Genomic DNA, 54,786 nt, shown 5'->3' with positions numbered 1-54,786 from the left:
AGGATGCTCAAGGAGCGAACCGACACGATGGCCATCAGCGTCCCGGGGGCGGGGCACGACGTCCACCTGGAGCAACCCGAGGTCCTGCGTCAAACGCTCCAGAGCTTCCTCCGAGACATCACCGAACCTTCCACCTACTGATCCCGTGCACACATGCGGCATGTCGCAGTGTCAGCAGACGACCGTACAACGACACTCACCCCCGCGGCCCTCCGGCAGCCCAGGATCGGGAGCACCTGCTGCGCCTCACGGAGCATGCTCTCGGCCGGGCCGTCGCCCAGCTCCCGCCGCAGCTGAACGGCGTCGGCGACCCACAGCTGGTGGAGCCGCTCCCACATAGCGGGCTCGCCGGGCCGCTCATCCAGGTGTTCCTGCGTCAGTCCGGCTGCGGCGACTCCCGCTTCGGCGGGAGGCAACGCCCAGGGGGGCCGGGGTACCGCTCTTCGGCGAGCGCCGCAGCCACCCAGGTGACAGGGAGTTCGACGACCGGTGGTGCCGGATTGCCCGGTCGCACGCGCCTGTGTGAGTCCGCCTCGGTCCAGGCCGCCGAGAACACGGGACCCGATTGGCTGGTCCCACCCTGCGCATGACGCGGTGTTGGCGAAGCATTGCGGTGGCGCTCCGGTTGTGGTTCGCCAACCCGATCCGACGATGGAAGCAGGTCACTCATGCGTGCTGGACCAAGAAGCGTCCACCTCCCCCGCTACACCAAGGTGCTGACTGGAGGCCTTGTGGCTTCCACGGCCCTGTTGACCCTGGTGACTCCCGCACTGGCCACCCCGCCGCTTGACCCCGCCGCGGGCCCGGGTCATGACAAGTGCAGCAATACCGCCCAAGATCTCGCTGCCGCTCACACGCTGGGCGGCTGGGACAGGTGCAAGGGCCCGACCGGACCCACAGGCCCGACCGGCGCAACCGGCGACACAGGCCCGACCGGCCCGACCGGCGACACAGGCCCGACCGGCGACACTGGCCCGACGGGCGCAACCGGCGCAACCGGCGCAACCGGCCCGACCGGCCCGACCGGCCCGACCGGCGCAACCGGCGCAACCGGCGCAACCGGCGCAACCGGCGCAACCGGCGCAACCGGCGCAACCGACATCACGTTCGAGAGGGTGTCCGCCACCGGACCTGCCTGTGATAACGACACCTTCTGTGAAGCCACGGTGACCTGTCCGGATGCCGGTCAGGTGGTGACCGGCGGAGGCGGTCGCTACCTTCCGGCCAATCTCTTTGCCACCAATGTCCGCATCCAGAATTCCTGGCCGTCTGCTGACAACGCGTGGAGTATCCGCGCTGAGAACGACTCGGGTGGCACGATCACGTACGAAGCCTGGGCCATCTGCGCCACCGTGTCGTAGCCGTAGGCAACGGTAGACAGCCTCAACGTGGCGACTGCGTGGGTGACCCTTCGAAGGCCACTCACGCAGTCGGGGTCGGTCCGAACCGCGCGGCCTCAACAGCGGCTTCTTGATGCCGCCACCGTCCTTGGAGGGCCACCACCAATCCGAGCCGCTGGCCGCCACAGAGCCGCCTTCGCGTAAGCGGGCGAAGCGCCGAGATGGGTCGAGGCACCCCCCGGGCGCAAGCGCGCTCTCGCAGCCATCTGGCTCCCCGACCGCGACCTGCACCACTACGCACACCCCGCCGTGCGCTGGAACTGCCTACCCGCTCTCGAACGCCGCTTGTAGCAGCCGCACCTCCCGACAGCCTCCTGCTTGGCTCCCGGTTCTTCGTCCGCCGGCATCACCGCGCACTCGCCAAGCCAATGGCGACACGTGGTCAGCAGCGCGTTGCGAACCGGCGCTGCAGCCGCGCGGGTTTTGAAGGGGGCCGCCCCCTTCACCGTTTCACTCGTCCGTCTGGGCCATCAGCTTGAGCAGGGCCTTCCTGCTCCTCGCCCCACCGCCGGCCCCGCACCACGGGGACATGACCGGCACTGAGTCAGGTTGGTCCCCAAAGGCTCGACGGGTACCCGAGTGAGAATGAGCGAAGGACGGCGCCCCGGCTTCGGCTTCTGACAGCGCCACGCCGGTCGCGAGACCCGAGACTCCTGCGCCACGACGACGACCGTCACGACTCGACCTGGCCCAGCTCATGAAGGCGAGGAAATGCTCGGCTTTGCGCTCGTCGCGGCGGTGGAGGCGGCGGCATCCGGTGAGCCAGGCCATGGTGCGTTCAGCACTCAAACGGGCCTTCTACCTCGCCGTATTCGCCTCGCTCTCGCAACCTGAATCACGCGCCTACTACGAGCGAAAACGCCGTGAAGGGAAACACCACATCGCAGCTCTCATTGCACTTGCCCGACGCCGCGTCGACGTCCTCTTCGCCATGCTCCGCGACGGCACCTTTTGCCAACCACCCGCACTCGCTACGGCTTGACGAAAGCCATAGAGCCCCGTTACTTACAGCCGGAACCGGAGCCGGCAGACCACCGCATCGGTGTCTCTGCGCAGGGCGTGGGCAACGACGGCGCCGCGCTGGTTCTGCAGCACGCGCTGCCACAGGCGACCCGGTTCGGCTTCGGGGATGAGGACCGTGATCCGAGAGCCGGGGCGTTCCACGGCGGCCTTCCGGACGTACCTGGCGATGGGCCGCCCCAAGGCACGGTGGGCGGAGGGAATGCGGACCAGCGGCACGCCCGGGTTCCACAGGGCCCAGTCACGCTCAAGGGCCTCCGTCTGTTCCCGGTCCTCCGCGTCGGTGTGGCAGACGGTGACGGCACGTACCTCGTCGCCGAGCGACACCGCCGCGGTCAGCGCCTCGCTGGTGAGCAGGGTCAGGGAGGAAACCGGGACGATCACCAAGGAGCGGGCGCGGTGCGGGGGATCGGGGATGCGGCCGATGCCGAGGCACTCTCCGATCCTCGCGTACGCCTGGTGCACGGATTCGAAGGCGGCGACCAGGAGCGGCAGGGCAACCACGATCAGCCAGGCGCCGTCGGGGAACTTGGTGGCGGTGACGACGATCGCGCTGACGCCGGTGAGGACGGCACCGAGGCCGTTGAGTGTGGCTTTGCCGACCCAGCCCGGTGTGCGCTGATCCCGCCAGTGGAGGACCATGCCGGTCTGGGCGATGGTGAAGCCGACGAAGACACCGATCGCGAAGAGCGGTACGAGGGTGTTGGTGTCCCCGCCGGAGAAGACCAGCAGCGCTGCCGAGACGGCGGCCAGCGCGAGTACTCCATGGCGGTGGACCTGGCGGTCGGCCTTCAGCCCGAACACGTGCGGCAGGTAGTTGTCGCGGGCCAGCAGCTTCAGCAGCACAGGCAGGCCCCCGAACGAGGTGTTGGCGGAGAGCGCGAGCAGCGCCATCGTCGCGAACTGGATGATGTAGAAGGCCGCGTTGTGTCCTACGGATGCGTCGGCGAGCTGGGCGAGGACGGTGACGCCTTCGACCGGCTGGAGACCGAAACGGGAGATCAGCACCGACAGGCCGATCAGCATCACTCCGAGCAGCACGCCCAGCGCGACCTCGGCGTGCTGGGCGCGGCGCACGGCCGGGGCGCGGAAGGACGGGACGGCGTTGGCGATGGCCTCGACGCCGGTCAGGGCGGAGCAGCCGGAGGCGAACGCCTTGAGCAGGAGCAGCGCGCCGACGGTGGTGGCGTTGTCGGAGAGAACGGAGGCGTGACCGGCGGCCGCCTCGGTGGAGACGGGCGCGGACCGGAAGAGCCCGACCACGATCAGGACGAGGATCGAGCCGACAAAGACCGCGGTCGGCACGATGAACGCCTTCGCCGAGTCCACGATGCCGCGCAGATTGACGGCGGTGATGAGTACCAGGACCGCGAGACAGAGCCAGAGCCGCTCGTCGTACAGCTCAGGGAAGGCCGAGGTGAGCGCGGCCACACCCGCGGTGACGGCGACGGCGACGTTGAGGACGTAGTCGAGCACGAGCGATGCGGCGGCGACCAGGCTGGTGCGGCGGCCGAGGTGGGCCTTGGCGACCGCGTAGCTTCCGCCTCCGTCGGGGAAGGCCGCGATGACCTGGCGGTAGGAGGCAACCAGTACGGCCAGCAGGGCGGCGATGGCCAGGGTCACCGGGAGGGTGAAGCCGAGCCCGTACCCGCCCGCCGCCGCCAGGACCAACACGATCGCTTCCGGTCCGTAGGCGACGGACGCCATCGCGTCGAGCGAGAGCGCGGCGAGGCCGGTGACGGCGGTCAGCTTGTGGCGCGCATCGGTATCGGGGGGTTCCTCAGCGCCGGCGGCGCTGTTCTCCGTGGTCAGAACTGTCATGCCCGTCAGCGTGCAGGCCTGTCCCGGGTCCGACGAGCAGTGCTGTCGTGTTCTTGGCGCCCGCCACGTTCTTCTTCACGCGTTCTTGATGCCGGGCGCAAGCAACGGGCGTCAGGCGGGCGTCAATTCTGCTGCTGCCGGCGTCAGCGGCGCGTCAGGATTCCCGATGGCCGAAGGCAGCAGGCATAGCGTCGTCTCATGGGACGGCGCATCACATCACACCATTCATGGCGTTCGGCCCCCACGTCCGACGCCGTGGCGCAGGACCTGGAGTGGGTCGGCGATCTACGGCATGCTCGCGGCTGTGCGGTGCTCCTTCTCGGGCTGCTGCTCGTCATCGACGCGGGCGCCGGCACCTTCAGCGCCGCACGCGCCGCACTGTGGGCCGGGCCGGCGCTGCTGTTGTTCCTGTTCCTCCTGCCGCCGAGGGTGGCTGCAGGTCCGGGCTGGCTCGAGGTACGGGGAATCGTGAGAACCTGCCGTGTGAGGACCGATCATCTGGCCTCGGCAGCCTGGTCCGACGGCGTCGCGCGACTCGTCCTCGGCGACACCGAGGGCGGACTCGTCCACATCGATCCCCGTGTCCTGACCGCCAACCCCCAGCTGTGGCACGTCCTGGACGCGGACGTCCGTCTCTCACAGGTCCGCGGGACTCTGCGGCACGGAGGCACAGCGCTGCGTCGGCTCTCCCGGCAAGTGGAGGGGGAGAACGCCAGAGCCGTCTTCAAGGTCTCCGGACTGGACACCTGATGGCGCCGGCGGCCTTCGGACCGCCGGTGGCTCATGAGACGGCGCTGCTCGGCAGTTCGGGACCGGGTAGTTCCTGGCCTGGGGCGGTCCGCACCGTGAGGATCATGGTCAGGCCGCCTCCGGGTGTGTCCTCGGCGGTCAGTGTCCCGCCCGTTGCCTCGGCGAATCCGCGGGCGACGGCGAGGCCGAGCCCGACTCCGGCGCCGCGCGGGGCGTCGCCGTAGCGCTGGAAGGGCGCGAAGATCCGTTCCTTGGCCTCGTCGGGGACGCCGGGCCCGCGGTCCACCACCCGCACTTCGACGCGATCGCCGAGGACGCTGGCTGACACGCGGACCGTCTTCCCGTCCGGGCTGTACTTGACGGCGTTCTCCACGATGTTGGCGACCGACCGCTCCAGCAGCCCGCGGTCGACGGCGACCATGGGGAGGGTCTCCGGGATGTCCAGATCGATGCTGGCCTCCGGTACACCCACGAGGGCCATGGGAACCACTTCGTCGAGGTCGGTCTCGCGGATCAGGGGCGTGACGGTGCCGGTCTCCAGTCGGGACATGTCGAGCAGGTTGCCGACGAGGTGGTCGAGGCGGTCGGCGCCGTCCTCGATGCCTTCGAGGAGTTCGGCCCGGTCCTGCTCGGACCATTCGACGTCGTCGGAGCGCAGCGAGGTGACGGCGGCCTTGATGCCGGCGAGCGGGGTGCGCAGGTCATGGCTGACGGCGGCGAGGAGGGCGGTGCGGATGCGGTTGCCCTCGGCGAGTTTGCGGGCCTCCTCGGCCTCTGTCACGAGGCGTTGCCGGTCGAGTACGACGGCGGCCTGGGCGGCGAAGGCGCCCAGCACGCGGCGGTCTTCGGCGGGCAGGGGCCGACCGGAGAGTGCCAGGGCCATGTGGTCGCCCACGGGCATGTCGACGTCGGCGTCCTCGGGGCGCTGGAGCGGGCGGGCGTTGCCGACGGTTCCCGTGCAGGTCCACGGGTCCACGTCGCTCGCGCGCTCCAGCAGGGCGACGGACTCCATCGCGAACGTCTCGCGCACCCGCTCCAGAAGGGCTTCGAGGCTGGTCTCGCCTCGCAGCACGCTGCCCGCGAGGAAGGACAGGATCTCGGACTCGGCGCGCAGCCTGGCTGCTTGCTGGGTGCGGCGGGCGGCGATGTCCACCACGGAGGCCACCGACACCGCGACCGACACGAAGATCACGATGGCCACGATGTTCTTCGGGTCGGAGACGGTGAGCTGGTGCAGCGGCGGGGTGAAGAAGTAGTTCAGGAGCAGTGAGCCGAAGGCCGCGGAGGCCAGGGCCGGGAGCAGCCCCCCGAGCAGTGCCGCGGCCACCGTGAGCGTCAGGAACAACAGCATGTCGTTGGCGAGGCCGAGTTCGGCATCGATGTTGGTCAGGAGCAGGGCCAGCAGGGCCGGTCCCAGAACACCGGCCACCCAGCCCCAGATGATCCGGGAGCGTCCAAGCCGGGCGCCACGCGACACCGGCAGGCCCCGGCCCTTGGCGACCTGCTCGTGGGTGACGATGTGCACGTCGAGGTCCGGCCCGGACTCGACTGCCACCGTGGCGCTGACGCCACGCCCGAAGACGTACTGCCATCCTTTGCGGCGGCTGGCCCCGAGCACGATCTGCGTGGCGTTGACACCCCGCGCGAACTCCAGCAGGGCTTGCGGGATGTCATCGCCGACCACATGGTGGAAGGTCCCGCCCACGTCCTCGACAAGGGTGCGCTGGACCGCCAGCTCCTTGGGCGAGGCCGCCGTGAGCCCGTCGCTGCGCGAGATGTACACAGCCATGACCTCGCCGCCTGCGCCTTTCTCGGCGAGGCGGGCGGCGCGGCGGATGAGGGTACGTCCCTCAGGGCCGCCGGTGAGACCCACGACGATCCGTTCACGGGAGCCCCAGATCTTCGAGACCCGGTGTTCCGTCCGGTACTCCTGCAGGTACTCGTCGACCCGGTCGGCGACCCAGAGCAGGGCCAGCTCACGCAGCGCGGTCAGGTTCCCGGGGCGGAAGTAGTTGGAGAGGGCTGCATCGACCTTGTCGGACTTGTAGATGTTGCCGTGCGCCATGCGGCGGCGCAGCGCCTGGGGGGACATGTCGACCAGTTCGATCTGATCGGCGCGGCGGACGACTTCGTCGGGGACCGTCTCCCGCTGCCGTACCCCGGTTATCGACTCCACGACATCGCCGAGCGACTCCAGGTGCTGGATGTTGACCGTCGAGATCACGTTGATGCCTGCGGCGAGCAGCTCTTCGACGTCCTGCCACCGCTTGGGGTTGCGTGATCCGGGCACGTTCGTGTGGGCGAGCTCGTCGACCAGGGCCACGGCAGGTCGCCGCTCGAGTACCGCGTCGACGTCCATCTCGGTGAAGACGGTGTCGCGGTACTCCAGATGCCTGCGAGGGATCTGTTCCAGCCCGTGCAGCATCACCTCGGTGCGCGGCCGGCTGTGGTGCTCGACGAAGGCGACCACGCAGTCGGTACCCCGCTCAATCCTGCGATGGGCCTCGGAGAGCATGGCGTAGGTCTTGCCGACGCCCGGCGCCGCACCGAGGTAAATCCGAAGCTTGCCGCGTGCCATGGTTCCGATCTCTGTGTCGAGGGGCGAGGGGTTGCTGGGCGGTCGAGAGGGAGGGTCCGAAGGGGCTGTGGCGTGTGGTTCACGCCTCGAAGCGGTATCCCATGCCGGGTTCGGTAATCAGGTATCGAGGGCGCGAGGGGTCCGATTCGAGTTTGCGACGCAACTGCGCCATGTAGACGCGGAGGTAGTTGGTCCTGTTCCCGACGGAGTGGCCCCACACCTCTTCCAGCAGCTGCCGCTGGCTGATGAGACGTCCGGGATTGCGGATCAGGAGCTCCAGGAGGTGCCACTCGGTCGGTGTGAGGCGTACGTCGCTGCCCGAGCGGTTCACCTTCTTCGCCGCAAGATCGACGGTGAAGTCGTCGGTGGTGACCAGCCACGTGTCGTCTGTGACGGGCTCGGCGGTTTCCACGCGCCGTACGGCGGCGCGCAGCCTGGCCAGCAGCTCGTCCATGCTGAACGGCTTGGTGACGTAGTCGTCGGCTCCGGCGTCCAGCGCCTCGATCTTCTCGTCGGAGGTGCGGCGGGCGGAGACCACCACGATCGGCACTCTGCTCCAGCGACGCAGTCCCTTGATGACTTCGAGCCCGTCGACGTCCGGCAGGCCCAGGTCGAGCAGCACCGCGTCCGGCGGGCCCGCGGCGGCGAGTCGCAGAGCGGCAGCGCCGTCGGTCGCAGCCTCCACCTCGTATTTGCGGGCCTTCAGATTGATCGTGAGAGCCCGGACGAGCTGTGGATCGTCCTCGACAACGAGCACCTGGGTCATCGGCGTGCGGCCTTCCTTCTTCGCTGCGGGGTCTGGGGCCTGTTCGGGAGTCATGCGGTGGAACGCGCAGACGGGAGCCGACGGCCCGAGGTGGAAGTTCCCAGGCTGTCGGCTCCCGCGTGGTGCCCCATGGCTCAACCCTTGATCAGTTCTTTGAGGGCGATGTTGAGTTCGAGGACGTTGACGTGGGGTTCGCCGATGAAGCCGAGGGCGCGGCCCTGGGTGTGATCGGCGACGAGCTGGTCGACCTGCGCGATGGTGAGGTGGTTCTTCTCCGCGATCCGGTGGACCTGGAGCTTCGCGTAGGCGGGGGAAATGTGCGGGTCCAGGCCGGAGCCGGAGGAGGTGACGGCGTCGGCCGGCACGTCCGAGGGCTTGACCTTGTAGGTGGCGGTGGAGTTGTCCTTGACCACGGCCGCCTCGGCGGTGACGACCTGGGCGCAGAGAGTGCCCTCCTCGGCGTTCTCCGGGCACTTGCCCTCGACCGCGCCGTCGTCACCGGAGCGGTTGGTCGCTCCGGACAGGATGAGCGAGTACTGGGTGTTGACGCTGTTGCCGCCGAGGCCGTTGGACGGGCGTGGTTGGAACCATTTCAGGTCCGGGGCCGGGGTCTCTTCGGCGTCGTCCGGGTTCTTCTTCGGCAGGTTGTAGCTCTGGCCGATCAGTGACGAGCCCACGACCTTGCCGTCGCTCTTGATTTCCGAGCCGTTCGCTTTGTCGCGGAACAGGCCCTGGGCCACACCCGTGACCAGCAGCGGGTAGAGGACGCCGGTGACCAGGGTGAGGACGAGCAGCGCGCGCAGCCCGGCCCAGGTCAGCCGTGCGGCGTTTCCCAAAGATGAGTTCATGGCGATCAGCCGATTCCGGGGATGAGGGAGATGAGCAGGTCGATGAGCTTGATGCCGATGAACGGGGCGATGAGGCCGCCGAGTCCGTAGAGGGCGAGATTGCGGCGGAGCATCCTGTCCGCGCTGGTGGGCCGGTACTGCACGCCCTTGAGGGCGAGCGGCACCAGGGCGATGATGATCAGCGCGTTGAAGATGACCGCGGACAGGATCGCGGACTCCGGTGAGGCCAGGCCCATGATGTTGAGCTTGTCCAGGCCTGGGTGGACCACGGCGAACATCGCGGGGATGATCGCGAAGTACTTCGCCACGTCGTTGGCGATGGAGAACGTCGTCAGGGCGCCCCGGGTGATGAGGAGTTGCTTGCCGATCTCGACGATCTCGATGAGCTTGGTCGGGTTGGAGTCGAGGTCGACCATGTTCCCGGCCTCCTTGGCGGCCGAGGTGCCGGTGTTCATGGCCACGCCGACGTCCGCCTGCGCGAGGGCGGGGGCGTCATTGGTGCCGTCGCCGGTCATCGCCACCAGCTTGCCGCCGGCCTGCTCCCGCTTGATGAGCGCCATCTTGTCCTCGGGAGTGGCCTCGGCGAGGAAGTCGTCGACACCTGCCTCCTCGGCGATGGCCTTGGCGGTCAGCGGGTTGTCGCCCGTGATCATGACGGTCTTGATGCCCATGCGGCGCAGCTCGTCGAAGCGTTCGCGCATGCCGTCCTTGACGACGTCCTTGAGGTGGATGACCCCGAGGATCCGGGCACCCTTGTCACCGTCTTCGGACGCCACGAGGAGCGGGGTGCCGCCGGCCTCGGAGATCCGGTTGGCGATGGTGTCGGCATCGTCGGCGACCTGGCCGCCGCGTTCCTGGACCCAGGCGATGACGGATGCGGTGGCGCCCTTGCGGACCTTGTGCCCGTCCACGTCCACGCCCGACATACGGGTCTGCGCGGTGAACGGCACCCATGTGGCCTGGGTCAGCTCGCCCTGGTGGCGCTCGCGCAGACCGTACTTCTCCTTGGCCAGGACGACGATGGAGCGGCCCTCGGGGGTCTCGTCGGCCAGCGAGGAGAGCTGGGCGGCGTCGGCGACGTCGGCGGCGGTGACGCCCTTGACCGGGACGAACTCGGCGGCCTGGCGGTTGCCGAGGGTGATGGTGCCGGTCTTGTCGAGCAGCAGCGTGGAGACGTCCCCGGCGGCCTCGACCGCACGGCCGGACATCGCCAGCACATTGCGCTGGACCAGACGGTCCATACCGGCAATGCCGATCGCCGAGAGAAGTGCACCGATGGTGGTCGGAATGAGGCAGACCAGCAGCGCGACGAGCACGATCATTGTCTGCGGGGCCTTGGCATAGGTCGCGAAGGGCTGCAGGGTGACGACCGCGAGCAGGAAGACGATGGTCAGCGAGGCCAGCAGAATGTTCAGCGCGATCTCGTTGGGCGTCTTCTGCCGGGCGGCGCCCTCGACCAGGTTGATCATCCGGTCGATGAAGGTCTCGCCCGGCTTCGTCGTGATCTTGATGACGATCCGGTCGGACAGCACCTTCGTGCCGCCGGTGACGGCCGAGCGGTCGCCGCCGGACTCACGGATCACCGGGGCCGACTCACCCGTGATGGCGGACTCGTCCACGCTCGCGACGCCCTCGACGACGTCACCGTCGCCGGGAATGATGTCGCCGGCCTCGCAGACGACCAGGTCACCGATGCGCAGGTCGGTGCCGGGCACCCGCTCCTCGGACTTCCCGTCCTTGGTGAGACGGCGGGCGACGGTGTCGGTCTTGGCCTTGCGCAGGGTGTCGGCCTGCGCCTTGCCGCGGCCCTCGGCCACCGCCTCCGCGAGATTGGCGAAGATCGTGGTCAGCCACAGCCAGGCGGCTATCGCCCAGCCGAACCAGTCGGACGGTTCCATGACCGCGAAGACCGTGGTCAGCACGGACCCGACCAGGACCACGAACATGACCGGCGACTTGATCATCACCCGGGGGTCGAGCTTGCGGATCGCGTCCGGGAAGGACTTGATCAGCTGCGTGGGGTCGAACAGTCCCCCGCCGACGCGTCCGGTCTCGGGCTTGTGACCGGTCGGCACATCGCTGTGCGGCGCCCGGGTCGGAGTCGTGGTGGGCATGGAGCCGGGCTCCCCTTGCTTCGTTGCTTTCTTCACGTCGATGGTCATGACGCCAGCCCTTCGGCGAGCGGACCCAGCGCCAGCGCCGGGAAGTAGGTCAGACCGGTGATGATCAGGATCGTCCCGACCAGCAGACCCGCATACAGCGGCTTGTCGGTCCGCAGAGTGCCTGCCGTGGCGGGGACGGGCTTCTGCTCCGCCAGCGAGCCCGCCAGCGCCAGCACGAAAACCATCGGCAGGAAGCGGCCGAGCAGCATCGCCAGACCGATCGTCGTGTTGAACCACTGCGTGTCCGCGTTCAGCCCGGCAAAAGCCGAACCGTTGTTGTTGGCGCCCGAGGTGTAGGCGTACAGGATCTCGGAGAAACCGTGCGCACCGCTGTTGGTCATCGAGTCGGCCGGAGTCGGCAGGGCCATCGCCGCGGCGGTGAAGCAGAGCACCAGCGCCGGGGTGATCAGGATGTAGCACGCCGCCAGCTTGATCTCGCGGGTGCCGATCTTCTTGCCCAGGTACTCCGGGGTACGGCCGACCATCAGGCCCGCGATGAACACCGCGATGATGGCCATGATCAGCATGCCGTAGAGGCCGGAGCCCACCCCACCGGGAGCGATCTCGCCCAGCATCATGCCGAGCATCGTGATCCCGCCGCCCAGGCCGGTGAACGAGGAGTGGAACGAGTCCACCGCACCGGTCGAGGTGAGTGTGGTGGAGACCGCGAAGATCGACGAGGCGCCGATGCCGAACCGGGTCTCCTTGCCCTCCATCGCGCCGCCGGCGGTCTCGAAGGCCGGACCGTGACCTGCGAACTCCGTCGCCCACATGAGCAGTACGAAACCGACCCAGATGATGCCCATCGTCGCCAGGATCGCGTAGCCCTGCTTCACGCTGCCGACCATCTTGCCGAAGGTCCGGGTCAGCGAGAACGGGATCAGCAGGATCAGGAAGATCTCGAAAAGGTTCGAGAACGCGTTGGGGTTCTCGAAGGGGTGGGCCGAGTTGGCGTTGAAGTAACCGCCACCGTTGGTACCGAGCTCCTTGATGGCCTCCTGGGAGGCGACCGCGCCGCCATTCCACTGCTGCGAGCCGCCCATGAACTGGCCGACCTCGTGGATCCCGGCGAAGTTCTGGATCGCACCCAGCGCGACCAGCACGATCGCGGCGATGACCGAGACCGGCAGCAGGATACGGACGGTGCCGCGCACCAGGTCGGCCCAGAAATTGCCCAGCTCACCGGTGCGGGACCGGGCAAAACCGCGGACCAGCGCCACCGCGACCGCGATACCGACTGCGGCGGAGACGAAGTTCTGCACCGCGAGGCCGCCGGTCTGCACGACGTGACCCATGGCCTGCTCGCCGTAGTACGACTGCCAGTTGGTGTTCGACACGAACGACGCGGCCGTGTTGAACGCCTGGTCCGGGTCGATCGAGGAGAAGCCGAGCGAACCGGGCAGGCTGCCCTGCAGACGCTGCAGCAGGTAGAGGAAGAGGACGCTGACGGCGGAGAAGGCCAGCACACCACGCAGATAGGCGGGCCAGCGCATCTCGGCGTGCGGGTTGGCACCGATGGCCTTGTAGATCCATTTCTCCACCCGCAGGTGCTTGTCGGAGGAATAGACCCTGGCCATGTAGTCGCCGAGGGGACGGTATGCCAGCGCGAGCGCCGCGATCAGCGCGAGCAACTGGAGCACACCAGCAAGTTCGGGGCTCATGTCGGGCTTCAGAACCTCTCCGGCTTGACGAGGGCGAGGACGAGATAGCCCAGCAGGGCGGCGGCCACGACGAGGCCGACGATGTTCTCGGCGGTCACAGCTTTGCCACCCCCCTGGCGACGAGAGCCACCAGCGCGAAGACCGCGATCGTGGTGACGACGAAGGCCACGTCGGCCATCGGGTGCTCCTGGAAGAGATGCGGATTCTCGGACCAGTCGAGGAAACCGCGTTTCGGCCACTCCACAGCCCGCGTTAACGCCCCTCTGACGGCGCACTGCGCCGTCTTTACGGATTCCCTACGCCAAGCGATGCCGGTCGCAGAACCAGGATGATCGTCGGCGCGTCCGCCCTGCTCACCGGCATGCTCCTGGGATCCCGTCCTCGAGGACCCGCCCTGGCCGTGCCGATGCCGCCGTCAGGGCCATGCCGCCCGCCTCCGTTCGAGGGTCAGCGGGCCGATCCAGCCACCGTCTCCCCGAAGGGCAGGGAAAGGACCATGGTCAGGCCACCGCCGGGCGTGTCCTCGGAGCCGAGGGTGCCGTCCATCGCCTCGGCCGGCCCACGGGCCAGGGCGAGGCCGAGACCGACGTCGGTGGTGTTTTCGGTGTCGCCGAGGCGCTGAAAGGCTCGAAGATCCGGTCCCGGTCCGTTCCCAGTAGCCCGCCCCGGCCGGCGACCCGTACCTCGACGCGACTGACCAACGCGCTCGACGTGATCACCACCGGATCACCGGCGGGCGCGTACCGCGCGGCGTTGCTGACGAGGTCGGCGCACTCGCTCCAGCAACGGGGGACGGCGGAGCACGGCGTCCAGATCGAGTTCCGGCTACGCACTCCCCCAGTAGCGGAGCCCGGCCCGGACCAGCACCTCCAAAGCCCTCGAGTATCCGCTCGGTGTGCGGCCGTCCGTGGCACTCCGCGTGCCCGACCCCGCGCCGCCCTGCGCCGGCCCACGTCGAGCATGCGGTAGATCTTGCCGACACCGGGGGCGGCGCCGAGAAACCACTTCAGCTTTCCCGGACGCACGGTAGAGCGCTCGTCCGGCGGTTCGTCGGGCCTCAGAACTTCTCAGGGTTGGCCAGGGCAGCCACCAGGTAGCCGACCAGGCTGACGGCGACGATGAGTCCGACGATGTTCTCCACGCCCATGCGCGATCAACTTCCCTTGCACGTCAGTTCATTGGGACAACGGGTCGGGGTACACAAAACCGCTTCCCCTCGTACGGCACAGTCACTTTGACGGGTCTCTGGCGATGTGCCGGCAACACTGACACCGCGTTGACGCGATCTCTACGGATAGGGTGTCGGCGGCGTGCCGGGAAGTCTGGTCGGCGGTGGTGTTCGACGGAGCCCATCCGATTCCCCGGGGCGGCGGCATGAAGAGCGTCGACACGCTCTTGGTCCTGGTCGTACCGGCCACCGCGGTGGCAACCGGCACCCGGCGGTGGCACATCCCCACGCCCTCACCGCTGGTCGCCGCAGACCTCATCAGGAGGAGTCCGGAGCAGACGGCGCCGCCGAGGAGGACCGCGGTACGCAGCATTCGCAACCGCGCAGGCAGGGTGCTCCATTGACTTCCGCTCCCCGCCCTAAAGGGCGGGGTTCCTGCCACGGTCGGCTGACCGTCTCAGTGGGTTCCTGCTTCACCGCGCTGCGCCGGTACGAGTACCGGACTTACCTGCGCTCCACAGGCCGACACCGCCAGTCCGGCGGCCTTGGCGACGTTGACCGCCGCGTTGATGTCCCGGTCGAGGACCGCCCCGCAAGCACCGCACGTCCACTCTCGGATATGGAGGGGCTTGGGGCCGTCCTTGACGCCTCAGGCCGAGGAGACCTGAGAGGTCGGCTCGAAGCGTTGGAAGCGGAAGAACCGGCACCCGTACATTGCGGCCTTGCACTCCAGCATTGCGACGAACGCCGACCAGCCCGCGTCGTGCACGGACGAGGCCAGACGCGCGCACGGGCGAGCCCCCTTTACCGCCAGGTCCTCAACGGCAATCGCTTGGTTGTCGCGAATGATCCGGGTGGAGAGCTGGTGGTGGAACTCCCGCCGCGCGTCGGCCACCTGCGCGTGAGCGCGGACGACCTTGATGCGAGCCTTGGACCTGCTGTTGCTGCCTTTCGCCTTCCGGCTGAGGCGTTTTTGCTCGCGCTTGAGCTTCTTCTCGGCTCGACGCACAAAGCACGGAGCGTCGATCTTCGTGCCGTCGGAGAGGACGGCGAAGTGCCCCAGGCCCAGGTCGATGCCGACGACCTCTCCGCCAGGAGTTCCCCGACCTCGTACGGCGCTACTGGCGCGCACAGCGGCTGTGGTCCGGCTCCTGCTTCGCGGGATCGGTGGGCAGGGCTCCACTGTCGATAGTCTGTCAGTGCATCGCGCAGCAGTACCGTCCGCTCTGAGGTGCGGGTCAGAGCACTTATCAGAATCGCTTCACCACCGGGCTGAAGCCCGATGCACTGCGATTGGTCCTGGTAGCGGCTGCGGAAGGTCTCCGTCACAGCAGCCGCACGGACCGACAGGGGGACAGAGGGCCGTCCCGGCCGCGGACCCCCTCGTGGCCTCGGGCCGGGACGGCTCTCTGCGGGGACGGACGTCAGTGGCCCGTGCACGGCAGCGGTCCGGGCCCCCGGCCCCGGACTGCGCGTACTTCCAGCGGTGACGGTCACTCGCCCTCCACGTCGCGCCACGGAACGCCGTCCGCTCCCCCGTGACGATCAGTCTGTGACGGTTTTCGGTCAGGTACGGCGTGTGCTGACGTGTTTCTGACGGATACCCAGGCGGGCTTGACGCGTCCTTGACTATCAGCGCCGCGGCTGCGTTAAGAGCGCACAAGTTCCCTCCGACGCAGGCCCTTTTGAGCGCGCCCGGGCATTAGATTCCTCTGCGGCCGCCGGAGACCGTGGACGTCAGTGGCATGACAGAGCTCCGGCCGAGTCCATCGGCCTGGTCTCCGGCGACGAGCCGAAGCGGCGCTTCGTCGACCAGACGCCACGTGACCGCGAGCCACCCTGCCGTCGCCGGGGCCCAGGCGACGGCAGGGCCGGTGGCCCCCAATCCGTTGATCGGCCCGCCCTCAGCAGAAGGTTTCCGCGATGCATCCCGCCGCGCCCGAAGAAGCGCCTGCGTTCCCGATGACTCCCGCCCCGGCAGGCCACGCGCACCCGGGCCACCGACGACGGCGGGCGGGCCAGAGCGGTCTCTTCGATCCCTTACAGCTGCTGCGTTCGTTTCCGGAGGCGCTGCGCAAGCTGCATCCCCGGGTGCTCGTCCGCAACCCGGTCCTCTTCGTGGTCGCCGTCGGCTCGGTGCTGACCACGCTCTCCGCGCTGGTCCATCCCTCCGTCTTCACCTGGGTGATCAGTGTCTGGCTATGGCTGACGGTGATCTTCGCGAACCTGGCGGAGGCGGTCGCGGAGGGCCGCGGCAAGGCCCAGGCCGAGTCGCTGCGCCGGGCGCGGACGGACACGGTCGCGCTGCGGCTGCGTCACTGGACGTTCGGCGCCGATCTGGACCGGGCCGAGGCGGAGGCCGTCCCGGCGACCGATCTCCAGCTCTTCGACTTCGTCCTCGTCGAGGCAGGCGAGCCGATCCCCGCGGACGGCGATGTCGTGGACGGCATCGCGGCGGTCGACGAATCCGCCGTGACGGGTGAATCGGCTCCGGTCATCAGGGAGTCGGGCGGAGACAGGTCGGGTGTGACAGGGGGTACGACGGTGCTTTCCGACCGGATAGTCGTCCGCGTCACCTCCCGGCCCGGGCACTCATTCCTGGACCGGATGATCGCGCTGGTGGAAGGGGCGTCTCGACAGAAGACGCCGAACGAGGTCGCCCTCAACATCCTGCTCGCCGCGCTGACCGTGGTCTTCGTCCTGGTCGTCGTCACACTCCAGCCGATGGCCGGTTACGCCGGCGCCGCCCAGTCCACCACCGTGCTCGTCGCCCTCCTCGTCACCCTCATCCCGACCACGATCGGCGCACTGCTCTCGGCGATCGGCATCGCCGGTATGGACAGGCTCGTGCAGCGCAATGTGCTGGCCATGTCGGGCCGGGCGGTCGAGGCCGCCGGTGACGTCAACACACTGCTGCTCGACAAGACCGGCACCATCACCTTCGGCAACCGCGAGGCTGCTGACTTCGTCCCCATGCCGGGCGTGGACCGAGTATTTCTGGCGGATGCGGCCCAGCTCTCCTCCCTCGCCGACGAGACGCCCGAGGGCCGGTCCATCGTCGTGCTCGCGAAGGAGAAGTACGGGCTGCTGGCTCCCGCCGAAGGGGAGCTGTCCCAGGCGCGGTTCGTGGAGTTCAGTGCCCGGACCCGGATGAGCGGTATCGATCTGCGCTGGTCCAACGGGGCTGCCTGCCACATCCGTAAGGGAGCCGCCGCACAGGTGATCGACTGGGTGAGGATGTACGGCGGACGCGTGCCCGCCGAGGCACGCACCTGGACCGATGCGATCGCCTCCGGCGGTGGTACGCCACTGCTCGTGGCCGTGCACGACTGGGACGGCCCGCGAGTGCTCGGCATCATCCACCTCAAGGACGTCGTCAAGGACGGCATTCGCGAACGGTTCGCGGAACTGCGCCGTATGGGCATCCGTACGGTGATGATCACCGGCGACAACCAGCTCACCGCCCGTGCCATCGCGACCGAGGCAGGCGTCGACGACTTCCTCGCCGAGGCCACCCCCGAGGACAAGCTCGCCCTCATCAAGCGGGAGCAAGCCGGCGGCAAGCTGGTGGCGATGACCGGCGACGGCACCAACGACGCCCCGGCCCTGGCCCAGGCGGACGTGGGCGTGGCCATGAACACCGGCACCTCGGCCACCAAGGAAGCCGGGAACATGGTCGACCTCGACTCCAACCCGACCAAGCTCATCGAGATCGTCGAGATCGGCAAGCAACTCCTCATCACCCGCGGGGCGCTGACGACCTTCTCCATCACCAACGACGTGGCGAAGTACTTCGCGATCATCCCCGCCATGTTCGCAAGCGCCTACCCGGGCCTGGAGACCCTCAACGTCATGGGCCTGCACAGCCCCACCTCGGCCATCGCCTCCGCGATCATCTTCAACGCCCTGATCATCGTGACGCTGATCCCGCTGGCCCTGCGGGGAGTGCGCTACACGCCGGCCACCGCCCACGATCTGCTGCGCCGCAATCTCTGCGTGTACGGACTGGGCGGACTGATCCTGCCCTTCATCGGCATCAAGTCGATCGACCTGCTGATCTCGATGATTCCGGGGCTGGGCTGACCGTCAGAAGCCCGTCAGGGAACGCCTGTCGGTCTTGAACGGGTTCGCTCCCCGGGGTTCGATGGGCATCGTGAACAGCGAGTGGCTCCTTCTCGACCGGCCGCCTCATCAGGCGCCCCGTCGTGTGCCCCGTTGCCAGGGAACGCCCGCGCCGCTCTGACGCGCTGACGTATTCCCCCAGTCCCTCGGGGCGCCGTGACCTGGTCAGGCGCCCCTTTCTCATTCCCGTACGGCTGTACGCACTTATGGAAGAGTCATGTCTGAATCAGATCTTTCGTCCCGCACTGTTCTGGTGACCGGAGCCACCTCCGGCATCGGCTACGAGACGGCACGGCTGCTCGCCGCGCGCGGCGCCACCGTCCTTGTCCACGGCCGCACTGCCGAGGAGGCGCAGGCGGCGACCGACGCCCTCGTCGTCACGGCAGGGATCGACGCCGCGCGTCTGTGCGCGTTCGTCGCGGACTTCGCACGCTTCGACGAGGTGGAAGCAATGGCCGCCCGTGTCCTTGCCGAGCACCCGCACCTGGACGTCCTCGTGAACAACGCGGCCATCGCCGCGCCCGAGCGACACACTGTCACCGCCGATGGCAACGAGATCGCCTTCCAGGTCAACTTCCTGGCCCACTACCTCCTCACCAACTTGCTGGAACAGGCCCTCACCAGTGAGCCGGGGGGCCGCGTGGTGAACGTTTCGTCCTCGCTGCACCGCTCCGGTTCCATCCAGTGGGCCGACCCGAACCGCGCCCGCCGCTACTCCCGGCTGGCCGCCTACGCCCAGTCGCAGCTGGCACTCACCGTGTTCGCCGCCGATCCGCGCGTGGCCGCTGTGTCCGTCCACCCGGGCATCTGCGAAACCGGTCTGCTCCCGCTCTACGGCCCCCAGGGCTCCTCCCCGGCCGAGGGTGCCGCCCACATCGTCCGGCTCTGCGACCCGTCGGTCGAGACCGTCAACGGCGCCTACTACGACCGCGACCAGCGCGTCGACCCGGCCCGGGGCGCGACCGAGGACCGCATGGTCAAACGCCTCACCAAGCTCGCCGACATCCTCGTCCACCACAACGCCTGAAGGGAGACACCAGCTCCATGTCCAAGCGCGCACGCAAGAAGAAGGCCCGCCGCAAGAAGAAGGCCAACCACGGCCGCAAGGCAGGCCAGCGCTGAGACCGGGGCGGCCCCTCCTCCCCGGGGCCGCCCCGCCCCAACCGATCGGAGGACATTTTCGTGATCGCCCTGGCACCGCCCCGCGTGGCCGACGTCGCTCGATGGTTCCCGCCCGGAGCTGCCGGAGCGGCTGCGCTGCCCGAACACGTGACGACGACCGGACAGGGCACCTGGTGGGCGGACCGCGCCGAACAGCCGCGCGTCGTCGCGGTCGCCTGCGGGGGCCACGCTCTCCTGCGTGGAGACCCGTATGCGCTTACCCCGGAGGCCGCGGCGGCGCTGGCGGACCACTGCGTCATGGCTCCTGAGGCGTTCCTGCCGGTACTCGGCTCGGCTTTCGACCGGATCCACGCATGGGAGCGCATGGTCTATGCACACCGGATCCCTGTGCCGGCACCGCGTCACCCGCGCGGCGTGAGCGTGCGCCGACTGAGGACTGAGGACGTCCCGGCTCTTGATGCGCTCGAGCCGGATGCGTCGTGGATTCATCACAGTTGGGGCGGACCAGCAGCACTCGCCCGCTCGGGGCTGGGCTGGGCCGCCTTTCACCGAGGTCGGATCCTCGCGATGGCCTGCACGTACTTCCTCGGTACCAGGTACGAGGACATCGCCTGCGCAACCGTTTCGGACCAGCGTCGCCGGCACTTGTCCCTCGCCTGTGTCACTGCGTTGTGCGCAGACATTGCTGCACGCGGTCGCACCGCGAGCTGGACCTGTTCGCGGGACGACCGCCCCAGCCGCCACCTCGCCTGGACCGCCGGCTTCCGACTGGTGCGGGAACACGTCCACTACGCCGCAGGGCGGCCCGTCGGACCACACGCAGCGGGCGTCGCAGGTACCCAAGCCCGGAAGCGCGTGCCCCTCCCATGGGCACAGGCCCCCGCCGCCCGGTGACGATCCTCGACGGCAGCCATGAGCTCACCCTCTTGGACCTGCATCGCGAAGAGGAGTCGTTCACCCTCGCCTACACGGTCACTCCCGCCCTGCCCGAAGACCCTGACGGAGGAGCCTCTTTCCTCCTCATGCTGGAGGCACGGGACGACCTGGGAAACGAGTACACCGACTGGGGCGGGGCGTTCGGCACTGCTCCCGACGGCTCAGCCACGGATGGAGAGATCTCTGGCCGGCCCGCCATCCCTGAGGCGGCGAGCTCGCTCGTCGTCACCTTCACCTATCTGCGCGGAGGCGAGGAGATGCCGTACGAACTGACGCTACCGCTCGCCCGCTGAGGGCTCGGGCCAACGCAATACAGGCCCGCCCTGCTCCGCTGGGGACGCGATCGCGCACTACGGGCGGACGCCAAGACCCTGCACATCATGTGCCTGACTGACGAACCTCGTTACCGGCGCCAGATCAAGGTGCAGGCCAACCTTCAGGAAGGCCGTCACGCGCTCGCCCGGAAGATTCCTCCACGGCCGGGCCGGACAGCTCTACAGCCGTTACCAGGACGGCATGGAGGGCCAGATCGGCGCCCGGGGACTCGTCCTCAGCGCCCTGGCGCCGTTCAACACCCGGTACATGGACGCCGCCGCTGCGAACGGACGGCTTCGAGGTACGGGACGAGGGCGTGGCCCGGCGGTCGCCGCGCGTGCGGCACCACGTCAACATGCTGGGCCGCTGCTCTTCTCCCGGCAGGATCTGTCCGACGGCCTGCGGCCCCTGCGCGATCCGGACGCGGTGGACGAGGAGTCGGTCAGTGGCTGCGGGGCGCGTACATGATCACGGCCATGCCCGCGAGGCAGACCAGGGCACCGATGACGTCCCAGCGGTCGGGCCGGTAGCCGTCGGCGACCATGCCCCAGGCGATCGACCCGGCCACGAAGACCCCACCGTACGCGGCGAGAATACGCCCGAAGTTGTCGTCATGCTGCCAGGTGGCGACCACACCGTAGAGGCCGAGAGCGATGACGCCGCCGCCGATCCAGATCCAGCCCTTGTGTTCGCGGATGCCTTGCCAGACCAGCCAGGCACCGCCGATTTCGAACAGGGCGGCGACGACGAACAGAGCAACGGAACGAGCGACAACCATGCTGGTGAACCTACCGGCGGTCCGTGTTCGTGATCTTCAGCGGGTCCCGGACGCCTTGCAGCCGCACCGTTCCTCACCTGCTGTCTTCTGCGCAGGAGCAGGAGAGGGGGCACCGTCCGAGCCACCAGGTTCCGGCCGCGAGCACGGCCAGGACGACGGCGAGGGCGGGCAGCCGGCCCACCACCGCCCCGGTCCCAGCGCCGAGGACACCCGCGGTGATCAGAACGGGCAGCGCACAGCACGCCACACAGGCCAGGGCGGCCAGCCACCGAGTGCCTTCGGCATCCTGTGGGGGTGGGGATCAGTAACAGGGGCCGGCATGGCGGTTCACCTCGGCGAGGTCGTCAAAGGGGATGGGGCAGCAGGAACTTCCGGCGCAGACGGTCAGGTCGTCGCAGCCCGCCTCGACGGCCGTGGCCAAGGCCGTGCGGATGGTGGTCAGGTCGGCGATCTTCGCGTCGACTTCCGCGAGTTTGGCCGCGGCCCGCTCCTGGAGGCCCGCGACGGGACGTCCGTGGCGATGGCAGCCGGCCTCCAGCAGCTCGGCGACCTCCTCCAGCGTGAACCCGAGCCGCTGAGCAGCCTTGATCACCCGCAGTGCGGTCACCGCGTCCTCGCCGTACAAGCGGTGACCGCCACTGGAGCGCTCCGGTTCGGCCAGCAGACCGCGCCGCTCGTAGTAGCGCAGCGTCTGAATGTTCACCCCGGCCGCCTCGGCGACCTGCCCACTGCGCAGGCCCGAACTCACCGCGACTCCGCGGTGGCAGCGGTCCGGGCGGCGAGGGCGTCCAGGACGGATTCATGTGCCGGGTCCACCGAGATGTCCAGGCCGACCAGATCGTCGCCCGGTGTGGTGGTGAAGGTGAAGAACGAGCAGCATCCGCTCTCGCGCTCCACCAGGTCCCGGACCTGCTCCTCTCCGGCCGGTCCGCCGACCAAGTCGAGGCGCAGACGCAACGGGTGGGGCCTCGACAGCGAGGCCGACCTCTCGGCGATCAGCGCGTCCCACTCCGCGACCCGCAGGGGCCGCTCCGCGGTGGACAGCGTGCAGGACTGCGGCACCCACACCAGATCACTCATCGCACTCACTCCCGTCGTCACGCCCCACGCAGCGGGGACACTCCGACGGTAAACCTGTACCTGGGTACCGGTTGCAAGTCCCAGCGCAGGAGATCCTTCCGGGCCGACCACCCCAAGGTCAGTTGCAGCAATCGCACCGGGAACGGCAGCCACACGCTCCGGTGTCGGGCGCAGCGGACGGCGTCACAGGGGCGGGAGCCGCGCAACAGCCCTTGCCATGCCAGGCGTCGCGGCCTTCCTTGACGGCGACGGCGGCGATGACGAGGGCGGCGATGGGGTCGGCCCAGGACCAGCCGAGGGCGGCGTTGAGGACGAGTCCGACCAGCAGGACTGCGGACAGGTAGGTGCACAGCAGCGTCTGCTTGGAGTCCGCGACCGCACTGGCGGAGCCGAGTTCGCGGCCGGCGCGGCGCTGGGCAGCGGAGAGGAACGGCATGACCGCGAGTGAAAGGGAGGCGATGACGATGCCTGGGATCGAGCGGTCGGCTTCGCCGGTGCCGGTCAGGGCGCGAGCGGCGTCGACGCTCACGTACACGGCGAGGGCGAAGAAGGAGACGGAGATGATCCGCAGGGTGGTCTTCTCCCGGGCCTCGCGGACGGCATGGTCGCGGGCGGAGAACTGCCAGGCGACCGCGGCGGCGGAGGAGACTTCGATGACCGAGTCGAGGCCGAAGCCGATCAGCGCGGTGGAGGAGGCGAGGGTGCCTGCCGTGAGGGCGACGATCGCCTCGACGACGTTGTACATGATCGTGGCGGCGACCAGCAGCCGTATTCGCTTGGCGAGCACGTCGCGGCGGGCCGGTGACGGCCCGAGGGATGTCGCGGTCATCAGCAGCAGCCCTCCGTGGCGGCATCCGGGCAGGTCTTGTCCGCCTCAACCGCGACCACGGCAGCGAGGAGGTGGTCCAGGGCGTGGCCGAGGCGTTCGTCGGCGAGCTCGTAGCGGGTACGGCGCCCGTCGGGGACGGTGACGACCAGCCCGCAGTCACGCAGGCACGCCAGGTGGTTGGACAGGCGGGTGCGGGAGACGTCGAGCGCGTCGGCGAGGTCGGCCGGGTAGGCCGCGGCTCCGCGCAGGGAGAGCAGGATCCGACAGCGGATCGGGTCGGCGAGCGCGCGGCCGAACCGGGCCAGCACCTCGACGTCGGAAGCAACAGTCAGCACACCACGACAGTACATCAGATCCTGAATTCAGGGAATCGTGGACTATTGATCCGTGTCGACTGCCCCTGGGCGCGAGCAGGCTGGTCAGCTACGCGATCCCCTCCGGGGACGGCTCGAAGTACCGGCTTCTCCAGCTTGTTGTGCCACGACTTCGCCATACGCATCAGCAGTGACGCGCCCTGCTCGCCGAGGTGGGTCAGGGAGGAGTGGGCGGTATTCGCGCAGATCTCAGCCAGTCCCCCGGCCCGCGCATGGCCGTGTGCTCGTCCGGCAACACGCGTGCCCGCTCGTAGGAGAGCCGGGCGAACCCGGTGTCGGGCATACGTCGCGCGGACTGACCACCTCCTCCGGCCCCGGCCGGGGGGTGACGAACAGCGCCCTGCGGATAGGTCTGGGACGCGGGCCCCGCCCGCCTGCTGCCTCCTCTTGCCCGATGGCGCGCGTCCGGCCCCGGCGGCGGGCTTGGTCCGTGCGCCTTCGCCTAGACCGGCCGGAAACGCTGCCGCGCGGATCGGGCCGACTCGCAGAAGACCCGTAACGCACCGGCGACGAGAGCGCCCGCACAGTTGCAGGGTCTTCCGAACCGGCAGGTGACCGGAAGCATCGCCGAAGCGCCTTTGAATGCCGCATCTGCATGCCCCTCAACAAATCCTGACGCTCTCTTAACACATACCGAAACCCCCGGATCACGCATCTCGCCTGAGGCGACAGGGGCCGCGCTCGGACTCATACAACTTGTGCCATGTGCCTGTTTCCCCAGTTCAGAGGGCTCCTCTCGGTGCGGACCGGATTCGTGCGGGCCCCTGCTTCCGACGGATCGAGGCGCACGAGAGCAGCTCAGCCAGGTGATTCTTTTCTGCTTACGCTGATCGAACCGGCCCGATGAACGGCCGGAATCGTTCGCTGTAGGGCAGGAGCACAGATGGCCGCACCCGTACAGGCCCGTACCAGCCGCTTCCGCGCCTGGATGCTGGAAGGCCTGTCAGACATGGCCAGGCACCAGAAAGGGATGCGCGCGGAACCGGAGCCCGCACACAAGGGGCAGAGGTGGTGGCGGGTCATGTGTCTGACCGGTGTCGACTACTTCTCCACCCTGGGCTACCAGCCGGGCATCGCAGCGCTCGCGGCCGGCCTGCTGTCACCAGTGGCGACCATCGTGCTGGTCCTCGTCACCCTCGCAGGCGCACTGCCGGTGTACCGGAGGGTGGCGGAGGAGAGCCCGCACGGCCAAGGCTCGATCGCCATGCTGGAACGTCTGCTGTCGTTCTGGAAGGGCAAACTCTTCGTACTGACCCTGCTCGGTTTTGCCGCCACCGACTTCCTGATCACCATCACCCTGTCGGCAGCGGACTCCTCGATCCACCTGATCGAAAACCCCCACGTGCCCCACTGGCTCCACGGCCAGCAGCTGATCGTCACCCTGCTGCTCATCGCACTGCTCGGCGCCGTGTTCCTCAAGGGTTTCCTGGAGGCCATCGGCGTCGCTGTCGCCCTGGTCGGCGCGTACCTGGCCCTGAACGTTGTCATCGTGGCCACCGGACTGTGGCACCTCGCCACCGAGGCTCATGTCATCACTGACTGGTCCACCGCGCTCACGGCATCACACGGAAACGCTCTGGCCATGATCGGCGTGGCGCTGATCGTCTTTCCGAAGCTGGCGCTGGGCCTGTCCGGCTTCGAAACCGGCGTCGCGGTCATGCCGCACGTCGAGGGCGAGCCCGGCGACATCCCGGAGAAACCCGCCGGCCGCATCCGCGGCACCAAGAAGCTACTCACCACCGCCGCACTGATCATGAGCGTGTTCCTGATCACCACCAGCTTCATCACCACCCTCCTCATTCCCGCCAAGGAGTTCCAACCCGGCGGCGAAGCCAACGGCCGCGCTCTCGCCTACCTGGCCCACGAGTACCTCGGCAGCGCCTTCGGCACCGTCTACGACATCGCCACCATCGCCATTCTCTGGTTCGCCGGCGCCTCCGCCATGGCAGGACTTCTCAACCTGATGCCCCAGTACCTCCCCCGTTACGGAATGGCCCCGCACTGGGCACGCGCCGTGCGGCCCATGGTGATCGTCTTCACCCTCGTGGCGTTCCTCGTCACCTGGATCTTCAACGCCGATGTCGATGCCCAGGGCGGCGCGTACGCCACTGGTGTACTCGTACTGATCTGCTCCGCAGCGATCGCGGTGACCATTGCCGCCCATCGCGCCAGGCAGCGGAACTGGACGATCGCCTTCGCCGTCATCTCGGCCGTCTTCCTGTACACCACCGCACTCAACGTCGTCGAGCGGCCCGACGGCGTCAAGATCGGCGCGTGCTTCATCGCCGGCATCATCATCCTCTCCCTGCTCTCCCGGCTCGCCCGCGCCTTCGAACTCCGCGTCACCGGTGTGACCTTGGACCCGATGGCCGAACGCTTCGTCCGCGACATCTCCCACCGCACCGCCCGTTTCATCGCCAACGAGCCCGACCAGCGTGACGTCGCCGAATACCGGGACAAGATCCACCAGATCCGGGCCGACAACGACATCCCACCCGAGGACGACCTCGTCTTCGTCGAGGTCACCGTCCGCGACCCCTCGGAATTCGAGGCCGGCCTGAACGTGCGCGGGGAAGTAATGCACGGCCGCTACCGCGTCCTCACACTCGAGAGCTCGTCAATCCCCAACGCCCTGGCCGCATTCCTCCTCCACGTGCGCGACACGACCGGCCGACGCCCGCACATCTACTTCGAATGGACCGAGGGAACCCCGTTCGCCAACTTCTTCCGGTTCTTCCTCTTCGGACAGGGCGAGGTAGCCCCCGTCACTCGCGAGGTCCTGCGCGTCGCCGAACCCAACCGGGCGAACCGGCCCCGTGTCCACGTCGGCTGAACCAAAGAGCAGGCACGCCGGGGCAGCGAGGAGCTCACGAACCGTCTGAGCGACGTGGTGAGAGGCCCACCCAGGGACCCTTCCTGCGCTTAGCAAATCGCTCCGGCCCGTGTTTCGCCGATCGCTGACAGCCTTCACTACTCGGTGATACCGTATAGTGGTACTCGGTACTACGCAGTACCGAGAGCGCCAGGAGGATCGCGATGGAGGACCTGACGGAGATGCTCAAGGGCACGCTCGAAGGGTGCGTGCTCGAAATCATCGGCAGTGAGGAAACCTACGGGTACGCCATCACCCGTCAGCTGAACGAGCTCGGCTTCGCCGACGTCGTCGAGGGGACGGTGTACACGATCTTGCTGCGGCTGGAGAGGAACGGATTCGTCCAAGTGGCGAAACGACCATCCGGGGTGGGTCCGCCGCGCAAGTTCTATGCCCTCAACGACGCCGGACGCGAGGAACTCGCGAAGTTCTGGGCCAAATGGCAGTACGTCTCATCACGCATCGACAGGCTCAAGGAAGGCGGGAGATGAACTTCTGGGAGACCATCACAGGCAGCGATCTCACCAAGGAATGGAAGGCGTTCGAAGCCCGGGCCGAGGCCCTGCCAGACGACTACCGAGCGGCGTGGGAACAGATCAAGGCCCACCTCTTTCCCCACGGGGACTTTACCGGCCGCAACCTGATGCCGATCCTCGACGCAGCCCTGGGGCTGCTCGAAGAAACAGCGGCGGACGGGCAGAGCGTCCACGAGGTGCTCGGCGACGACATCCGAGGCTTTTGCGCGGCGCTGGCCGGTGGAGAAGGGGCTCGAACCTATCGCGACCGGTGGCGCGAGCAGTTGAACAGGAACGTCGCAAGGAAATTGAGCCGGCTGGGAGGCTGACGTGGGCATCCAAGACATTATCGAGGGCAAGAAGCAGTGGCGGGCGCACATGGCTCGGGTCAAGGCGCTCCCACCGGACTACCAGATCGTCTACAAGGAGATGCAGAAGTACCTGTTCAAGGTCGGACCGATCGACCTGCCTGACGGCCCCCTGCTCCCCGGGATCGTCGACTTCTTCGAGGAAGGCGTCGCGGCGGGCAAAGGGGTCTTGGAACTCATCGGCGCAGACGTCGCCGCATTCTGCGACGACCTGGTCAAGGACTCACGCACCCATGCGGACGTCTATCAGGAGTCCATCAGCAGGGAACCCGGCCCGGCCGAGAGGTAGCACCCGTCGCCTCACGCCGGTGGACGTGCCCGCACGCGCGGCTCGTTCGCCTCAGCCCAGCGCGAACAGGCGCCGCCCGGCTGGCCGTCAGGAGCCACCGCAGATCCTGTCCACCGAGGGGGCGAGCCGGCCGACGAGGCCTGGCTCAGCCCTGCCACTGCCCCGGCGGCGGTGTCAACGGCGACGACGGCGAAGGTCCTCGCACCGCAGCCCTGCCTCACACCCGGCCAGGCCCACACCGTGTTGGCGGAGTGCGAGGACGCGTCGTGACAGACCTCGTCCCTCCCCCCGCACCGTCGCCATACGCCTCACGCCACGCGCGGGCGTAGTGATCACGATGGCCGCGTTCCTCGGAGTGGTCGCGTTCTTCTGGCCGTTCGTCGTGGCGCCGGGCAAGTTCGGTTCCCACTACGCACCCCCACTGGTCTTCGGCGTCCTACTCGTCCTCGTCCTGTGCGTGGTCCTCTCGGAGATCGCCGAAGGAGGCATCAACTCCAAGGCACTGGCAATGCTCGGGATCTCTCCGCCGTCAACGCCGCGCTTCGCCCGCTCGGGGCCGGTACCGCCGGCATCGAAACCGTCTTCTTCATCCTCGTACTCGCCAGCCGGGTCTACGGTCCCGGCTTCGGCTTCGCCCTCGGATGCACCTCGCTCTTCGCCTCCGCGCTCATCACCGGCGGCGTCGGACCCTGGATGCCGTACCAGATGTTCGGCTGCGCCTTCGTCGGCATGCTCGCCGGACTCCTCCCCAAAGCCTCCCGACGCCGCGAAGTTCTGATGCTCGCCGTCTTCGGCTCCCTTTCCGGCTACCTCTTCGGCTTCCTGCTCAACCTGTCCTTCTGGCCTTCGCGGTGGACCCCGGCAGCTCCATCGCCTACCTGCCGGGAACCCCCTTCACCGAGCAGTGGCAGCGCTACATCGCCTTCGACCTCGCGACCTCCCTCGGCTGGGACACCGGCCGCGCCGTCACCAACTTCATCTGCATCTGCCTCGCCGGACCGGCCGTCCTGACGACCTTCCGCCGTGCCTCCCGCAAAGCCCGCTTCCACGCACCGGTCCGATTCGCGAGCAAGCAGGACCGCCCGGAGGGAGCGCGATGACGCCACCTGGCCTGGCCACTGAGCGACGGGGGGTGCCATCGGTGTCGATGGCCTGTGCCGGGGCCGGCTCAACGAACAGGCCGCCAAGTCTGTTTGCCCCGGCTGCGGCCACGACCGCGTCCTGCAGCAGGACACCGACCGGTGCACCTTCTGGTGTCCTGGGCTGCCCCCATCGGACGTTACCGGGGATGGCAGACCAGCAAGGTCCGTCTCGCCGCCGACCGCAAGTGCCGCCCGTAGACGTTCGTCCTGACCGCTGGACAGGCCGCTGACAGCCCGCAGTTCATCCCCGTGCTGGGAAACATCCGCGTCCGCGGTCCTGCCGGCCGTCCCCCACCAGGCCGGAAGCGGTCACTGGTCACAAGGCCCAGCTCGTCCCACGGCCGCCGGGCCCACCTTCGGAACGCCACATCAAGGCAGTCATCCCGGAGAAGTCGGACCAGGCCGCCGACCGGAAGAAGAAGACTCCAGGGGCGGCCGGCCCGTCAGCCACGACGCCGACCTGTACAAGGAGAGGACCACCGTCGAGCGCCTGATCAACAAGCTCAAGTCCTGGCGGGGTATCGCCACTCGGTACGAGTGGACCCCAGACAGCTACCTCGCCGGACTTCGCCTGGCGCCTCGGTGATCTGGATCAAAGACCTCACCCGAGGCGCCTATTGATCACAGCCTTGCCGCGCTCTACGGGCGGACGTAAGGCCGAGTCATCACCTCCATGTTGTGACCGTCCGGGTCCTCGAAGTAGGCGCCGCGACCACCGAATAGACGGTTGATCTGGCCGGGTTCGGTGTGACTGGGATCGGCGTAGTAGGTGACCCCGACCGTCTCCAGACGGCTGATGACGGCGTCGAACTGCTTGTCAGGGACGAGGAAGGCGTAGTGCTGTGACTGGATCGGCTCGTCCCTCATCTCGTAGTAGTCGAGCGTCACGCCGTTGCCGAGGTCGACGGGCAGGAACGGCCCGAATGGGGCGCCGACCTTCAAGCCCAGGACCGCGGCGAGGAACTCGGCAGAGAGGTGCCGGTCGCTTGCGTATATGGCAGTGTGGTTCAGTTGGACGCTGGCCGCCGGCAGCGCGGATTCATGCGGGTACTGCTGGTCATAGGACATCAGTGGTGTGTCTCCGGTCTTGGGATCCGCTGGAATGGGGCGCCTGATGCGGGCGCCGGGAGCTAAGACGCGGAGAGGGGGCGGGCCTCTTGCCCGCCTCGTGCTCACGCCGAGGCCGGGAACCTCACTCGTGCGTGGCCCATGGCCGACCCGGCAGTCACCCGACCGACCTTAGTAGCCATCACAGGCGTGGGCAACACAGTTCCTCGGCCATGCCCGGCCGCAGTTCGAGCCGCCGTTGCGTCATAGCTGGTGATCACGGTCCTGCTGGTCACAACCCGATACGCGCCCTGGCGGTCCCGCTCACCTGAGCTGTCCGCGTACTCGTTGAAGTGCTCAGCCAGGTACGGATGAATGTGCTCAGCCCCGCCTGGACCAAGCCCGCGCCGCAGTCAAGGCCGGCCCCGAAACCCCCGTCGGCCAACTGGCCCGAGACCCCGGCGGCACCGCAGGCACCTGGTCCCACATCATCCGCAGCGCACGACAGCACCCAGAGGACTGACCTGTGGCGATCAGCAGAGTGGTGCTTACGAGTTGGTGCGGGATAGCGGGTGGGGCGTACCAGCCTGCTCGATGACTGCTGTTCAGGCGTTGGCGGTGCGGTCGGAGACGAGACCGGCGATGGCCTGGTAGGTGGCGGGGAGTCGGCCTCGCCGGTGGGTCCGGCGGGTCAGTTGCTTCCAGCGTTTGTGGTCGGCGAGGGCGTGTCTGTGCTGCGCCGCCTACCCTGGTCGGGTGAGTTGGACAAGTTCCATTGATGGATTCCGGCTCTGCTACGACCGCGTCGGTACTGGGGTCGCGGCGGTGTTGCTGCATGGGTGGCCGGGCGACCGCAGCGAGTACCGCGGGGTCGTCGCCCGATTGCCGACGATGGACGTCGTGGTGCCGGACCTCCGCGGGTTCGGCGCTTCGGACTGGCAGTCCGGCCATCCGACGTCGTACGGCGCTGACGCGCAGGCACGCAGCGTGGTTGGCTTGATCGAAGAGTTGGGCCTGGAGCAGCCGGTGGTCGCCGGACACGACATCGGTAGCCGGATCGCGGTCGCAATCGCCCGGCTGCGACCCGATCTCATCCGCGCCTTGGTGCTGACGCCCCCGCTGCCGGGCATGGGTGAGCGGATCCTCGGCCCGCAGGTGGCGCCGGAGTTCTGGTACCTGTCGTTCAACCAGCTCCCGTTGGCAGTGCAGCTGCTGGACGGTCGGCCGGATGCGATACGTGTGTTCCTGCGGCATTTCTGGACCCACTGGGCCGGCCCGGGGTTCGCGCCGCCCGACGGACACCTCGACCACCTGGTCTCGGTGTACTCCCAGCCGGGTAGGGCCGCTGCTCTGCTCGGCTGGTATCGAGCCAACGTCGGCGCGTTGGCTCGCGTGGTGGCCGAGCGACCGCCGCCGCCCGCGGAGCGGATCGCCGTACCGACCACGGTGCTCTGGCCGGACCGTGATCCGCTGTTCCCGCCGGCTTGGTCTGACCAGCTCGACCAGCACTTCGCGGATCTCCAGCTTCAGCACCTGGGCGGGATCGGGCATTTCGTGCCGATGGAGGCCCCGGACGAGTTCGCCGAGGCCATAGCCACGGCTGGTGCGATCGGACGTTCTCCGTCGGCAGCGGAACAGGGCAACGACTCGCAAGGTCACTTCGGATCTCGCAAGTCCTCCCCGCAACGTTGAATCGGACTTCGCGGGGTCCACGGCTGAAAGACAGCACGGCGGATTCACCATACCTACCTGCGCTTTCCATCTGATGTACCCAGGGGGGCAGGCGGGTCGTCTCTTTACGCGTCCGCCGGTTCCTCCGTCCGGTCATCCCGTGCGGCGCAGGCCGCCCGGCCGGACGACGGCGACGGCGACGGCGACGGCGACGGCATCGACGTAGGCGCTGCCGCCGAGAGCGACTACCGGGCCGGCGGGGTGGAGGCCTACGCCATCTGCGCGGACGTGGACAGCGACTGAGCCACCTCGGGCACGAGGCGATGAGCCATGGGTCCCGGTGGTCACGGACGCCCACGCCCAGGGAACCGACGATGCGCTGACCTTCCCCAATGCCGGTCACCCGGAGAAGCCGTAGTCAAACATGATGCTCAGACATCACACCAGTGCTGGCCGCCCTCCGTGCTCACGACGCGCATTCCGTTTCACTCACGAGCAACAATCCGTCATTCCCCAGTACTGTGAGCTGGACTCCCAGTTCATGCCACCGATCACCGCGGTCTGCCCGCACGGGGAGTAAGGAGCCGACAGGCGTTCGGGGACTGCCCGACTGAGGCGAGGCGCCGGCCGCGCTCCGCACGAATCAGCCGAAGAGTGGCATGTCGATCACCTTGGACGGGTGGCTGCGCCGACTACTGTCCCGAAGTGTCCACGTCATCGCACCCCCGCGGCCTCGTCGCCGTGCTGCTCGCGGCCGTGCTGCTGTCGCCTCTCCTCCACCCCCCGGCGCACGCTGCACCCGTCCCCGGACCGGACGCCGCCTCACCGAACCTCCGGGTGGTGCTGAGGGACGCCCCGCCATTCGCGTTCCGGGAGGGGGACAGCTGGGTCGGGTACGACGTGGATGTCTGGAACGAGGTGGCCCGGAAGGCGGGCTATTCCTTCACCCTCAAAGACGTGAAGAGCATCGACCCTCTTCTGGACTCCGTGCGCAACGGATCCGCCGACGTCGCCATCAGCGCGATCACGGCCACCAGCGTGCGAGAGCGCACCCTGGAGTTCTCCCACCCGGACATCTGGGCCGGGCTGCAGGTGATGGTCCCGGAGCGAAGCCGAAGTGGCGGGATCGACGACATCGTCACCGCGTTCCTCCAATCCAGTGTGCTCGTCCTGCTGTTCCTGGGACTCCTTCTCCTGTTCGTCGCCGCCAATGCGATGTGGATCGTCGGACGCGTCCGCGGAACCCTCCCGGAGAAGGGGTACGTGCCAGGCGTCATCCGCACCACGCACGAGATCTTCACCAACATGGCCACCCTCGACTTCGCCTCGCACACCCCCCGCTCAGTATGGGGCCGACTCTGCTCCCTCCTCGCGGTGGTGGTCAGCCTGCTGTTCATCGCGCAACTCACCGCAGCGCTCACGGCCAGCCTGACGGTGGAGCGCATGGAGAAGGGCATCCGATCGGTGGACGATCTGCGGGGGCACCGGGTGGCAACGGTCGCCCACAGCACGGCCGCCGACGGACTGGCCCGGCGCGGGATCAAGGCGGCCCACTTCAAAACCTTCGACGACGTCACCGCCGCTTTCGAAGACGGACGCTTCGACGCAGTCGTGCACGACGCCCCGATCCTGAAGTACTACGTGGGCCGATCCGCAGACCGCTTCGACCTGGTCGGCCCCGTCTTCGACCATCAGTGGTACGGATTCGCCCTGCCGCGCGACAGCCCCCACCGCGAGACCATCAACCGAGCGCTACTGGAGTTGCAGGAGAGCGGCACGCTGGACCGCCTGAAGAGACAGTGGCTCACGAGCGACTGACGACCCCCAGAATCAGCACCCGCACCGGTCCGCGCAGCTCCCTCACGTTCTCGCAGACCCCACGAACGCCTCGACGCCATACATCCCTGACCAGCGTGGCGCCGAGGCGGTACGCCGACCCCATATCGGCTGCCGGCCGGGGCTCCTCGGGATCGGGTACATCGCCCGAGGAGGCTGCAGACCACGCAGAAGCAGCCGCCTCCCGCATGTGAAAAGCCCCGCCCGATCGGGTGTGGGCTCTGTGCTGTCCGGATGCGTCACGGCACATCCGCGCCGAGCACGGGTGCATGTCCGGACTGCCCGTGATCGTGTACCCGCCGTCGCCTTCGGGCAGTCGGCAAGTGCGCATGGACGGGAAAATCCTCGGTCTGGCCCACAACCCGCGGACGTGGCGGAGTTGGAGCGGACGCTCCGAGTTCCGGGCGGTCGTGGTGACTGCCGCCGGCGCCGAGGCCGGTCTCCTCCGCGAGCTCCCGCACCACCGCTGTGGCGCAATCCTCAGATGCGCTGGTCTTGCCACCCGGCAGCTCCCACATACCGCGGTTGGACCGGCCGGCAGCACCGTGCCGCTGGAGTCGGTGACGACCGCGAGGCCACCGGTCAGCGCATCGCCGGTGATCGGGCACTACTCGACTGGCGTCGTGTCGGTGCGGCAGGGGCCCCGCAGGACCAGGACAGCGAGTCCGTCTGCCTCCAGGCGTTCGGCCTGCTTCCAGCCCGCGGTGAGGAGGCGGATCTCTTCTTCGTCGAGGGCGATGTCCCGTCTGTTACAGGGGTGTTCTCGGCGGTGGGTGTGATGACCACGAGCGCACCGCCGGGTCGCAGCCACTCCCCTGGGAGCCGACCTCGGATACCCCCAGGCGAACCCCACTACCACCAATGGGCTGCCATCATGGAAGAGACCCTGCCCCCGGCCAATGGGCAGCGGTCAGCACGGTTCTCCTCAGCGCAGCCCTGAACCACAAGATCCAACCGATCGCTACTGCTGCTCACGTCGGCAGGTTCAGTCACTCGGCCGGCTCAAGCGAACCATTCAAGTGACTGAAACGGGTACACCTGCCCAGATGCGTTCATAACGGGGGCCAAGATGTCAGACACATGGATGATCGTCGCAGGATTCGCCTTGCTCGACATCGTGGGGCTTCTCGCGGCAGGACTGTTCATCAAACTGAACCGCATCCACCGCCGACGACGCGGATAGACACCCTCAGTTGATGAGCACGTCGGCCTCAGGACCGGGAGCGGCCGCAGAGCTCCGCTCCGCACCCGCAAGGCGGTCCTGCGGGCACAGGCGGCCCACTCCGCCGTGTCTGCGGCACAGCCGACCAGCCCGAGCGGCTGCACTCAATGCCACGCGCTGCAGGCAGCAACCCATTCCCTCGGCGTGCGCACTACCACCAACCCCGTCCCGCTCCCCCTGTGGGCCGGGCGCGGGCCTGTGGTCGTGTTCGCCACGTACGCCTCACTGGTGGACCGCGAGGATATCGACGCACCGATTTGCCGGGGAGGCGTTCGCGGGCCGCTGGAGGCCGCTCTGGCGGGGGGTGCCCCCAGCGAGCGCAATGCTGTCGAGCGGTGCATCGCCCGACTCAAGCAGTGGCGCGGCCTCGCAATGCGTACGGACAAGCTCGCAGTCGCCTACCAGGCCGCATTTGCACCTCGCTGCCATCCTGATCTGGTCCCGCAGGTGACAGCGCCACAACGTAAGCAGGTCTACGTGAGGTCCGTGCTCGGTTGGCGGCGCCAGTCCCATCCGGCATAACGGTCCAGCAGCGTGGAGAACTCGCTCGCCTGAAGGATCTCGTAATGGTTGGTGTCGACAAGACTCTCCAGACCAGGGAGGACGTCGCGGAGAAGGGCCCGGGCCGCGTCCATGGACTCGCACGACACGTAGACCGCGTATGGTTCGCCGATCCGGGTGTCAGCAGTCACGTATTTCCCCGCGGTCTGCATGCTCAGCGTCACGTAATTCCCCACCCTCGTGGTCACGGTTCCCCATGGGGACGGCGGTCGTCGGTGGCGGCTGTGAGGCGGTGACGCGGCGAGCTCAGGCAGCTAGCAAGCGGCGAGCAGGTCAGCCAGAATGCCTTCCGGGTCGTGCAGCACACGGGCGCCATCGGACACCACCCGGCGCGTCCCCGGGTCGACGGGATCAGTCGTCGCCCAGGCCGAGGAGCCGATGCCAACCTCGATCTCCAAGCCAGAGGCCGTGCAGTACCGTCGTTCGCTGATCGGTCCCCACGCCTGAGCGCGGATCAGTCCACCCAAGCCGAGTTCCCCTGCCCAGGCGGCATCGTCAAGGTACCGGGCCTCGTCCGTGGTGAGCAGGACGACGTCGATGTCGGAGTCGGGTCGCGCGGTGTTCCGGGCACATGATCCGACGAGGAGCAGACCGACGATGTCGTCGCGGTCCCTCGCCCAGCGTGTGATGCGACCGATGACCTCCTCGATCTCAGCGATCCGCGCCGGCGACAGGCCCGGCGAACTGCTGATTGACCAATCGTCACGTCCCATGGTCCCCCTGGCGAGCTGGCTGGCGTGAGACAGCTTCTCAGGCTGGCGCCCGGCCACAACCACCACAGCCCGATGAGGACCGCGACGACTGCCCGGAGCCACGGAACCGGCGTCCAGCACCTGGGAATTACGTGACGTTGGCCCCGGGGAAATACGTGACCGCCGACACCGGGTCGTCACCTGGTCAAGCTCATCACGCTCGTAGTCGCCAGGATCCCGCCCGAGAGGTCGATGTAGTACGAGTACCCGTGCCGGTGCAGTCTGTCGTCCCCCGTCACAGGATCCGGCACGAGGTCGAATGCGCGGATTCGCCCCTCAGGCAACGGACGTCGCTCCGCGGGGACAAGGATGATCACAGATGGCCAGGACACCCGTTGACGGTAGCCGAGCAGGCTCCGCGGGGCCTCAGACTTTTGGGTCGGCTGAGCAGCATCTCCAGCAAGGAGACGGGCTCTAGATCATCGTATTACTCGCTCCGTGCCGTGATCACCCTTCCCGGACTGGCGTCGCGGGCGCCCCACTGCAGCAAAGCTGAGCGTACGTGTCGAACATGCCGTCTGCTCCACTTCGGCGCAGGTGGCAGACGGGGGCGCCGTAGGCGTTCACGCCCCAGATGCTGGTGCGGGCCCGTGCGCCCTAACGGCAGCCCCCGGGCGGACACGGGTTGCAGCAACCGGCAGATGGACATCCACCCTTCTCACCCGGGTAGTAGTCCTCCTCTCTGCTACCACTGTCCCCACTGCTGCCGTCGTCTTCGGACCGCCCGTCGCGGGGTCGACGTCGTCCGGATCGTTCGTGGGGTCCTTGTAAAGCCCCTTCGACGACGGACACGCCTCACCGTTCTCCACGGCGTGAAGGGTGACATCTGGTTCATGCTGCAGGGCAGTCCAGCCTTGACGCTCTGGAAGCACACCTTCCAATTCGCGTATTCACCAGCTTCGTTGTTCGTGTCGTAGGCCGCTTCGTCCGCGTAGGCGGCCTCGATGACAACCTCATCGACGACATCCCCCAGCTTCTCCACTGCCTTGGCGTACGTGGTGTCCTTCACGTTCGGCGTCTTGGGCCAGGGAATGCGTTGCCCATCCTTCTTCGGGCACGGTGCCCCGTCTGGCATGGCAGCGAAGTCGACCTTGCTCAAGGTTGCCTTCTCGAAGCACACCGTCCAGCCCCGCCCGGAGTCTCGTTCCGGGCGCTGGCGTCGTGGACCGCAACGCTCAGCCCGGTCTGCCGTGCTCGCTCCGAGGCGCTTTCGACGCTCTCCCCGACCTGGCTTCCAGCCGGGCTCGGAGTGGCGGTGACAGTGACCGTCACTTTCGGCGTCGACGCCACGCCCTCCCAGTCGTCGCCACATGATCTGACTGCGGTGAGACCTGCCGCGCGAGGCGCCAGCCCTTGGCGCGCAGCACCCGGACCTGGCTTCAGCGTCGGCGAGGAACGAGCCGACACGGCACCGGTGGTCGCGAAGCGACCACCGGCAGAAGCAGCCGCGGCCCGCGGGCCGCGGCTGGCGGATCCCCGAAGGGGCGTCCGCTCCCAACACTGAGGGATCGCCTGACGTGGGGGTACCACCGATGTCCTCTATGGTCGGATGCGACTGAGGGGCAAGGGGTCTCAACGCCAGAAGGGTGAATCAACCAGTGCTGGAGAAACGCCGAATCGCTGTTTTCGGTGCGGGCTACATTGGCCTCGTGGCCGGCGCCTGCTTCGCGAAGCTGGGGCATGACGTCGTCGTTCGTGACATCCAAAAGGAGCGCATCGACATTCTCCAGAACGGCGGTGTCCCGATCCATGAGGATGGGTTGGGCGAGTTGATCGCGGAGAGTGCCGACCGTCTGGCATTCACCCTCGACGCCGAGAAAGCTGTCCGGGATGCGGACGTCGTGTACGTGTGCGTAGACACACCTTCGACACTGTCCGGGGACGCTGACCTGTCCAGAATCTGGCAGGTGGTCGACACGTTGGGCGAGGCCCTCCATCTGGCTGCCGTGGTGGTCAAGAGCACGGTTCCCGTGGGCACCGGTGCACGGGTCAGAGCTGCGATGGACCAGGCGGGACTCCAGCACGTCGGGTATGCCTCGAACCCCGAGTTCACCGCCGAGGGACAGGCGGTACGCGACTTCCTGCAGCCGGATCGCGTGGTGATTGGTGCCGATGATCCTCAGACCGCGAAGCTGGTCGCTCAGCTCCATGAGGGCGTGGACGGACCGGTCGTAGAGATGGACGTTCCGTCAGCGGAAATGGTGAAGCTGGCCGCCAACGCCCTCCTGGCTACGAAGATCAGCTTCACCAATGAGATCGCGACGGTCTGCGAGGCGACGGGCGCCGACGTTGAGCACGTCGTTCGTGCGGTGGGCCTCGATCATCGGCTCGGACCGCATTACATGAAGGCCGGTGTGGGGTGGGGCGGCAGCTGCTTTCCCAAGGACTCCCGGGTGCTGCGGGCCATGGCCAGCAACTCTGGATACTCGTTCCAGATGCTCAGCTCCGTGATCGAGGTGAACGACCTCCAGCCGCGGCGGGCGGTCCAGCGGTTGAAGGATGAGCTGGACGGCATCCTCCGTGACCGGACCATCGCTCTCTTGGGCATCACCTTCAAGCCGGGAACGGATGACGTACGCGAGGCCCCGAGCACGATCCTCGCCTCCCGGCTCCTGGCCGAGGGTGCTGCGGTCCGCTGCTGGGATCCGCTCGCCCGCCCGCTCGATACCGCTCCATGGTCGTCGACCACGCGCTACGCCAAGCCCCTGGAAGCAATGACCGGCGCGGACGCGGTGGTCATCGTGACGGACTGGCCAGACCTGCGGGACGTCGCTTGGGACCAGGCCGCGGCTGCGATGGCCCGTCCGCTGATCTTCGACGGACGCAATCTGCTCGAACCGCAGCGGATGGGCTCGCTCGGCTTCACCTACATGAGCGTGGGCCGCAGGACAGTACGCGGCGCGTGACCTCACAGCCCTCCCGTGATCGAGCCGTCGGGCGGGGCGTCAGCACACTCATCTCCCAGGCGGCCCTGCCTCACCGGAGGACCAGACCGCTTCTGCTCTGTCCGCGCTCCCGTACCGTTGCCGTGCCGCTCAAATGTCTCGCCCCACACACCCCTCGTATGTCTCAACCACCAGCCGCTCGACGGCCGGACGCCCCGGCCCGCCCACACGAACAGCGACGCCCATATGTGGCACCGAACCTGCTCGTCCGATTCCAGAATCCAGTCCCAGCCCCTCGTCGGGCTCTCGCCGCAAGGCCTCAGGCAGAGGCTCAGCCTGCTCCACACTTGCCACCGGGCAGCGAGTAGTGATCCATGCCCGTGGCGTTGGTCCTGTGGATCAACGCCACGTCCTGGCGGGAAATCGCCGAAGGGCCGTGGCTCGAGCAACGGCTCGCCGCCGTGGAGACCACCAAGAGGTACGGCACCAGTGCCCCACCGGACCCGACCAATTCGCCGAAGCGGTGTCTGGATCGCGTTCCGTCGCTGGGTCATGGGGGTCCGGATCGACTCCACGGGTCTGACCGAGCGGGGGCTGGGACGCTCGAAGGTTGTGCCGTGGTGCGTGATCAGTGCGGTCAACACCAGTGATGACCTGGATCGGCCCCGGCGGAGGCTCCAGGACTGGTCCTCAAGCATGGGGACCAGGTGGGGCTCGGTGCCCTCGCCTCGTACTCCAGTCATGCGGTCGACGTCGACTTTGCGCTGATCAAGTCCCTGCACGCGGCCCACGTCGTCGATTGCCCCAACTGCGCGTGATTCCCGCCGACAGGACGATGTGCCCGGCCCGTGGTCGCGGTCTCGTATGGGGAGGCCCCCGCCGCAGTAGCCCAGGCTTCGTCCTCGGTCCGCTGCCTGCTCCAGCATCAGTCCAGGCGTGGAAGGCATCCGATCAACCGCCCAGCACCACAGGATCAGCGACACAACAGATAGACGTGCTCAACTCGGCAGCAGGCAAGGTGAGCTCGGAAGGCCCGGGCCGCCGTCGCCGTGACCGTCACGCCGCCCGCCGTCGCCGAGGCGGCCGCCGTACGTCGTCGGGCCCTGCTCCACCCACATCCACATCGGCATCCCGACGAATCACTGCCCCCTGGCAATATCCGGGCCCACCAGCTCCATGGAGTCGACCGCCCGGCGCGCCACCTCTTGCGGATCATTCGTCGGCGCAGCCGGGGCCTGCCCGTCCGCTATCCCCACTGTCCGCGCACCCTGGCTGCCGGGAGCGGCTTTCTTTGGCTGCGGCCAGGGTCGCTGGTGACAAGGAGCCGCGAGCAGAGGGGTGTTCACGGCGTAAGCACCCCCTCGTTGATCGCCGCGGGTCAGTCCTCGGGGTGCTGTCGTGCGCTGCGGACGATGTGGGACCAGGTGCCTGCGGTGCCGCCGTGCTCATGTGCCAACTGGCCGGCGAGTTGGGCTGCAGGAGTTCCGGGGTTTGCCCTGAGTGCGGTGCGGGCCTGGTGCAGGCGGGGATCGCCGTCGTAGGGGTAGCGGCGATCCGTGGTCTTGGTCGTTCCGGCCGGGCGGCCGCCTCCACGCTCGCGGCGCTCGGCGTACGTCCAGATGTCGCCGCGCCGGTACTTACGCTTGACGATGCCCTTGCCGGTCGTCGTTTCCTCGGCTGGCGCCGGCCAGTGCTTCGGCGGCCTCACCGGGTACTTCGTGATGCTGGTCGGCTCCATGCCCAGCACCCGGGCGGCCTCGGACAGCGAGATCAGGTCCTCGGCATTCCCGCTGAGGTCGACGTTCGTGCGCCACTGCTGATTGGCTTTGTAGCCCTCGTACCAGGTGTCCCAGGTCTTCGGGTTCCAGTACATGGTGTTACCGATGGTCTTCTCCGGCTCGGGGTGCCGGTTGGACTTCCTGTTACGCCATAGCAGTTGGAGGGTGCTCAGGCCCAGACCCGTACGGTTTTGCAGGTCCGTGCGGCTCTCCAGCCCGGCCACATCGGTGTGACGCTCGTACCACTGGTGCCAGACGGCGGCGTACCAGACCAGCGCTCGCGGTTGATCGTGCCCGCGGCCTCTGGATGGCCGTTGACCTCACGCTCCCGGTACAGCCGCTCCAGGTGGGTGATGCTGAGCTCGTACGTGTCGGCAAGCTCCCTCCGAGTCAGTACGGGGCGTCCATCCAGCATGGCCATGGGGTGTCCTCCGTGATCTATGGATCCCGCGGCAGGGCGTCACGCGCCGTCCTCGGCTCCCTCCTCGCGACTGTCATTGTGGTCGACGGCCTGCGGCACGAACACCAAGCCGGACTCGGTCAGCCGCGTGACCGTTGCGATGTCGAGCACCGTGCCCTGCTCGTCGGCGAGCAGGATGAACCAGGTGCCGCCGGTGCCGTGGAGCAGAGCCGTCACGAATGGGGTGGTCACAGCGAAGTCGGCTCCAGCCGGCCCTCCGCCTCCTCGGCGATGAACTGGACTTTCACCCGAAGCGGACGCTGCGTGCCGATTTTCATCACCTCGACCTCGCTGACCGGCCCGTGATGCGGAGACACCAGATACGCCCACCGCTCCCCCGCCAACGGACCCCGCGCCGCACTGCCCATCCTCCCCATTCCCTGGGAATTTGCCGGATCCCATCGTGGCTCCCCAACCTGGCTCGCCGCTGCAGGTCAGTGGTCTGCTCAGGGCTCTCGCTGGAGGGCGGGACGTCTGCTGATCGGTGCTGGTCCTGTCGCTGGAAGCCTTCCTGTGATAAGCAGGAAGCCGTTCTGCCAGCCGATCTGTGTCAGGCCGGGGTGCGCTTGCCCTCACCGCGTGAGGCGGTGGTGGTCAACCCGGGATCCCGCATCGTGGAATGCGAAATCGTCCGCCGGGGAGGTATTGATCGCGGCCATGCCAAAGAAACCGGACAACGTGATCAAGGCTCTGGAGACCGCGTAGCCTGCTGCTCATGTTGTCGACTGAGGAGTAGTCAGCCGACGGGCCGGTCTTCTTCGTCCAGCTGTCGGTGCGCGGGCCTTTCCGGGCCCGGCGCCGGGTCATGAGCGTGATGAAGGCTCAGTTCAGATGGGCTTCGGCGTGCTGGGCAGTCGTTCGTAGTCCCGGCAGTTGCGGCGGGCGTTCATGATCCAGCCATTCGACCGTTCGACGTTCCAGCGCCGGGCAGCACGACGACCCCCTTGGTGTCCTTGGGCCGAAGGACGGCCTGCAGGGTCAACTACAGGTGGCCCGCGGTCCAGGCGGTCAGCAGGTCACGGGAGGCAGCGGAGTCCGCCCAGATCTGGGTGATCTGCGGGTGTGTGAGCCTCAGTCGCCAGAGCAGCTCCCCTGACCATGATCTCGTCCCGGGCATCAGGCGTCACCGTGATCATCACGGTCAGGCAGAGAGCGTCGAGCACGATGTGTCTCTTGCGGCCGTTGATCTTCTGCCCGCGTCGTAGCCACGGCTGTCCTTGCCGACGGTGGAGCCCGCCTTCACGGACTGGAGGTCGACGATCAGCGTCACCGGGAGCGGGCAGCGGCCCTTGTCGGTGCGGATCTGCCGGCGGAGCTGGTCGCGTATGAAGGTGACCACTCCCGCCCGGCTCTATCGCCAGAAGAACCTGTAAATGGTCTGCCAGGGAGGGAACTCTGCAGGTAGAGCCCTCCATTTGGCACCGTTGTCGACGATGAAGCGGATCGCGTCGACGATGTCCCGCCGCGGCCACTTCTCCGGGTGCCCTCCGGTCTTCGTCCGGCAGGTCCACCGGCAGCAACGGCTCGATCAGGGCCCACCCGGCGACCGACGTGTCGGAAGATTAGCGGCCCCGGTGGCAGGAGGAGTGACGCATCGCAGAACCTACTTAGAACTCCTAACGAAATGATCTTCGAGGTGGTTGGATCACTTCGAGAGCGTTGATCGGGGGTGCGGGGTGGCTCGGCCGAAGCCGTGGGAAGTCGAGGACGAGTTGTGGGCGGTGATCGAGCCGCTGCTGCCCAAGGTTGAGCGTCGGGCCCGGCATCCGGGGCGGAAGCGGCATCCGGACCGGCTGGTGTTCCAGGGCATCCTGTTCGTGCTGCATACCGGGATCGCCTGGGAACACCTGCCGCAGCAGCTCGGCTTCGGGTCGGGCATGACGTGCTGGCGGCGCCTGGCCGAGTGGACCGAGGCCGGCGTGTGGCCCCGCCTTCACGAACAGCTCTTGGCCAAGCTCCGCAGCAAGGACGCCCTGGACTTCTCAAGGGCGGCGGTCGACGGCTCCCACATCCGCGCGTTAAAAGGGGCTCCAAGACGGGACGAAGCCCTGTCGACCGGGGCAGGACGGGCAGCAAGCACCACCTGATCACCGACGCCACCGGCATCCCGCTCGCTGTCACCCTGACCGGTGGCAACCGCAACGACGTCACCCAGCTCATCCCACTGCTCCAGGCAGTGCCGCCCGTGCGGGGCAAGCGCGGCCGACCCCGGCGCCGCCCCGACGTGGTACTCGGTGACCGCGGCTACGACCACGACAAGTACCGCCGCCTGGTCCGCGCGCTCGGCGTGAAGCCACTGATCGCGCGACGCGGCACCGAACACGGCTCCGGACTCGGAAACCAACGCTGGGTTGTCGAGCGCTCCTTCGCCCATCTGCACTGGTTCCGCCGCCTGCGGATCCGCTGGGAGATCCGCGACGACATCCACGAAGCGCTCCTCATCCTGGGGTGCGCGCTCATCTGCTGGCGACGTCTGTCACAGCATGTCCGAGCCCTCGCCCTCCCGCAGTAGCCATTCCCTGACCGAAGGAGCACGGTCAAGGAGCCGGCTGATCTGCATGCCTTCCTCGCGTGAGGTCACCCTCGGCAGCGGGGTGAAGTCGTCGGGAAGCACGTCCAGCAGGCTCATTACGCGGTCTCCCGCACGCAGAGTGATCAACAGCTCGCACCGCAGCTGGCGTGGCACGTCCGGGCGGTGGGACAGGCTGTGCCACAGGGCCGGCCACAGGTAGTGGGTGCCATCAGGCGCCGCATTGGCTCGCACCCACGATGGTTCCAACCGCTGGCTCAAACCGAGGTCCCATGCCCGCTCCTCCAGCCTGAACAGCGAGGCCGAATCAATGACCTTCAGCTCGCGAGGCAGAGGCTGATCGAAGTCCATGGCCCCATGCTGCCCGACACAACCCCGCGCCGGGGAGCCGAGCCCACAGAGTCATTCCGTTAGGAGTTCTTAGTGAGCTGGGCCACAGGGGCTTCGACAATGTGAGCTGGCCCCGTTCGACAGCGGGATTCGGCCCCACTTGGTGATCTCGCGGGCATGATCTGTCACTGTGATTTGGCCCCACCTGTGTGCGTGCTGGGGTGGTGCTCCGTCCTGCTTGGCACGGCGGTGATTATCGGGTCGCCGCCGGTCGGGGCCCGCTGATAGACAGATGCGATGGCGGATGACGACGTGCAGGGATTCCAGGCTGGGCAGTCTGGGCTGATCGTGAGAGTTCCGGAGGCGGAGCATTTGGTGCGAGCGTGGCGTGACCGGCTTGACCCCTCGGCCCCTGCCGGTGTTCCTGCGCATGTCACCGTGCTCTTCCCGTTTCTCGACGCGAGCCGCATTGACGCGGGTGTCTGCACCGCGATCGGCGAGGTACTCGGCCGGCACCAGTCCTTCGAGGCCCGGTTCGACCACTGCGGCCGGTTCCCTGGAGTGCTGTATCTCGCCCCCGAATCGAACACTGGCTTCAGGCGTCTCACCGAGGCGATCGTGGAGCGGTGGCCGGAAAACCCGCCGTTCGGTGGGCAGTTCGACGATGTTGTCCCGCATCTGACCGTCGCCCAGGGCCAGAGCGAGGCTGTCGTGGAGAGGGCCGAGGCCGACCTGCTCACCGGTCTCCCCGTCGTCGCGCAGGTCTCGTCGGTCGACTTGCTGGTCCACGACGGGACACGGTGGCGGCAGCGGGCATCCTTCCCTCTGGGGTAGGCGCGGTTGCGCTGGTCGGTCAGCGTTGCCCTGTTGTTCTTGGCGTGTGCGAGGTGGTGGGAGTCGGTGCCGGTCTCGATGATGGTGCCCACGAAGGTAAGCCTGTCCACGACACCCCCGCAACGCCTCACCCAGAAGCTGGCGCCGCGGAGGTGAACAGAATGCGTTGATCGAAAATCTCCGGGCGCACGCTTGGGAGCCGGACTTCGCTTCAACACCGCAAGAGTCCCGGTCACGTGGCTACGGACCGGACCACGTGACAAGGATCCGCGCCAACCTCGCGGGGGTATGTCGGCAACTGTGGGTGTCCCGGGTTGGCCGTGCATGCGACGCTGTGCGGCAGAGCCCCCACGGTTCGCTATGCAACAGTGATCTTGATACATGGCCCGGCGCACGGGCGGACCCTCACCACCGATGGCAGAGGAGGCCGAGTCGCTCGGGTGCTCGCGCCGTGCGGTGGCGAGGGTCCGCCACCGCGGGTGGGGGCCGCGCGCGCCAGCCCGGATCGCGGCGGCCGTGCTTCTGATCCACCATGGCAGAAGTGGGCGCTCTTCTGCCCGCGCGGCCGGGACAGCAGCGTGCGCACCCTCGTGCCCGGCCGTCCGGGCCGCTGTCGGGCTCCGGAGGTGTCATGTCTGCCGATTCGACCGCCTGGCGCGTCGCGCCGCTCGCCTGGAACACGATCGAGCGGTACTTTGCGCTGTTGCAGGCCCACGTATCCGCAGAGCGAATGCTCGCGGAGGTCCTCACCAGCGACTTCCGTACAGGCTTCATGGACGGGCTGATCTGGAAGGGCGAGCAGGGCCTGCGTGACTTCCTCGCGGCACGTGCAGGGTTCTTCGACGAATCTCACACTTTGGAACAGCTGTCCACACCGGAGCGGCTCCCCTCCGGCCGTTGGCGCGCCCACAGTCGGCTCGCCTTCTTCCTCCGCCAATGCGGCAACGGCGCGCCCGTCAGCGACACATTCACGGGAAAGGCCTTCCACCTCTGGGAGTTCGCACCAGGCGACACTCCCGCCGCCTGGCGTGTCGCGGCCCAACTCGTCGAAGGTTTTGCCGAACTGGACGAGAACGCGCGGCGTCTGTTCTCGGCGCCGACAGAGGGGCTGAGGCCCGAATGAGTGGGCGCCGTGGAGGTGTGGTCATCCACGGAGGCGCTGTGGACAGGTGGAGATGGGGCGCGATACCCGGACGACGACCGCAGTGTCGTTTGCTCGTCGCCACCGGTCCTCGCTGAGGCACCAGGGCCTGGCGATCTGACGGTCTCCGGGTCCTGCGCAGTTCTTCCCCCTCACGGGCGCGATTCCGCGCCCACTCGCGCGAGCACAGCATCAGCCAGCTCCTGCGGCGTCAACTGGCCGTCCAACAGCGCGGTTTCCTGCGGCAGGTCATCGACTGCGGCCACACACGACGCGATCTTGGACTTGCACCAGGCACGGACCTGCTCGTCCTTCGCAGGATCATCAGGAGTGAAGCTCCGCCCGCCAATCCGCCGGGCCAGTACGTCCTCAGGGACCTTCAGGAAGAAGTGGTGAACCAGAATGCCCGCGTCCTTCAGGGCGCCGAAGATCTCATCCAGATACGCCGGGTTCGCCAGTGTCATCGGAACCAGCACAGGCCGCTGATACTCCTCCACCAGGCCCGCGGCCATGTTGACGACCTGGCGCCGCCACTGCCGCAAGTCCTGAAAATCACCGGTCGGCACCTCCACGACCTCACGCAGAACGTAGCCAAGCACCTCCGGATCGAACACCCGACCGACCTGCCACTCGTCACGCCCCGCGAGGCCCTGGCACCCGACTTGTTGTGACGCCTTCGCGGCAGGCGTCACAACAGGTTGGGTGCACTCTCCTGCGCGGGTTCCTTGGATGCCGGGTGCTCTGGACCGCCCGCCGGGGCGGCGGCACGCAGCGCCGCTTCGACCCGGCGGTTGCTGGTCATGGTCGCGGTGACGGCGGTCATGGTGAGGAGGAGGCCGGCGGCGGTGTAGAGCGGGGTGCGTACGTCGTAGGTGGTGGCCAGCCAGCCGCCGAGGAAGGCGCCGAACGGGGCGGCGCACATGGCGAGCATGCGGGAGGTGGAGGCGACCCGGCCCATCAGGTGGGCGGGGACGATCGCCTGTCGGAGGGAGGGGCCGAGCACCATCGTGGCGCCCATGCCCGCACCGCAGACGGCGAGCGCGAGGCCGGCGACGTAGGGGTTCGGGGCGGCGGCGAGGCCCAGGATGGCGAGTCCCTCGACTGCGGCCGTGCAGGTGAGCGCGGTGCCGGTGCCGAGTCGTCGGCCGAGGAAGGAGGCGATGCCCGCGCCGAGCAGACCGCCGGTGGCCTCCGCCGTGAGGAGCAGGCCGAAGCCGAAGGTGTCGATGCCGAGGCGATCGTGAGCGAAGAGGGCCAGTACGGTCTCCACGGCGAGGAAGGCGATGTTCCCGACCGCCGGACGCAGCGCGAGCCCGAGCAGCAACTGATCCCGGAATACGTGCGAGGCGCCGGCCCGCGCCTGCCGCAGCAGCGACTCACGGGCCTGCGGTACGGGCCGGGGTGCGGCGGGCAGCGACCGTACGAGCAGTGCGGAGAGCGCGAACGAGACCGCGTCGGCGAGCAGCGGAAGCGCCCTCCCGAGCGCGAGCAGCGCACTGCCCGCGGGCGGCCCGGCGAAGCCGGACGCGGCGGTCTGGGTGCCGCGCAGGCGGGAGTTGGCGCGCTCGAGGAGTGCGGGGTCGCGGCCGAGCAGATCCGGCAGATAGGCCGTGGCGGCCGTGTCGAAGAAGAGTCCGCCGAGGCCGAGCAGGAAGGCGACGGCTGCGAGCAGGGGAATGCTCAGCACGTCGAGCGCTGCCGCTGCCGACGGTATTGCGAGCAGCACCGCACGCGCCGCGTCCGTGACCCACATCGTGCGCCGACGGTCCCAGCGGTCCACCAGCGCACCGCCGAGCACCCCGAAGAGCAGCCACGGCAGCGTTCCGGCGGCCGTGACGACGGCGAGCGCCATCGGATCCTGCGTCAACGTCAACGCGAGCAGCGGCAGCGCGGCATGCGACACCCCGTCACCGAGCGAGGACACCGTCTGCGCAGTCCACAGCCGTCCGAACCCGGTCGGCATTTTGCGAACGTCTGAGCTCACTTGGCGTCCCCTTCGGCCTGCTCGCGCGATGCCGGGTGGAACAGTGCGAAGACGAGTGACGCGTCCGGCAGCGACGGATCGGACAGCTCCCGGTACTCGTCCGCCAGTGCCTGCAGCCGCGCCCCCAGCTCCGCGAACTGCTCCTCGGTGAGCCGCAGATGCGCCATCCGCACGTGCCGCTCGCCATCCACCGGCGACGCCTCCAGGTCCGCCACTGCATGCCGCATCAGCACATCCGGACCTCCCTCGCCCGGATCCGGCAGCACGATCGCCCGCGCGGCCATCGCGTAGTACCGCTCGGTGACCCCCCGGACCTTCCGCGTCCGTACCACCGTCACCAGGCCGGCCCGCTCCAGCAGCCGTACGTGGTAGCTGGAACTCCCCTTCGCAAGGCCCACCCGCTCGGCGATCTGCGTGATCGTCGCGGGCTCGAAGCGGAGCACGGCCATGATCCGGTGACGCGTCAGATTGGAAACGGCGCGCAACTGCTCGTCCGTGGTGACGTGGAACGCCTCGGGAAGATCATCGGTAGGCATGCGAGCAATGGTCAACGATTCTTGACCATTGAGCAAGGGGATTACGCGCGGACCTCCAGAATCAGTCCTCCGACGGTGGCCTCCGGCCGATCGGCGGGGTGCCCTTTTCCGCAGCGATGAGGGCTGGTCAGCAGCCCCTCGCCGGAACGCCGTTGTCAGTGGTGACGGTTATGTTCGGGGTGGTGCAAGGGCCGTTTCCCGACAGGAGTGGACGATGACCGAGAGCAGTGTTCAGCCCACGCTGAGGGTGGTGCTGACAGACGTGAACGAGCGCGTGGTGGAGGCGTGGCGGGCGGCGTTCGCGGACACCCCCGGCATCGAGATACGCAGGGGCTCGATCCTCGGCGAGGACGTCGATGCCTGGGTCACCCCGACGAACTCCCGGGGCCGGATGGACGGAGGGGTCGACGCCGCCATCAAGCGTCATCTCGGATCCGGCATCCAGCTGCGTGTGCAGCGCGCGATCCGCGATCGGTTCGCCGGAGCCCTCCCGGTGGGCAGCGCGGTCTGCGTCTCCTCGGGGGCAACCACCCCCAGGTACCTGATATCGACGCCGACCATGGTGCAGTCCTCGCAGAACGTGAGCGCGACACTGAACGTCGCGCTGGCATGTGCCGCCGCGTTCCAGGCCGTTCACCGGCAGAACCGGCAGGCGCCGGGCAGCATCCGCTCCGTGGCGCTGGTCGGGATGGGTGCGCAGACCGGCCGGGTCCCGGCCAGGGTGTGCGCCAACCTCATGTGGACCGGCTACACGCTCTTCCACGACCACTGGTTCGAGGATGACGACGAGTTGCGGACCACGATCATCACGCAGCTGAACGGCATCGAGAACGCCCCCGTCGAGGAGCGGGTACGCATAGTCCCGCCGAAGGCCGTCGAGCCCGTCCCTGCCGGCCAACCCGCCGACCACGTCCATCCCTCGACCACGACGACCGAGAGTTCCTCCCCCATGACTGACGCGATCAACGGCGCCGCCCCGACCCAGCCCGACGCGAACGATCCCCTGGCTCTCACCGAACTCTTCGACGGCGGCGGTGAGCCCTGGCTTCCGCTCCTGAAGCCGGTCATCGAGGCGCTACCGGACGCAGCCCGGTTTATCGGCAAGGGCCGCAGCCCTGAGGTCGTCCCGGTTCGTGAACTGACCTTCCAGGCTCTCAAGCCCAACCCCCCGCACAAGTGGAAGGTCGTCGCCTTCGGCCAGAACCCCTACCCGCGGCCGGAGAGCGCGACCGGCATAGCCATGTTCGACAACACCTTCAGCGACTGGAAGGACAGCCAGTTCGGCAGGGTCGTCAGCATCCGCTGCCTCATCAAAGCAGCGGCGATGTGGAAGTACGGCATCGCCAAGAAGACGCCCATCGCCGACGTTCGCGCGCTGTTGAAGGAGCAGGACACCGTCCAGCCGCCGGGGTGGTTCCAGGCGATGCTCACGCAGGGCGTGCTGCTGTTGAACGCCTCTCTCACTGCCAGCGGCGACGGAGCGATGGGTACCGACCAGCACACAGCGTTCTGGCGGCCCGTCGCCGAACGGATCGTCGAGGAGATCCTCAAGGCCAAGCAGGACGCCGACGAGGAGGACCGCGGGATCGTGTTCGCCTGGTGGGGGGCGCACGCCCGGAGCCTGAAAAGGGTCGTCCTGCGACTCCAGGAGAAGTACCCGGACGTCGAGGTCCGGCACATCGACCACGCGAACCCGGCGGCGCAGGGCGACATCTTCTGCGAGGGCGACCACTTCGCCATGGTGAACGACGCTCTCATCTCGCTGGGTGCCGACGCGATCGACTGGCTGCCGAGCAAGGGGTGGAACGAGCGGGCGACCGGTGCGGACGGGGTAGTCGCGGCACGCATGGGCGCCTTCATCGAGTCGACCATGAACCTGCACCAGCTGTATTTGGAGCGGCTCACCAGCGTCAAGGACGAGGGCCTGGTTCTCCCCGCGATCACCGGCGTGTTCGATACCCCGCTCATGGTTTTCCAGGACGCCGTCGCACCAGTCGCCGAAACGCTCTCCGGGCTCGCCGGACACATCGACCGGTCACACAAGTTCGGCAAGCAGCGGGCAGACGAGATGTCCACCAGCCTGTCCGCCGACGCGATCGCCGCACTCCACCTCTACACCTGCGAGTCCGCCTTCTACCGCGAGATCAACGCCGTCCTCCGCTCCCCGGACCGCACCAGGGTCACGCCCTACCTGCCGTACCTGCGGCTGCTGTTCTCGGCGGTCTCAGGGCTGCCCACGCACACGCAGCCGCTGTGGCGCGGTGTGTCGCTGGACCTTCGGGCGCAGTACCCGGTGGGCCGGACGGTCACCTGGTGGGGCGTCTCCTCCTGCACCTCCGAGCTCAACGTGGCCCGCTCCTTCCTCGGCAGCCGCGGCAAGCGGACGCTCTTCGAGGTGACGCCCGCCAAGGCAGTCGGGATCAGGTGCTTCTCCGCCTTCACCGGGGAGGAGGAGTACATCCTCACACCGGGCACGCAGCTCAAGGTGACGGACGTGAAGAGCGAGCGCAGCGGGCTGTATACGGTCAAGCTGACCGAAGTGGACGCCGCTCCCCTGGTGTCCTGACCCACCGGCTCGGGGGGCCACGGGCCCAGCGTCTCACAACTACTGGCACGACTTCGGCGATCAGGACCTTGACCGGCGCATCTGCTCGTCGATGTCGCCGGTCTCCCAAACCATGCCGTGTGGCGCAGAAGGAGCCTGGGGCGGGATACCCGCAGGGGAGATCGGCCGGGGACAACAAAGACCGAGCGAAGCCCGGCCTCAACTGCCAACCTCTCCCATGTCCTTGACGACTGCGGACATCCGCCTCAGATGATCCGCAGTACTCGCCTGGCCGACCTGGTGAACACCATGGACCCCAAGCTCGTCGCCGCCGTCTTCGGCATGGGCCCCCAGGCCGCTCTGATCTATCTCGCCGACCACGTCGATACCGGGCGCCTGCCCGGCCCGTGAACACCAGATCGCCCTCGCCGTTGCTCCGATCGGTGTCAGACTTGACCACCATGAGCAACTGGTTCCTGCAGCAAGAGCACGGCGTCCGGTTCGAATGGGGGCCCACGGGCGCCCAGCAGTTGGCGTCGGGCGCCGCCTGCCTGGTGGTAGTCGACGTGCTGTCGTTCACGACATCGGTGACCGTCGCCGTCGAAGCAGGAACCCAGGTCTTTCCCTATGCCTGGCGCGACGAGACGGCGTCCGCCTTCGCTCAGAACAAGTCGGCGGCACTGGCCGTGGGGCGTCGAGCCGCCACCTCAACCTCACCATGGTCGCTGTCACCGGCAGCACTCCGGCAAGCCCCGTTCACCCCCCGACTCGTGCTGCCCTCACCCAACGGATCCGCCATCACCGCGGCGGCAGGCGATTCGACGGTGGTAGCAGGCTGTCTGCGAAACGCCAGCGCTGTCGGGCGATGGCTGACCCGGCACGGCTACGGGACTGCGGAACGTCCCGTCCTGGTGATCGCTGCTGGTGAGCGGTGGCCGGACGGAAGCCTGCGGCCTGCGCTGGAGGACTTGCTGGGTGCTGGGGCAATCATTGCCGAACTGGAGTCGCAAGGCGTTGGCCCACTGTCCTGCGAGGCGGCTGCCGCACGGACTTGCTTCACCCAGACCGCCGATGTCATGAGTGCCGTAGCCGCCTGTTCCTCCGGCATTGAGCTGGCCCGGAGCGGGTTCGCTGGCGACGTGGCCATCGCAACCGAACTCGACGCCAGCGCGATCGTCCCCGTACTCACCGACGGGGCCTTCGACCACAGCACCGACACCACGGGATCGCGCCCGAACCCATGAAACTAGATGTCGTCGGCCTCATGGCCTTCGACCAGGCGGTCGAAGATGCGCTGGGCAGTGTGCCTCTGCTTGGGTGGAGCTTCCAGGTCAGCGCGCAGTTCCGCTGCCCGGTAGGGGTTCAGGGGTTTCTCCGCGAGGAGCGCCGCGAGCGGGCGTGCCGCGACCAGTTCGCTCACTATCCAGAGGGAGCCGCCCTCCGCGCGTCGATCAACGGCTTGTGGGGATCGAGTCTGGACTCCTTGGGCCGCTGCTTCTTCCGGGGCTCCGGCCACTGCCCGTCCAGAGCCCGCCGGACGGTTCTCCACATCATTTTCGCGTGCGCCGAAGCGCCCGAAGCGACATGCCCAGCTGGTGATCCCGGCGGATCGCTGCGTGCAACTCAGCCTTCGACGGCGAGTCACCCGTGAGGCCCCCAGCGGGAGAAGCACACCTCACAGTCCCACCGCAAGCCCCAAGTGACGTCAAAACACACTGACATCGCAGGCTCGGTCAGATGGTGACTCCCGTGGTCACTCGGAACGGCTCCCGCAGTCACGCACACAACCAATGGGGATTCCTGCGGTTTCGGAGGCGGCGGTTCCCGTCATAGATCCGGGGATTCCCACCGGGGCAGAGGTGGTCGTCGGTCGTCCGCCCCTGCTGTTCGCCGCCGAGTCAGAGCACTCCATGCCCCGCCCGGTGAAGGGGCGGGGCATGTCCAGAGCTCACGACGGCGGAAATCCGCCGACCCACGGGGTACTTCCGACGACTCCGAGGGTCCCGGCGGTCAATTTCACGCTGCCCGTCCCAAGGGGGCGGGTGGCGGTGCATGGCAGGACCCAGACCGCGCCGCGATAGTTGTCCTCGCCCTCCGCGCCGATGATCAGGTCAGGGTGACCGTCCGTGTTGACGTCGCCGACCGCGAGCGTGAGACCGAACCCGTCGCCCCTCTCCGACACCCGGCACCGACCCGGACTCCTGGGAGATCTCGTACGAGCCGGCGCCCAGCGTGCCGGTCCTCTGGCCGGGGATGACGACGACGGCTCCGGCACTCGCCTGGCCGTTGCGCTGCTGTCCGGGCACACCGACGATGATCTCGCCGCGACCGTCGCTGTTCAGGTCGGCGACGGCGACGGCCTCGCCGAACCTGTTCTGCTTCGTCGATGTGCCGGAGACGCCGGCCGTGTCCTGGCTGATGTGCACCGGCGCCGCAGCGAGACCGTCCGGGCCGCCGTACCAGAGGGTTATCTCGCCACCCAGGTGGCCGTTGGTGCCGTTGACCGGTTCGTCGGGGTCGCCGATGACGAGGTCGTGATAGCCGTCGCCGTTGACGTGTCCGGTAGCGGTGGTCGTGCCGTCGACGGGCAGCGGGTCGTGTCGTACGGGGTTGACGTACACCAGGCCAGCGCTGTAGCCCCCCGCACGGAGCGAGGTCGCGATCCGATCGGTGACTTTGGAGCGCCGGAAGTCCCCGTAGTCGGCGAGGGCGACCGAGCCGGTACAGCACTGCTCTACCGTTTCGCCGACCGAGCCGTCGCGCTTGATCGTGTACTTGAACTCCATCGACCCGTCGTAGCCGGCGACCAGGACATGCGCTGCGCGCACCGCGGCGACATCCAGTCCGTACCGGCCGCTCTTGACCACCCGGACGGGGAGCGTACTCCCGGCGGCCAGGCCGTTCTTGCCGCCCCACAGCACGGTGACCATGCCGGAGTGCGCGGCGCTCGTGCCTTCGTCGGGTGGGCCGACGACCAGGTCGCTGAAACCGTCCTTGTCCAGGTCGGCGAACGCCGTCGACGCGCCGAAGAGGTCACCGGCCTCCGCGGTACCCGGCACACCGGCGGTGTTCTGGGTGATGATGGCCTTGCGCGCGGTGGAAACCCCGGTCCTGGAGCCGTACAGCACCACGACCGCGCCCGCACCGACCTTGCCACCCACCGTCGCCGCGGGCGCCGGGACGACCAGGTCCTGGTAACCGTCCCCGTTGAAATCCGCCCGCGCGGCAATGGGCTTCGCCATGGCGTCGGCAGGCATGACCACCGAGCCGACCACAGCGGCACAGGAGCCGACAACCGCGGTCGCCAGCCTGCCTCTTCTGGATCTCCCCACCCGATTTCCCCTCCCCATACACAGTGACAAAGTGAGATCGAACGAGTGCAACCGGCCACTAGATGAATGATGCGAAGGTGTGAGTGGTCGAGATGGATGTCACCTGGTCGCGCAGACTGGCACCAGCCGCGTGCACCCACCGCGATCTGCCGCCTGAGCCGGGCCACGATGAGTGGAGCCTGGCCGGGCGGGTGGGAGCTACTGAAGACGTGTCGCAGTCCGGATGAGGTCGGCGACGGCTCTGGACCGGCTGTGCGGTGGCCAGGCGATCACGGTGGTGACTGTCGGCGCGTCCAGCACGGGCACGGCGGCCAGGTCACCGTGCAGTTGGGCCTGGCACGACTCCGGTGAGACCGCACAGGCACGGCCGAGCGCGACGAGCTGCAACAACTGCGCATGGTCGCGGACCTGCGGGCCGGGGCCGGG

Annotated in this window: 55 protein-coding genes and 10 pseudogenes (2 of these 65 cut by a window edge); 26 read left to right on the top strand and 39 right to left on the bottom strand. The window is 68.0% G+C overall.

Features of this window, described 5'->3' with window-relative positions; all coding sequences use genetic code 11:
• Both AC068D_RS19265 and AC068D_RS19260 read left to right on the top strand, forming a co-directional pair.
• A protein-coding gene (locus AC068D_RS19265) for an alpha/beta fold hydrolase (protein WP_478824195.1) crosses the window boundary here: on the top strand, positions 1 to 141 show its final stretch. 675 nt of this gene lie to the left of the window's left edge; the window shows 141 of its 816 coding nt (coding positions 676-816); its start codon lies beyond the left edge, outside the window; the stop codon is at positions 139 to 141.
• 590 nt (positions 142 to 731) lie between these two features.
• Positions 732 to 1,361: a hypothetical protein gene (locus AC068D_RS19260; protein ID WP_478824194.1), complete on the top strand. Its 630-nt coding sequence runs from the start codon at positions 732 to 734 to the stop codon at positions 1,359 to 1,361.
• A 726-nt stretch (positions 1,362 to 2,087) separates the two neighbouring features.
• On the opposite strand, the pseudogene AC068D_RS19255 reads toward AC068D_RS19260, so the two are convergent.
• Positions 2,088 to 2,192 (bottom strand): annotated as a pseudogene (locus AC068D_RS19255) (IS5/IS1182 family transposase); the annotation flags it as partial.
• Here AC068D_RS19255 and AC068D_RS19250 point away from each other — a divergent pair.
• Positions 2,185 to 2,382, top strand: a pseudogene (locus AC068D_RS19250) (IS110 family transposase); the annotation flags it as partial. The pseudogenes AC068D_RS19255 and AC068D_RS19250 overlap by 8 nt on opposite strands.
• A 23-nt stretch (positions 2,383 to 2,405) precedes the next feature.
• Here AC068D_RS19250 and AC068D_RS19245 read toward each other — a convergent pair.
• A complete protein-coding gene (locus AC068D_RS19245; protein ID WP_478824193.1) occupies positions 2,406 to 4,241 on the bottom strand; it encodes an APC family permease in 1,836 nt (611 codons plus the stop codon).
• A gap of 198 nt (positions 4,242 to 4,439) precedes the next feature.
• Between AC068D_RS19245 and AC068D_RS19240 the strand changes: the two genes are divergently transcribed.
• On the top strand, positions 4,440 to 4,991 hold the full coding sequence (locus tag AC068D_RS19240) for a hypothetical protein (protein WP_478824192.1): 552 nt from the start codon (positions 4,440 to 4,442) through the stop codon (positions 4,989 to 4,991).
• Positions 4,992 to 5,022: 31 nt separating this feature from the next.
• Here AC068D_RS19240 and AC068D_RS19235 read toward each other — a convergent pair whose 3' ends face one another.
• From AC068D_RS19235 to AC068D_RS19185, 11 genes and pseudogenes are all read right to left on the bottom strand, one after another.
• Positions 5,023 to 7,569, bottom strand: a complete 2,547-nt coding sequence (locus AC068D_RS19235) for a DUF4118 domain-containing protein (RefSeq protein ID WP_478824191.1) — start codon at positions 7,567 to 7,569, stop codon at positions 5,023 to 5,025.
• A 79-nt stretch (positions 7,570 to 7,648) separates the two neighbouring features.
• A complete protein-coding gene (locus AC068D_RS19230; protein WP_478824235.1) occupies positions 7,649 to 8,335 on the bottom strand; it encodes a response regulator in 687 nt (228 codons plus the stop codon).
• A gap of 134 nt (positions 8,336 to 8,469) precedes the next feature.
• Positions 8,470 to 9,183 (bottom strand): potassium-transporting ATPase subunit C, encoded by a 714-nt coding sequence (locus AC068D_RS19225; protein ID WP_478824190.1) that lies wholly within the window; start codon positions 9,181 to 9,183, stop codon positions 8,470 to 8,472.
• Positions 9,184 to 9,188: 5 nt separating this feature from the next.
• Positions 9,189 to 11,297 carry a potassium-transporting ATPase subunit KdpB gene (kdpB, locus tag AC068D_RS19220; protein WP_478824189.1) on the bottom strand — a complete coding sequence of 703 codons (2,109 nt, stop codon included), beginning with the start codon at positions 11,295 to 11,297 and terminating at the stop codon, positions 9,189 to 9,191.
• A gap of 44 nt (positions 11,298 to 11,341) precedes the next feature.
• Positions 11,342 to 13,006, bottom strand: a complete 1,665-nt coding sequence (kdpA, locus tag AC068D_RS19215) for a potassium-transporting ATPase subunit KdpA (RefSeq protein ID WP_478824188.1) — start codon at positions 13,004 to 13,006, stop codon at positions 11,342 to 11,344.
• An 8-nt stretch (positions 13,007 to 13,014) separates the two neighbouring features.
• Positions 13,015 to 13,104: a K(+)-transporting ATPase subunit F gene (gene kdpF, locus AC068D_RS19210; RefSeq protein WP_361896819.1), complete on the bottom strand. Its 90-nt coding sequence runs from the start codon at positions 13,102 to 13,104 to the stop codon at positions 13,015 to 13,017.
• On the bottom strand, positions 13,101 to 13,250 hold the full coding sequence (locus AC068D_RS19205) for a hypothetical protein (RefSeq protein ID WP_478824187.1): 150 nt from the start codon (positions 13,248 to 13,250) through the stop codon (positions 13,101 to 13,103). The genes kdpF (AC068D_RS19210) and AC068D_RS19205 overlap by 4 nt, the downstream gene beginning before the upstream one ends.
• A 203-nt stretch (positions 13,251 to 13,453) precedes the next feature.
• Positions 13,454 to 13,810: pseudogene (locus AC068D_RS19200) on the bottom strand (sensor histidine kinase); the annotation flags it as partial.
• 161 nt (positions 13,811 to 13,971) lie between these two features.
• Positions 13,972 to 14,031: pseudogene (locus tag AC068D_RS19195) on the bottom strand (hypothetical protein); the annotation flags it as partial.
• Positions 14,032 to 14,063: 32 nt separating this feature from the next.
• Positions 14,064 to 14,153 carry a K(+)-transporting ATPase subunit F gene (gene kdpF / locus AC068D_RS19190; RefSeq protein WP_478824186.1) on the bottom strand — a complete coding sequence of 30 codons (90 nt, stop codon included), beginning with the start codon at positions 14,151 to 14,153 and terminating at the stop codon, positions 14,064 to 14,066.
• Positions 14,154 to 14,631: 478 nt separating this feature from the next.
• A pseudogene (locus tag AC068D_RS19185) lies at positions 14,632 to 15,255 on the bottom strand (RNA-guided endonuclease TnpB family protein); the annotation flags it as partial.
• An 842-nt stretch (positions 15,256 to 16,097) separates the two neighbouring features.
• On the opposite strand from AC068D_RS19185, the gene kdpB (AC068D_RS19180) reads away from it, so the two are divergent.
• From kdpB (AC068D_RS19180) to AC068D_RS19155, 6 genes and pseudogenes are all read left to right on the top strand, one after another.
• Positions 16,098 to 18,257 (top strand): potassium-transporting ATPase subunit KdpB, encoded by a 2,160-nt coding sequence (gene kdpB, locus AC068D_RS19180; RefSeq protein WP_478824185.1) that lies wholly within the window; start codon positions 16,098 to 16,100, stop codon positions 18,255 to 18,257.
• Positions 18,258 to 18,513: 256 nt separating this feature from the next.
• A complete protein-coding gene (locus AC068D_RS19175) occupies positions 18,514 to 19,323 on the top strand; it encodes an SDR family NAD(P)-dependent oxidoreductase (protein WP_478824184.1) in 810 nt (269 codons plus the stop codon).
• A gap of 17 nt (positions 19,324 to 19,340) precedes the next feature.
• Positions 19,341 to 19,418: a 50S ribosomal protein bL37 gene (locus tag AC068D_RS19170; protein WP_465269139.1), complete on the top strand. Its 78-nt coding sequence runs from the start codon at positions 19,341 to 19,343 to the stop codon at positions 19,416 to 19,418.
• Positions 19,419 to 19,478: 60 nt separating this feature from the next.
• A complete protein-coding gene (locus AC068D_RS19165; protein WP_478824183.1) occupies positions 19,479 to 20,312 on the top strand; it encodes a GNAT family N-acetyltransferase in 834 nt (277 codons plus the stop codon).
• The gene (locus tag AC068D_RS19160) at positions 20,285 to 20,647 is read left to right on the top strand and encodes a hypothetical protein (RefSeq protein WP_478824182.1); all 363 of its coding nucleotides are present in this window, start codon (positions 20,285 to 20,287) and stop codon (positions 20,645 to 20,647) included. Before AC068D_RS19165 ends, AC068D_RS19160 begins: the two co-directional genes overlap by 28 nt.
• Before the next feature lie 22 nt (positions 20,648 to 20,669).
• Positions 20,670 to 21,137 (top strand): annotated as a pseudogene (locus AC068D_RS19155) (Tn3 family transposase); the annotation flags it as partial.
• On the opposite strand, the gene AC068D_RS19150 reads toward AC068D_RS19155, so the two are convergent.
• From AC068D_RS19150 to AC068D_RS19130, 5 genes are all read right to left on the bottom strand, one after another.
• Positions 21,112 to 21,447 (bottom strand): YnfA family protein, encoded by a 336-nt coding sequence (locus tag AC068D_RS19150; protein ID WP_478824181.1) that lies wholly within the window; start codon positions 21,445 to 21,447, stop codon positions 21,112 to 21,114. The pseudogene AC068D_RS19155 and the gene AC068D_RS19150 overlap by 26 nt on opposite strands.
• Before the next feature lie 301 nt (positions 21,448 to 21,748).
• Positions 21,749 to 22,195 carry a MerR family transcriptional regulator gene (locus tag AC068D_RS19145; RefSeq protein ID WP_478824180.1) on the bottom strand — a complete coding sequence of 149 codons (447 nt, stop codon included), beginning with the start codon at positions 22,193 to 22,195 and terminating at the stop codon, positions 21,749 to 21,751.
• Positions 22,192 to 22,527, bottom strand: a complete 336-nt coding sequence (locus AC068D_RS19140) for a hypothetical protein (protein WP_478824179.1) — start codon at positions 22,525 to 22,527, stop codon at positions 22,192 to 22,194. Before AC068D_RS19140 ends, AC068D_RS19145 begins: the two co-directional genes overlap by 4 nt.
• Before the next feature lie 118 nt (positions 22,528 to 22,645).
• Positions 22,646 to 23,356 carry a cation efflux transmembrane domain-containing protein gene (locus AC068D_RS19135; RefSeq protein ID WP_478824178.1) on the bottom strand — a complete coding sequence of 237 codons (711 nt, stop codon included), beginning with the start codon at positions 23,354 to 23,356 and terminating at the stop codon, positions 22,646 to 22,648.
• Complete coding sequence (locus AC068D_RS19130; RefSeq protein WP_478824177.1) at positions 23,356 to 23,691, bottom strand: ArsR/SmtB family transcription factor; 336 nt, start codon at positions 23,689 to 23,691, stop codon at positions 23,356 to 23,358. Before AC068D_RS19130 ends, AC068D_RS19135 begins: the two co-directional genes overlap by 1 nt.
• A gap of 922 nt (positions 23,692 to 24,613) precedes the next feature.
• Between AC068D_RS19130 and AC068D_RS19125 the strand changes: the two genes are divergently transcribed.
• The 6 genes and pseudogenes from AC068D_RS19125 to AC068D_RS19100 form a co-directional block, all read left to right on the top strand.
• Positions 24,614 to 26,563, top strand: coding sequence for an APC family permease (locus AC068D_RS19125; protein ID WP_478824176.1), 1,950 nt, complete (start codon positions 24,614 to 24,616; stop codon positions 26,561 to 26,563).
• A 203-nt stretch (positions 26,564 to 26,766) separates the two neighbouring features.
• Complete coding sequence (locus AC068D_RS19120) at positions 26,767 to 27,093, top strand: PadR family transcriptional regulator (RefSeq protein ID WP_478824175.1); 327 nt, start codon at positions 26,767 to 26,769, stop codon at positions 27,091 to 27,093.
• Complete coding sequence (locus AC068D_RS19115) at positions 27,090 to 27,446, top strand: DUF1048 domain-containing protein (RefSeq protein ID WP_478824174.1); 357 nt, start codon at positions 27,090 to 27,092, stop codon at positions 27,444 to 27,446. The genes AC068D_RS19120 and AC068D_RS19115 overlap by 4 nt, the downstream gene beginning before the upstream one ends.
• 1 nt (position 27,447) lies before the next feature.
• Positions 27,448 to 27,774: a DUF1048 domain-containing protein gene (locus tag AC068D_RS19110; RefSeq protein WP_478824173.1), complete on the top strand. Its 327-nt coding sequence runs from the start codon at positions 27,448 to 27,450 to the stop codon at positions 27,772 to 27,774.
• A 337-nt stretch (positions 27,775 to 28,111) separates the two neighbouring features.
• Positions 28,112 to 28,874, top strand: a pseudogene (locus tag AC068D_RS19105) (ECF transporter S component).
• A 165-nt stretch (positions 28,875 to 29,039) separates the two neighbouring features.
• Positions 29,040 to 29,537 (top strand): annotated as a pseudogene (locus AC068D_RS19100) (transposase); the annotation flags it as partial.
• 18 nt (positions 29,538 to 29,555) lie between these two features.
• Here the strand turns inward: AC068D_RS19100 and AC068D_RS19095 are convergent.
• Complete coding sequence (locus tag AC068D_RS19095; RefSeq protein WP_478824172.1) at positions 29,556 to 29,984, bottom strand: VOC family protein; 429 nt, start codon at positions 29,982 to 29,984, stop codon at positions 29,556 to 29,558.
• Between the two features lie 735 nt (positions 29,985 to 30,719).
• Between AC068D_RS19095 and AC068D_RS19090 the strand changes: the two genes are divergently transcribed.
• Positions 30,720 to 31,655: an alpha/beta fold hydrolase gene (locus AC068D_RS19090; RefSeq protein WP_478824171.1), complete on the top strand. Its 936-nt coding sequence runs from the start codon at positions 30,720 to 30,722 to the stop codon at positions 31,653 to 31,655.
• Between the two features lie 684 nt (positions 31,656 to 32,339).
• A complete protein-coding gene (locus tag AC068D_RS19085) occupies positions 32,340 to 33,452 on the top strand; it encodes a transporter substrate-binding domain-containing protein (protein WP_478824170.1) in 1,113 nt (370 codons plus the stop codon).
• A gap of 257 nt (positions 33,453 to 33,709) precedes the next feature.
• Here AC068D_RS19085 and AC068D_RS19080 read toward each other — a convergent pair whose 3' ends face one another.
• Positions 33,710 to 33,988, bottom strand: a complete 279-nt coding sequence (locus tag AC068D_RS19080; RefSeq protein ID WP_478824169.1) for an NUDIX domain-containing protein — start codon at positions 33,986 to 33,988, stop codon at positions 33,710 to 33,712.
• Positions 33,989 to 34,974: 986 nt separating this feature from the next.
• Here AC068D_RS19080 and AC068D_RS19075 point away from each other — a divergent pair.
• A pseudogene (locus tag AC068D_RS19075) lies at positions 34,975 to 35,143 on the top strand (IS5/IS1182 family transposase); the annotation flags it as partial.
• Between the two features lie 22 nt (positions 35,144 to 35,165).
• On the opposite strand, the gene AC068D_RS19070 reads toward AC068D_RS19075, so the two are convergent.
• The 3 genes from AC068D_RS19070 to AC068D_RS19060 all read right to left on the bottom strand — a co-directional run bounded on the left by AC068D_RS19070 (position 35,166) and on the right by AC068D_RS19060 (position 37,104).
• Positions 35,166 to 35,342, bottom strand: coding sequence for a hypothetical protein (locus tag AC068D_RS19070; protein WP_478824168.1), 177 nt, complete (start codon positions 35,340 to 35,342; stop codon positions 35,166 to 35,168).
• 165 nt (positions 35,343 to 35,507) lie between these two features.
• Entirely contained in the window at positions 35,508 to 36,032 is a 525-nt protein-coding gene (locus tag AC068D_RS19065) for a nucleotidyltransferase domain-containing protein (RefSeq protein ID WP_478824167.1), read from the bottom strand.
• 658 nt (positions 36,033 to 36,690) lie between these two features.
• Complete coding sequence (locus AC068D_RS19060; protein ID WP_478824166.1) at positions 36,691 to 37,104, bottom strand: hypothetical protein; 414 nt, start codon at positions 37,102 to 37,104, stop codon at positions 36,691 to 36,693.
• Positions 37,105 to 37,603: 499 nt separating this feature from the next.
• On the opposite strand from AC068D_RS19060, the gene AC068D_RS19055 reads away from it, so the two are divergent.
• Positions 37,604 to 38,911, top strand: coding sequence for a UDP-glucose dehydrogenase family protein (locus tag AC068D_RS19055; RefSeq protein ID WP_478824165.1), 1,308 nt, complete (start codon positions 37,604 to 37,606; stop codon positions 38,909 to 38,911).
• Positions 38,912 to 40,268: 1,357 nt separating this feature from the next.
• On the opposite strand, the gene AC068D_RS19050 is transcribed toward AC068D_RS19055, so the two are convergent.
• The 7 genes from AC068D_RS19050 to AC068D_RS19020 form a co-directional block, all read right to left on the bottom strand.
• Complete coding sequence (locus AC068D_RS19050) at positions 40,269 to 40,763, bottom strand: hypothetical protein (protein WP_478824164.1); 495 nt, start codon at positions 40,761 to 40,763, stop codon at positions 40,269 to 40,271.
• Between the two features lie 74 nt (positions 40,764 to 40,837).
• Positions 40,838 to 41,089: a hypothetical protein gene (locus AC068D_RS19045; RefSeq protein WP_478824163.1), complete on the bottom strand. Its 252-nt coding sequence runs from the start codon at positions 41,087 to 41,089 to the stop codon at positions 40,838 to 40,840.
• Between the two features lie 39 nt (positions 41,090 to 41,128).
• Positions 41,129 to 41,320, bottom strand: coding sequence for a hypothetical protein (locus tag AC068D_RS19040; RefSeq protein ID WP_478824162.1), 192 nt, complete (start codon positions 41,318 to 41,320; stop codon positions 41,129 to 41,131).
• Entirely contained in the window at positions 41,317 to 41,496 is a 180-nt protein-coding gene (locus AC068D_RS19035; protein ID WP_478824161.1) for a hypothetical protein, read from the bottom strand. The genes AC068D_RS19040 and AC068D_RS19035 overlap by 4 nt, the downstream gene beginning before the upstream one ends.
• 614 nt (positions 41,497 to 42,110) lie before the next feature.
• Positions 42,111 to 42,245, bottom strand: coding sequence for a hypothetical protein (locus AC068D_RS19030; RefSeq protein ID WP_478824160.1), 135 nt, complete (start codon positions 42,243 to 42,245; stop codon positions 42,111 to 42,113).
• A 24-nt stretch (positions 42,246 to 42,269) separates the two neighbouring features.
• A complete protein-coding gene (locus AC068D_RS19025) occupies positions 42,270 to 42,467 on the bottom strand; it encodes a hypothetical protein (protein WP_478824159.1) in 198 nt (65 codons plus the stop codon).
• A 12-nt stretch (positions 42,468 to 42,479) separates the two neighbouring features.
• Positions 42,480 to 42,572 carry a transposase gene (locus tag AC068D_RS19020; protein WP_478824234.1) on the bottom strand — a complete coding sequence of 31 codons (93 nt, stop codon included), beginning with the start codon at positions 42,570 to 42,572 and terminating at the stop codon, positions 42,480 to 42,482.
• A 232-nt stretch (positions 42,573 to 42,804) separates the two neighbouring features.
• Between AC068D_RS19020 and AC068D_RS19015 the strand changes: the two genes are divergently transcribed.
• Positions 42,805 to 43,640, top strand: a protein-coding gene (locus AC068D_RS19015; protein WP_478824233.1) for an IS5 family transposase whose coding sequence is annotated in 2 segments (ribosomal slippage) — positions 42,805 to 43,147 and positions 43,147 to 43,640 — 837 coding nt in all. Because the reading frame shifts where the segments join, the coding sequence is not laid out codon by codon here.
• Here the strand turns inward: AC068D_RS19015 and AC068D_RS19010 are convergent.
• Complete coding sequence (locus AC068D_RS19010; RefSeq protein WP_478824158.1) at positions 43,605 to 44,009, bottom strand: hypothetical protein; 405 nt, start codon at positions 44,007 to 44,009, stop codon at positions 43,605 to 43,607. The two genes, AC068D_RS19015 and AC068D_RS19010, sit on opposite strands and share 36 nt — an antisense overlap.
• Positions 44,010 to 44,285: 276 nt before the next feature.
• Here AC068D_RS19010 and AC068D_RS19005 point away from each other — a divergent pair, with 276 nt between their 5' ends.
• Positions 44,286 to 44,822 carry a 2'-5' RNA ligase family protein gene (locus tag AC068D_RS19005; protein ID WP_478824157.1) on the top strand — a complete coding sequence of 179 codons (537 nt, stop codon included), beginning with the start codon at positions 44,286 to 44,288 and terminating at the stop codon, positions 44,820 to 44,822.
• Positions 44,823 to 44,860: 38 nt separating this feature from the next.
• On the opposite strand, the pseudogene AC068D_RS19000 reads toward AC068D_RS19005, so the two are convergent.
• A pseudogene (locus tag AC068D_RS19000) lies at positions 44,861 to 44,950 on the bottom strand (IS21-like element helper ATPase IstB); the annotation flags it as partial.
• 503 nt (positions 44,951 to 45,453) lie between these two features.
• On the opposite strand from AC068D_RS19000, the gene AC068D_RS18995 reads away from it, so the two are divergent.
• Positions 45,454 to 45,945, top strand: a complete 492-nt coding sequence (locus AC068D_RS18995) for an RING finger protein (RefSeq protein ID WP_478824156.1) — start codon at positions 45,454 to 45,456, stop codon at positions 45,943 to 45,945.
• 170 nt (positions 45,946 to 46,115) lie between these two features.
• Here the strand turns inward: AC068D_RS18995 and AC068D_RS18990 are convergent, their stop codons facing one another.
• The 3 genes from AC068D_RS18990 to AC068D_RS18980 all read right to left on the bottom strand — a co-directional run bounded on the left by AC068D_RS18990 (position 46,116) and on the right by AC068D_RS18980 (position 48,483).
• Positions 46,116 to 46,577 (bottom strand): ATP-binding protein, encoded by a 462-nt coding sequence (locus AC068D_RS18990; protein WP_478824155.1) that lies wholly within the window; start codon positions 46,575 to 46,577, stop codon positions 46,116 to 46,118.
• Positions 46,578 to 46,651: 74 nt separating this feature from the next.
• Positions 46,652 to 47,926, bottom strand: a complete 1,275-nt coding sequence (locus AC068D_RS18985) for an MFS transporter (protein WP_478824154.1) — start codon at positions 47,924 to 47,926, stop codon at positions 46,652 to 46,654.
• Between the two features lie 17 nt (positions 47,927 to 47,943).
• Positions 47,944 to 48,483: an ArsR/SmtB family transcription factor gene (locus tag AC068D_RS18980; protein WP_478824153.1), complete on the bottom strand. Its 540-nt coding sequence runs from the start codon at positions 48,481 to 48,483 to the stop codon at positions 47,944 to 47,946.
• 214 nt (positions 48,484 to 48,697) lie between these two features.
• Between AC068D_RS18980 and AC068D_RS18975 the strand changes: the two genes are divergently transcribed.
• The 3 genes from AC068D_RS18975 (at position 48,698) to AC068D_RS18965 (ending at position 52,272) form a co-directional block, all read left to right on the top strand.
• Positions 48,698 to 51,049, top strand: coding sequence for a macro domain-containing protein (locus tag AC068D_RS18975; protein ID WP_478824152.1), 2,352 nt, complete (start codon positions 48,698 to 48,700; stop codon positions 51,047 to 51,049).
• A gap of 249 nt (positions 51,050 to 51,298) precedes the next feature.
• Entirely contained in the window at positions 51,299 to 51,439 is a 141-nt protein-coding gene (locus AC068D_RS18970) for a hypothetical protein (RefSeq protein ID WP_478824151.1), read from the top strand.
• A 50-nt stretch (positions 51,440 to 51,489) separates the two neighbouring features.
• The gene (locus AC068D_RS18965; RefSeq protein WP_478824150.1) at positions 51,490 to 52,272 is read left to right on the top strand and encodes a 2-phosphosulfolactate phosphatase; all 783 of its coding nucleotides are present in this window, start codon (positions 51,490 to 51,492) and stop codon (positions 52,270 to 52,272) included.
• A gap of 2 nt (positions 52,273 to 52,274) precedes the next feature.
• On the opposite strand, the gene AC068D_RS18960 is transcribed toward AC068D_RS18965, so the two are convergent.
• The 4 genes from AC068D_RS18960 to AC068D_RS18945 form a co-directional block, all read right to left on the bottom strand.
• Positions 52,275 to 52,448: a hypothetical protein gene (locus AC068D_RS18960; RefSeq protein ID WP_478824149.1), complete on the bottom strand. Its 174-nt coding sequence runs from the start codon at positions 52,446 to 52,448 to the stop codon at positions 52,275 to 52,277.
• 528 nt (positions 52,449 to 52,976) lie between these two features.
• The gene (locus AC068D_RS18955; RefSeq protein ID WP_478824148.1) at positions 52,977 to 53,210 is read right to left on the bottom strand and encodes an FG-GAP repeat protein; all 234 of its coding nucleotides are present in this window, start codon (positions 53,208 to 53,210) and stop codon (positions 52,977 to 52,979) included.
• Entirely contained in the window at positions 53,140 to 54,285 is a 1,146-nt protein-coding gene (locus tag AC068D_RS18950) for an FG-GAP and VCBS repeat-containing protein (RefSeq protein ID WP_478824147.1), read from the bottom strand. The genes AC068D_RS18955 and AC068D_RS18950 overlap by 71 nt, the downstream gene beginning before the upstream one ends.
• A gap of 273 nt (positions 54,286 to 54,558) precedes the next feature.
• Positions 54,559 to 54,786, bottom strand: partial view of a LysR family transcriptional regulator gene (locus tag AC068D_RS18945; RefSeq protein ID WP_478824146.1) — the end only. 624 nt of this gene lie beyond the right edge of the window; only the last 228 of its 852 coding nucleotides appear in the window; its start codon lies off the right edge, out of view — the gene reads right to left on this strand; its stop codon occupies positions 54,559 to 54,561.

The organism is Streptomyces sp. NPDC043861 (assembly GCF_056435905.1).
Note: the sequence above shows the minus strand (reverse complement) of the source record. Positions and strands in the feature narration are given on the sequence as shown.

What these genes read in the sequence shown, in the direction of transcription:
- AC068D_RS19245 (WP_478824193.1), bottom strand. Translation starts at nt 4,241, where the DNA reads ATGACAGTTCTGACCACGGAGAACAGCGCCGCCGGCGCTGAGGAACCC.
- AC068D_RS19240 (WP_478824192.1), top strand. Translation starts at nt 4,440, where the DNA reads ATGGGACGGCGCATCACATCACACCATTCATGGCGTTCGGCCCCCACG.
- AC068D_RS19235 (WP_478824191.1), bottom strand. Translation starts at nt 7,569, where the DNA reads ATGGCACGCGGCAAGCTTCGGATTTACCTCGGTGCGGCGCCGGGCGTC.
- AC068D_RS19230 (WP_478824235.1), bottom strand. Translation starts at nt 8,335, where the DNA reads ATGACCCAGGTGCTCGTTGTCGAGGACGATCCACAGCTCGTCCGGGCT.
- AC068D_RS19225 (WP_478824190.1), bottom strand. Translation starts at nt 9,183, where the DNA reads ATGAACTCATCTTTGGGAAACGCCGCACGGCTGACCTGGGCCGGGCTG.
- kdpB (WP_478824189.1), bottom strand. Translation starts at nt 11,297, where the DNA reads ATGCCCACCACGACTCCGACCCGGGCGCCGCACAGCGATGTGCCGACC.
- kdpA (WP_478824188.1), bottom strand. Translation starts at nt 13,006, where the DNA reads ATGAGCCCCGAACTTGCTGGTGTGCTCCAGTTGCTCGCGCTGATCGCG.
- kdpF (WP_478824186.1), bottom strand. Translation starts at nt 14,153, where the DNA reads ATGGGCGTGGAGAACATCGTCGGACTCATCGTCGCCGTCAGCCTGGTC.
- kdpB (WP_478824185.1), top strand. Translation starts at nt 16,098, where the DNA reads ATGCATCCCGCCGCGCCCGAAGAAGCGCCTGCGTTCCCGATGACTCCC.
- AC068D_RS19175 (WP_478824184.1), top strand. Translation starts at nt 18,514, where the DNA reads ATGTCTGAATCAGATCTTTCGTCCCGCACTGTTCTGGTGACCGGAGCC.
- AC068D_RS19170 (WP_465269139.1), top strand. Translation starts at nt 19,341, where the DNA reads ATGTCCAAGCGCGCACGCAAGAAGAAGGCCCGCCGCAAGAAGAAGGCC.
- AC068D_RS19160 (WP_478824182.1), top strand. Translation starts at nt 20,285, where the DNA reads ATGGGCACAGGCCCCCGCCGCCCGGTGACGATCCTCGACGGCAGCCAT.
- AC068D_RS19150 (WP_478824181.1), bottom strand. Translation starts at nt 21,447, where the DNA reads ATGGTTGTCGCTCGTTCCGTTGCTCTGTTCGTCGTCGCCGCCCTGTTC.
- AC068D_RS19140 (WP_478824179.1), bottom strand. Translation starts at nt 22,527, where the DNA reads ATGAGTGATCTGGTGTGGGTGCCGCAGTCCTGCACGCTGTCCACCGCG.
- AC068D_RS19135 (WP_478824178.1), bottom strand. Translation starts at nt 23,356, where the DNA reads ATGACCGCGACATCCCTCGGGCCGTCACCGGCCCGCCGCGACGTGCTC.
- AC068D_RS19125 (WP_478824176.1), top strand. Translation starts at nt 24,614, where the DNA reads ATGGCCGCACCCGTACAGGCCCGTACCAGCCGCTTCCGCGCCTGGATG.
- AC068D_RS19120 (WP_478824175.1), top strand. Translation starts at nt 26,767, where the DNA reads ATGGAGGACCTGACGGAGATGCTCAAGGGCACGCTCGAAGGGTGCGTG.
- AC068D_RS19115 (WP_478824174.1), top strand. Translation starts at nt 27,090, where the DNA reads ATGAACTTCTGGGAGACCATCACAGGCAGCGATCTCACCAAGGAATGG.
- AC068D_RS19095 (WP_478824172.1), bottom strand. Translation starts at nt 29,984, where the DNA reads ATGTCCTATGACCAGCAGTACCCGCATGAATCCGCGCTGCCGGCGGCC.
- AC068D_RS19080 (WP_478824169.1), bottom strand. Translation starts at nt 33,988, where the DNA reads ATGTGGGAGCTGCCGGGTGGCAAGACCAGCGCATCTGAGGATTGCGCC.
- AC068D_RS19050 (WP_478824164.1), bottom strand. Translation starts at nt 40,763, where the DNA reads ATGTACTGGAACCCGAAGACCTGGGACACCTGGTACGAGGGCTACAAA.
- AC068D_RS19045 (WP_478824163.1), bottom strand. Translation starts at nt 41,089, where the DNA reads ATGGCCATGCTGGATGGACGCCCCGTACTGACTCGGAGGGAGCTTGCC.
- AC068D_RS19035 (WP_478824161.1), bottom strand. Translation starts at nt 41,496, where the DNA reads ATGGGCAGTGCGGCGCGGGGTCCGTTGGCGGGGGAGCGGTGGGCGTAT.
- AC068D_RS19030 (WP_478824160.1), bottom strand. Translation starts at nt 42,245, where the DNA reads ATGCCCGGGACGAGATCATGGTCAGGGGAGCTGCTCTGGCGACTGAGG.
- AC068D_RS19010 (WP_478824158.1), bottom strand. Translation starts at nt 44,009, where the DNA reads ATGGACTTCGATCAGCCTCTGCCTCGCGAGCTGAAGGTCATTGATTCG.
- AC068D_RS19005 (WP_478824157.1), top strand. Translation starts at nt 44,286, where the DNA reads ATGGCGGATGACGACGTGCAGGGATTCCAGGCTGGGCAGTCTGGGCTG.
- AC068D_RS18995 (WP_478824156.1), top strand. Translation starts at nt 45,454, where the DNA reads ATGTCTGCCGATTCGACCGCCTGGCGCGTCGCGCCGCTCGCCTGGAAC.
- AC068D_RS18985 (WP_478824154.1), bottom strand. Translation starts at nt 47,926, where the DNA reads ATGCCGACCGGGTTCGGACGGCTGTGGACTGCGCAGACGGTGTCCTCG.
- AC068D_RS18980 (WP_478824153.1), bottom strand. Translation starts at nt 48,483, where the DNA reads ATGCCTACCGATGATCTTCCCGAGGCGTTCCACGTCACCACGGACGAG.
- AC068D_RS18975 (WP_478824152.1), top strand. Translation starts at nt 48,698, where the DNA reads ATGACCGAGAGCAGTGTTCAGCCCACGCTGAGGGTGGTGCTGACAGAC.
- AC068D_RS18970 (WP_478824151.1), top strand. Translation starts at nt 51,299, where the DNA reads ATGATCCGCAGTACTCGCCTGGCCGACCTGGTGAACACCATGGACCCC.
- AC068D_RS18965 (WP_478824150.1), top strand. Translation starts at nt 51,490, where the DNA reads ATGAGCAACTGGTTCCTGCAGCAAGAGCACGGCGTCCGGTTCGAATGG.
- AC068D_RS18950 (WP_478824147.1), bottom strand. Translation starts at nt 54,285, where the DNA reads ATGCCTGCCGACGCCATGGCGAAGCCCATTGCCGCGCGGGCGGATTTC.